The organism is Pedobacter steynii, assembly GCF_001721645.1.
In the GTDB taxonomy this organism is placed as follows: Bacteria; Bacteroidota; Bacteroidia; order Sphingobacteriales; family Sphingobacteriaceae; genus Pedobacter; species Pedobacter steynii_A.
Map to the genome: position 1 here is coordinate 5,766,277 of NZ_CP017141.1, position 57,671 is coordinate 5,823,947.

Genomic DNA, 57,671 nt, shown 5'->3' on the forward strand with positions numbered 1-57,671 from the left:
CCTGTTTGGGTGCCTACTTTTTGTCCTTTCAGCCTTACGGATACTCCTGGGAGAGGTTGTTTATCGCCGGCGGCGATTACGGTACCGGTAATGGTCCGTGTTTGTGCCCAAACTGTTATCGTAAACAACAAGAGCATCATTAATGATAGTAATGGTTTTTTCATAGGTCAGTTAAATTAGATACTTACCTTAATTTAAGCTTTTAAGCACTTTAAAAGACCAATACTGTCTCATTTCCGTTACACAAAAACACAAACATCAATAAATCAACAATTTACACCATAAAACCTCCATAAACTTGGCCTTTTTTGGATAAAAATGAGGATTCAATTAAAGAATTGGCAATATAAAATTTGGTGGTTCAGGCAAAAAAATTATCCTGTTTATATTTCTATGATTATTTTTTCTTTTGATTTCTTTTATTGAAATTTTATGGAAAGTCGGGCGCAACCGTTTACTTATTAAATATTGTAAAACAAACATAATACCACTAAAAAAGCCAGTATTTCTATTTTATTCCATACAATATATCGAAAATTAACTTTCCTTAGATTAACTACCAAAAAGTAAAATACAGGATCATCATTTGCAAATATTTCTGTTTAATCTGCTTCGCATTTAACAATTTTGATAGTCAAAACAAGCCATAACATAAAAAACCCGGCAGGCTGAATGCCTCCGGGTTTTCTTATTGAAAACAGATTGAATCTGTTTATTTATGCATAAGGTATGCCATCTTTCGATGCCAGGCTGCTATGTCCCATCAGGTATTCATCTACCTTACGGGCCGCTTCACGACCTTCAGATATCGCCCATACCACTAACGATTGTCCGCGGCGCATATCTCCGGCAGCAAAAATTTTAGCGATATTGGTCTGATATTTACCTTCTTCAGCTTTTACATTTCCTCTGTTATCCAGCTCAACACCTAACTTCTCAATCAGACCTTCTTTCTGAGGGTGCAGGAAGCCCATTGCCAATAATACCAGCTGACAAGGCAGATCGCGTTCTGTTCCGGCTTTCTCTTTAAAGTTCAAGGGTCTTCCGGCAGGATCAATTTCCCATTCTACATCCACTACTTTTAACGCTTTCAGGTTTCCATTTTCATCTTTAATGAATTCCTTGGTATTTACTCCCCAGGCCCGCTCACAACCCTCTTCATGTGAAGAGGTTACTTTTAAGAGCATTGGAAAAGTTGGCCATGGCATATTCGGTGTACGATGCTGGGACGGCATCGGCATAATTTCGAACTGCATCACAGATTTAGCCCCCTGACGGTTAGAAGTACCGATACAATCTGAACCAGTATCTCCACCACCGATTACGATCACATCTTTACCTGTAGCAAGAATTGCATCTCCATCTACATTTATACTTCTGACACGTTTATTTTGCTGTTTCAGGAAGTCCATTGCAAAATGAACACCTTTAGCCTCACGGCCTGCAATTCCCAGGTCTCTTGGAATAGTCGAACCTCCGGCCAATACGATAGACTGGTATTCTCTGAGTAAAGTATTCAACTCTACGTTTACTCCAACATTGGCATTACATTTAAAAACAATCCCTTCTTTTTCCATCAGGGCTATCCTTCTGCTCACCACGTCCTTCTGAAGTTTAAAATCAGGAATCCCATAGTTCAATAAACCTCCAGGTGTATCATCACGTTCATAAACCACTACTTCGTGCCCGGCTTTATTCAGTTGTGCTGCAGCTGCCAGACCTGCCGGTCCGGATCCGATTACTGCCACCTTTTTGCCCGTACGGATTAAAGGCTGTTCTGCTTTGATGTACCCTTTATTAAAGGCAATCTCTATAATATGTTTTTCTATTTCTTCGATAGATACAGGCGATTTGTTGATCCCAAGTACACATGCTGATTCACATGGCGCAGGGCAAATCCTTCCGGTAAATTCAGGAAAATTATTGGTACTCAACAAGATGGTTGATGCCAGCTGCCAGTCTCCTTTATATACGGCATCGTTAAATTCCGGAATCACATTTCCCAGCGGGCAGCCCGACTGACAAAAAGGAACACCACAATCCATGCACCTTGCTGCTTCACGGTTTACCTGTTCTATTTCATAATTCTGTACGAATTCATTATAATGCTTTAAACGTTCTTTAGCATCTTCTTTTACAGGAGCAGTTCTTTCATACTCTAAAAATCCGGTTACTTTTCCCATAGTTAAGCTATATTTAGTTTAGTGGTTCTAGTCATTTTGTGTTTCAATTTTCTCTGGTTCATGCGATTAAACGTTCACTTTTGCCCTATTCATCAATACTGCTTTGTACTCTTTAGGGAATACCTTAATGAAGTGAGCAGACTGAGTAGTCCAATCGCTTAAAATAAATTTCGCAATGCTACTATCTGTAAGCTGAATATGTTTCTTCAGCAAGATGTTAATGCGCAATTCATCCTGTTCATCCAGCGGATCAAGATCCACCATTTCCTTATTACATTTACCAGCAAATTCACCTTTAACGTCATAGATCCAGGCTACACCACCGCTCATTCCGGCAGCAAAATTACTTCCTGTATCTCCGATTACCAGAACTTCACCACCAGTCATGTATTCACAACCATGGTCGCCCAGACCTTCTACTACTGCGGTAGCACCGGAGTTCCTTACGGCAAAGCGTTCACCCGCCTGTCCTCTTACATACAGCTCACCTGAGGTTGCGCCATACAAAGCCACATTACCAATGATGATATTTTGTTCCGGCACATAGCTGATCGTGCTGAATGGATAGATCGACAACCGTGCTCCCGATAGTCCTTTTCCAACGTAATCATTGGCTTCACCTTCCAGTTGCAAAGAGATCCCTTTAGCAGCAAAAGCACCAAAGCTTTGTCCTGCAGAACCCTTGAACTTGAAATTGATCGTATCCGCAGGTAATCCCTGACTTTTATAAATTTTAGAGACTTCGTTAGACAACATCGTACCCAATGCACGGTTGGTATTCTTTACTTCAAACTCTCTGTATATTGGTTCTTTATTTAACAAAGCAGGTTCAGCTGCTTTAATTAAAGCATGGTCCAGAATATCTGTTAAGCCGTGATCCTGTTCTTCGGTCTGGTACAGGCTCAGTCCATTGTCCGGAGCTTTGTACAGGATTGCAGATAGATCAAGATCTTTTAACTTCCAGTCTGTCGGATCAATCTGACGTAAGCTCAGTGCATCTGCCTGACCCACCATTTCTTCTACCGTTCTGAAGCCCAGTTCCGCCATTGTTTCTCTCAGTTCCTGAGCCAGGAACATAAACAGGTTTACCACATGATCAGCTTCTCCTGTAAATAATTTTCTAAGGTTAGGATCCTGGGTTGCTACCCCTACAGGGCAGGTATTCAGGTGGCATTTCCTCATCATGATACAACCAGAAGTCACCAGTGCGGCAGTAGCTACCCCCCATTCTTCAGCACCTAAAAGTGTAGCGATGGCAATATCTTTACCTGTTTTCAGCTGTCCGTCTGTCTGAAGGACTACCCTGCTGCGCAAACGGTTTTTCACCAATGTCTGATGTGCTTCTGCAAGACCAAGCTCCCATGGTAAACCGGCATGCTGAATAGAAGTCAACGGTGAAGCACCTGTTCCTCCATCAAATCCGGAAACCAGGATCACATCAGCATGTGCTTTTGCTACCCCTGCAGCAATTGTACCTACTCCTGCTTTAGAAACCAGCTTCACATTGATTCTGGCTTTATGATTGGCATTTTTCAGGTCAAAGATCAGCTGCGCCAAATCTTCAATTGAATAAATATCATGGTGTGGAGGTGGAGAAATCAAACCTACGCCAGGTGTAGCGTGACGAACCTTTGCAATCCAGTCGTCCACTTTATCACCAGGTAGCTGTCCGCCTTCACCAGGTTTTGCACCCTGTGCCATTTTAATCTGTAACTCATCTGCATTACTCAGGTAATAACTCGTTACTCCGAAACGAGCGGAAGCAATCTGTTTGATCGCTGAGCGCATAGAATCACCGTTAGGCAATGTTTCATAACGCAATTCGTCTTCACCGCCTTCTCCGGTGTTGCTTTTTCCACCGATCCTGTTCATGGCAATAGCCAGTGTAGAATGCGCTTCATGTGAAATTGAACCGAATGACATTGCTCCTGTCGCAAAACGCTTCAGTATATTTTCAATTGGCTCCACTTCCTCCAAAGGCACCGCCGGGCGTTTGTAATTGAACTCAAACAAACCGCGAATGGTATAAGCCTGATGCGTTTGTTCATTTACCAGCTTAGAATATTGTTTATAAACGTTATAATCGTTCTTTCTGGTTGCATTCTGTAATAAATGGATCGTCTGCGGATTGAACAAATGCTGCTCTCCTTTACGTTTCCACTTATAGTTACCACCAGTAGGCAGGATAGTATCCGGACGGGTTGCAGAACCGAAAATACGGTTGTGTTTGATCAATGCTTCCTTAGCAATTTCGTCCAGGCCTAAACCACCGATTCTCGAAACAGCACCGGTAAAATAGTTATCGACCACCTGTTTATTGATTCCCAGAATCTCAAAGATCTGTGCACCGTGATAAGACTGTAAAGTAGAAATTCCCATTTTCGAGAAGATCTTCAATAATCCGTTATTTACGGCATAAATATAATTCTGAATCAGTTTGGCTGGTTTCACCTCCAGCTCAGCTTCGAAACCTGTAATGGTTTCTTCTGCTAAGTAAGGATTTACTGCTGTTGCACCAAAACCGATTAAACAAGCAAAATGGTGTACTTCCCAAACATCTCCGGCTTCTACGACCAAACCTACATCCCCTCTGTAACCTTTACGGATCAGGTGATGGTGAACGGTAGAAACAGCCAATAAAGATGGAATCGCAGCATGTTCAGAATCTAAAGCACGGTCAGACAGGATGATCACCTGGAAACCGTCTTCTACTGCATCTACCGCATAGCGACAAAGTCTGTCCAGGGCTTTTGCCATTGCTCCCGGTTTTCCGTTTGCCCTGAAATAGGTTTGTAATGTTTTAGATTGAAAAACACCTGTATCGATACTTCTGAGTTTCTCCAGCTCCAGATTTGTTAAAATCGGGTGTTTGATCCCCACACAATGACATTGCATTGCTTTTTCTTCCAGGATATTCCCGTTATTTCCCATGAAGCCGGCAAGACTCATCACCACCTTTTCCCTGATCGGGTCAATTGGCGGATTCGTTACCTGTGCAAACAGCTGTTTGAAATAAGAAGAAAGGTGTTGAGGTTTCTGAGACAATACCGCCAATGGAATATCAGTTCCCATAGAACCGATTGGCTCTTTGGCATCTCTGGCCATTGGTTTAAGGATCAGGTCAATGTCCTCACGGCTATAACCAAACACCTGCTGGTATTTAAAGATAGATTCCTGAGAAAGGCCACTGAACACCACTCTTGGGTCAGAAAGTTCTTCCAGGCGGATCTGGTATTGGTTTAACCAATCTGCATACGGCCTGCGGCCACATACCTGTTGCTTGATCTCCGTATCACTGATGATCCTGCCCTGCTCCATGTCTACTACAAACATTTTCCCAGGGGTTAACCTTCCTTTTTCGATGATTTTACTTTGATCCAAAGCCAATGCGCCTGCTTCTGAGGCCATGATCACATGGTCATCTTCAGTGATGGCGTATCTTTGCGGACGAAGACCATTTCTATCCAGGGTGGCACCAATCAGATTACCATCTGTAAAGGATACTGCTGCAGGTCCGTCCCATGGCTCCATTAAGGTAGCATGGAATTTATAGAATGCTTGTTTAAGCTCATCCATATCGTCGTTACCATCCCATGCCTCAGGAATCAACATCATGAGTACATGTGGCAGCGAACGGCCTGCATGAAGCAATAGTTCTACTATATTATCTAAACATCCTGAATCGGAATTGGATTCATCAATTACAGGAAGTAAAATATTCAATTCTTCCGGAGTAAAGTAAGAAGAAGCCAATGACTTCACACTTGCTCTAAACCAGTTCAGGTTTCCCTGTAAGGTGTTAATCTCTCCATTATGAGCGATATAACGGAAGGGCTGTGCCAGCTTCCAGGAAGGAAAAGTGTTGGTTGCAAAACGGCTATGGATCAGGCCAAACGCAGAAACTACGCGTTTATCACTTAGCTCTGTAAAGTAACTTCTCACCTGCAGCGAGGTCAGCTGTCCTTTATATACTATAGTACGTGAAGAGAATGAGGCAATATAAAACTCGCCATTGATTCCCTTTACCGTATTATTTATGGTTTTTGAGAGGTAATTTTTAAATACATAAAGTTTACGTTCAAAGTCTGCCCCTGCTGTGATTGCATAAGGACGTCCAATGAACACCTGCTCCATTTCAGGTTCTACCGACAATGCCATGTCGCCGATACCTTCGGTGTTGGTCTGCACTTTTCTGAAGCCTAATACTTCCAGGCCCAGTTTCTCTGCCGCACGGTAAATAATTTCTCTGCACTCTTCTCTTGCCTTCACATCTTTGGGTAAGAATAACATGCCTACCCCATAGTCTCCGGACTCGTTCAGACTGAACCCAATCTTAAGACATTCGTCGTACAGAAACTCGTGAGGGATCTGTATCATAATACCTGCGCCATCTCCGGTATTAATTTCTGCTCCGCAAGCTCCGCGGTGATCAAGATTCTCAAGAATGGTAATGGCGTCGGAAATAATTTGTTGCGACTTTCTGCCCTTGATATGGGCAACGAAACCAATGCCACATGCGTCGTGCTCAAAACGCTGGTCGTATAACCCTTGCTGATCTTGTGTTTGTTCCATAAGTTTAATTTAGTATTGTGGTTGGGTATAGTGTGATTCGGACACTAAGTTACGAAAAAAAATCAAGGAATTATAATATTGTTATATTTTTTAGGAGATATACATCACATTTCAATTATAATGCCTGTATTTTGCGATATCAGTAATTTACATCGATTTAAATTACAATATTAACAACGGTTATTATTCATGCATAACATTTCTCCCATTCTAAACTAAAGGATCAGATCCGAAGATTTTTCCTTTTTTATGCTGAAAGGGGAGAAAATGTAAAAAAAGATTAAAAATAATTCAGCATTCAATGGGTTTAATCTCAATCAATTACCTCAAATGGCGTAAAAAAACTGAAATAAAAGCGATATTTACTTTTGTAGATTCAGTTCTTTTCCTACTTTTGTGACGGGCAAGTCTTTTACGATCAGCTCCCTTTGAACTCCCCCAGGGCGGGAACGAAGCAAGGGTAGAAGGTTGTAGCGGTGCGATAAAAGGTGCTTGCCCATTTTTACTTTTTTTAGATAGACCATGCTTTTAATGCATAATCTTCTTTCTAACAACCACAGCGAGTTAAATAAAACTATATATTTTCTTAAACTGAATTTTTATGAAATTTTTCATAGACACAGCTAATCTGGATCAAATCAGAGAAGCTCAAGACCTTGGCGTTTTAGACGGCGTAACCACCAACCCTAGCCTTATGGCTAAAGAAGGTATCACCGGTGACCAGAATGTGCTGAACCACTACAAAGCAATCTGCGAAATTGTTGATGCAAATGTGAGTGCAGAGGTAATTTCAACTGATTTTGATTCCATGATTAAGGAAGGTGAAGCTTTAGCTAAACTGGACCCGAAAATTGTAGTTAAAATCCCGATGATCAAAGATGGTGTTAAAGCAATCAAATACCTTTCTTCAAAAGGAATCAGGACCAACTGTACACTGATCTTCTCTGCCGGACAAGCTTTATTAGCTGCCAAGGCAGGTGCTACTTATGTGTCTCCTTTCTTAGGTCGTTTGGATGACATCTCTACAGATGGTTTTCAATTGATCGAAGACATCAGATTGATTTTTGACAACTATCAGTACGAAACTCAGATTCTTGCAGCTTCAGTAAGAGGCCCGATGCACATCATCAACTGCGCTAAATTAGGTGCGGATGTAATGACCGGACCACTTTCTGCAATTCTTGCTTTATTAAAACACCCATTAACCGATAGCGGTCTTGCTCAGTTCTTAGCTGATCATGATAAAGCTGCCGGTAAATAAGCGATATACTGATCAAAAAAAAGTCCTGTTGATTAATTCGACAGGACTTTTTTTATGTTTTCATAACTGATCTGTTCATCCGGTTCGATGAGAATCCCCTTCACTCCTGCCCCATTTGCCGCCTCTACATCTCTTGGTTTATCTCCAATCATGACCGACAAGGCCGGATCTATATTGTAGGTAGCAATTGCTTCTAATATCATTCCCGATTTAGGTTTTCTGCAGACACATTCTTCAGAAACGGTAGGATGATGCGGACAATGGTAAGCATGGGTAATCATCGCGCCCTGTTCTTCAAACTTTTTTCCCAGAATTGAATGCATCTCTGCAAGGGTCTCTTCCGTATAACGTTTTAAAGCAATCCCGCCCTGATTGGTGATAATGATCAGCAGGTATCCTTCATCATGTAGTTTTTTCAGGGGTGGAATCTGGTACTCCAGAACTTCAAAATCTTCAACCCGGCAGATGTAATCGTATATTTCGTGATTTAGTACGCCATCACGATCCAGAAAAATTGCTTTATTCATTTAGTATGATCTTTTTTTGCAAAGATGGGGATATTAAATTAGTATCGCGAGCTGTTGTGGATTTAGTTAAACATAACAGTGGCCTATGGTGTTATTAATAGGAATTGAAACTAATAAAGAAATATGCCGTATATCAAAAGAAATCCAGAGAACAGTAAGTCTGTGAATATATTCTATGAGGACCTGGGATCAGGTAAACCCGTGATTTTAATACATGGATGGCCGGTATCACATGAAATGTGGGAATATCAGGTCGCTTCGATTGTTTACAGTGGCTATCGTTGTATTGCATACGACAGAAGAGGCTTTGGCCAGTCGGATAAACCCTGGAATGGTTACGATTACGATACACTGGCCTCCGATCTGAATGAACTGATCAATGCCCTGGATCTTTCTGAAGTTACCCTGGTTGGGTTCTCCATGGGTGGTGGCGAAGTAGTCCGTTACCTAGGTAAATACGGGGCATCTAAAGTTAATAAAGCGGTATTGATCAGCTCTGTTGTTCCCTTGCTCTTAAAAACAGATGACCATGAGGAAGGTGTTCCTGCAGAGGTATTCGATGGGATCGTTTCCAGTATTCACCAGGATCGTCCGGCATTTCTGACTGGTTTTGGCAAGCAGTTTTTCAGTGAAGGCACGTTAAATAAACCGGTAAGTCAGGAGATTCAGAACTGGATGCACCAGCTTGCCATTGTAGCCAGTCCAAAAGCAACGGCTGATTGTGTACGTTCGTTTTCTGAAACGGATTTCAGGACTGACCTGCTCAGCATCACTGTTCCTGTAATGATCATCCATGGAGATGACGATAAAACTGTTCCAATCAAAGCGACCAGTGCGATTACTTCTTCGTTATTACCTAATGCGGAATACTATGTAATCGAAGGCGCACCGCATGGATTATTTATCACCCATAAAGATGAACTGAACCAATTATTAGTTAATTTTTTAAAAAGATAAGCCGCGTTTTTAGATCCGAAACGGGCGATATGCAAATAATCTGGCTAAAAATCAGCGCAGTATATAATTTATGGATTTTTAATTTGCACTATAGGTATAGTAGCCCTATATTTGCATCACTTTAAACGGAAACGCTTAGAGTAAAGCTGAAATAACAGCTTTGATTCCGTAGCTCAGCTGGTAGAGCATTACACTTTTAATGTAGTGGTCCTGGGTTCGAATCCCAGCGGGATCACGAAAGCCTCAATGCAAATTGAGGCTTTTTGCGTTAAAAGATATTTATAAGAATTATTCTAAATGGGCTATCTTAGAAATTATGTTTATTGATAAACTCCGCTTTTAATGAGATTATTTTCAATTATTCTTGTAGTTGTATTATCTATAATATTGTTGGTGTATTTTCTATTTGATCAGTCGGTTAGAGATTTTGGTAGACCTACATATAGAATTATTCCCATTCTTTCACAGGATAAGAAATCTACAATTTATATCAAAACTAAAAATTGGGGTGTAACAGGCGATCATCAACTCACTGTTGTTTCAACCTCTCCTGAAAAAGAATTTGAATCTGATTCTACGAAGGAAATAATTTTTAAAGGACTTGAGCCCTTCTTATATAAATCAAATAAAGATACATTATTCTTATACGTCTGGGAAAAGAGCATCATTCCTGAAAATTTTCGATCGAAATGGATAGTTAAACAAACCGAAATTGACAATTCTAAAATGATGAACTTAAGAAAAGATAATTCCTTTAATAAATTGAGTGAAGATTAAGCCTCTTAAATGTGTGTATTGATTTCCGAATAAAATATTTTAAGCGCGGGAATACGACGAGGAAATATTTTGTATTAGATTAGCTGTCTATGACAATAAATAAACCAAAGGTACCTAAAGGCTTAAGCTATATAATTAAATCTTCTCAGATCCAAGAGCTCTTTGAAGAACTTAAGCTTGGATATAGATATTTCGGTTAATTATTTTGTTTCAAAAGGGGGACCGCAGGGAATTAGGGTATTTGAATGTTGCTATTGGCTTCCAAATATGAATATACCCTATGATAGACTTTACATAACAATTGGCACTGTCAGCGTTGATAAAAAAGATAAAATCGATACGCTTTTAAAGGTGCTTTTTCCGAAATTTAAAGAATGGGTGCTATTTATAATGTCCCAACCGGACAATTCGACCTTTTTAGAACCTAATAGCTATATACGAGCTAATTTTATAAATGATGAGTTTGTATTGAAATCAAAGCCTGATTATATAATTTAATCGCTCCTTGCACATTCAAGAGAAAATTTTAAAACCCACAATAATAGCTTCCGATTCCTTTGCTTAGAGCCTCAATTAGCACTTAAACTGCAGAAGGCAGCTACCAGCGGGATCGTAAAAACTCTCACAGAAACGCAGGCTTTTTGCATTTGGAGTTAACCAAGGGCATTTAGCATTGATTCTATTTCAGACTGCTAAAATTTTTCATTTCTGCATTCGCTTTCTATACCTAGATCTCCAACATTATTATGGGCTGTAATGGGAACATCAAAGGATACCCACAGCGTTTTACTCAAAATATTTGTACCACTCTCAAATATATTGTTGTTCAGATATCTCTCCATTAAACCAGCAATCAAAGAAATTGACAAAGCCACGAAAACGATTACCATTAATTGTTATAAAATTGCCTTTAGAGTTGTGTCCACCAGCATTGAAATCTAAATATTCGTCAAATACGCAATTGTCAATGATCAAGCCTCCAATGAAATAGCAAAAATCAAATGAAGCAGCTTTTACATAGGTGTTTTTCATTGTTACATGCTTATTAAACTGTGTGCCAATACAAAAGAGATTTTCAATGATGCAATTTTCGATGATAATCTCTTTGTCCCATTCGCTTCCGCCCCCTATATTTAAAATTCCGGTGATAAATACATCTCTCAGGGGAATTCCACTGTCGATATTTTTTTTGGCCTCTTTTGCAGATATGCTATTAATTGGATTATTTGTCATTCAATCACTTATGCTCTAAAGCTTTATGAGAACTGGTATTAAGATGAACATTTATCTAAGATTTAAAACAAGGTGATTCCATAACCAACTAAAGTGAAGATCAAAGCAAATACTATTACGCCAATTGAGGTTTTAGGTCCAATCATTTTTATAGATTGTTCTTTTGTATAACCACTATTTGATTTAAATCTAATAGACAATAAAAATCCAATAGTACTGTCAAATAATGCTAAAAAACAGTTAATTATTAGCGCTGTGTTTAAATCAGTTATTCTACAGATGAGATAAGCAAGCATGATGTATAAAATCGCTGAAAGTGCACTAAATAAGAGTATTTGAAATTGAGTTTTCTCGATAATATCGCCCCAAGTGTCGCTATTACCAAAATGACAAATAAACCTGAAATTAAATACCATATCATACTATTAAAGTTATTCATTTTGTTGAACATTGATGCTTTCGAAAATAGAGTTTTTTTTTAACAGCCGAAAGATACGATCATAAATTGATTTGGATATTACTGAATTCAATTGGAATATTATCTTCAGTTCTAACTGAGATTGTGTAATTCAGATGGTATGTGTAAATTGCAATATAATTTAGGCGCGAGATGAAAAAAGAATCTAAAGACAATCTTAACGAACTTCCAAGAACATGCGTTACCAAATTATCTGATAATGAGCGTCTGCTTAAAGATATATTCCGTTCTGATATTGATAAGCTTAAACTCTTTACCAAAATGTTACGTACAAATAGTCTTTTAGATAAGGCCGTTATTATTCATAAATAATTTTATGGATGTTTTAGATGAAGTATTGCTTCGATTTTGGAACTCATTAAATAATCATAGTGTAAAGTATATTATGGTTGGAGGATTTGCCACAAGATTTCATGGCTTTAATCGAAGTACAGATGATCTGGATATTTGGTTATACGACACATTAGATAATAGGAAAAATCTTAGAGCTGCATTCAACGAATTGGATTATGGCGATTTTCCATCTTTTGAAACTATGGAATTTGTACCTGGATGGACGAGTATCTATATAGATAACGCAATCGAACTGGATATTATGACTACTATGAAAGGATTAGAGTCTCTTTCTTTTTTAGAGTGTCTTGACCTTGCATCCATTGCAGCTTTTGATAATATAAAAGTTCCATTTTTGCATATCAATCAATTAATAGCTAATAAAAAAGCAGTAAACAGGCCAAAAGATCAAATCGATGTAATTGAGCTGGAAAAAATCAGAGAATTACGAAATAATATATAATTGTATTTCTTAAAATAAATCATGTATTTTAGAAAATAGCATTTGCAGCAAAAACATATAATAAAAAGGTGAGTGTTCCGGTGAGTACCAAATACAATACCTCCCAGATAATGAATAAACGTTGATTTTCACACCAGGTTCGAATCCCAGCGAGATCACAAAAAGGCTTAGAAAAATCTAAGCCTTTTTCGTTTTAAACCCCTTTAAATTTCCTATATCTATCTCAGCCACAGCAAACTATTAGATGAGCAGGGACTTTGTTTTGACACCACATTCCTGATTACAACAAAGGAATTAATTCGGCTATCCTGTTGGAAATCCCTACCTCATTATCATACCAGGCAACAACTTTAACAAACTTTCCAATAGCTTTGGTGAGACTGCCGTCAACAATTGAGGAATGTGTGTTACCCAGAATATCTGAAGAAACAAAAGGTTCTTCTGTATATTCCATGATGCCTTTAAGCGAGTTATCAGCATAAGATTTAAACAGGTTATTCAGTTCGGTAACAGACGCTTCTTTTTTTAAGTTAATTGACAAATCCACAATAGAAGCATCAATTACAGGAACCCGATAAGAGTAACCATCCATTTTACCTTTTAAATCAGGCAGCACATCGCCAATGGCTTTGGCTGCCCCCGTAGTTGTAGGGATAATGGAATAAGATGCTGCCCGCGCTCTTCTCAAATCTTTATGGGGGGCATCCTGCAAATTTTGATCAGAGGTAAAAGCATGAACAGTAATCATGTAACCCGATTCAATTCCAAATTCCTTATCCAGTATAGATAATATCGGGGCGATGCTACCAGTAGTGCAGGAAGCAGTTGAATAAATCAAATCATCTCCTATTAACCCTGTATTAACGCCATGTACAATTGTTTTTACACCACCAGAGGCGGGTGCAGTAATCAATACTCTTTTTGCTCCTGCATTGATATGGGAATAGGCTGAGGCTTTATCAGTAAACCTTCCCGTTGATTCTATGACTACATCGATTGCCAAATCTTTCCAGGGAAGCTTTACCGGATCTCTTTCACTCAATAAGCGTATACGCTTGCCATTCACGATCATCATATCGCCCTCGCTATCTACCTCTCCCGGAAACCGTCCATGCGCAGTATCATATTTAAGCAAATGTGTTAATGTTTTGATGTCTGTCAGATCATTCACTGCGACAACTTCTATTTCCGGTTTATCTTGTAATGCCCGAAGGGTCATTCTCCCTATGCGGCCGAATCCGTTAATTGCGATTTTCATATTGTTTCTATTAATTTCTGTGGTATACATTAGGTTGAATGACATCGTTAATGCCAGGTGTTTTGATTGAGGTCCTGAACGCCCGCCGATAGTCGGAAGGTGTAGTCATTAAGTGCCTCAGAAAGGTTCGTCTCATGGAAACCAATCCGCCTAAGCCACATTTTTCAGCTATGCCTTCAAGTGACATATCCGTATCTTCCAGATATTTACGGGCAGTCTCCACCCTTAGTTTTTCAATGAATTTTGCAGGAGGTAAACCAGTTTGTTTATGAAAGACCCGTGTAAAATTTCTCGGACTCATATTTAAATGATCGGCGATCCGGCCGACATCCAACGGCTGGTGCAGGTTTTCGTTAAACCAGTCATACAGTTTTTCAGCAATATTCGAACTTTCATACACTGGTAACAAGTTGGCAAACTGAACCTGAAAACCGGGTCTGGATAGGTAAAAAATCAATCTCCTGGCTACCTGAATGGCAATGTCTTTTCCATGGTCTTCTTCTACCAAAGCCAGTGCAAGATCAATTCCTGAAGACACTCCGCCAGAAGTATAGATGTGTCCATCACCAGTGTAAAATGCATTGGTATTCACTTCAACAAGCGGATATTCCTTCTTTAGCCTCTCACTCAATTGCCAATGTGTGGTTGCCTTTTTTCCGTTCAATAATCCGGCCTCAGCTAAAGCAAATGCGCCTCCACAAACTGATCCGATCCGGCGTGTATTATTTTCACTTACGAATGATAACCAATTACAAAAATCAGTGTATGCTGACTTTTGTAAAGTCTGAAAGTCATTTCCAGCAACGATCAAGGTATCAATAGGTGTTGTAATTTCCATCGCACTGTACTGACAGACAATTTCAATTCCAGTTGAGGTAGCAACTTTCCTATCAGGAGTTGGAGATACAATCAGAACATCATAGCCCATTTTTGAACCAGAAAGACTTAAACACTTGTCTGCATTAGTAAAAACATCAGCCGGACCGGCAAAATCAAGCAACATATTGCCCGACATGGCTACAATTACGACCTGTTTTCTTAGCGAACGATTAACGGTTACTACTTTATCCTCATTCATAAAACAAATTTATAACCTAAGTTAACTGTCTCAAAGGACATATTTTATACAATTCAGGCCAATAGAAACGGACGGGTATAATAAGCAAAAAAGCCCCCAAAAAGTTTAGACTTTATCGGGGGCTTTTTCATTTATAGGTATTCAAAAACTTGTGATCAGACCTTATTTCCAGCCTCCTCCCAAATCCCGATAAAAATGAACTACGGCATTCATCTGTTCTTTTTTGGTTTCGATCAGTTCCAGTTTAGACTCCAGCGCATCTCTTTGAGTCATCAATACCTCAAAGTAATCCACTCTCGCCGACTTAAACAAGTCATTTGAAGCATCAATTGATTTGTCCAGGGCGTTTACCTGCTGCGATTTCAGACCATAGCTCTTTTCCAGGTTGCTAATCCTGGAAAGCTGGTTTGAAACTTCCAGATAGGCATTCAGAATCGTACGTTCATAGTTATACATCGCCTGAAGTTGTCGTGAGTTGGCATTAAAAAACTCTGCTTTGATGGCATTTCTGTTGATGAGCGGCCCGGCAATATCTCCGGCCAGCGAATACAATACTGATTCCGGAAACTTAAGAAAATAAGAGGGTTTAAAAGCCTGTAAGCCTAAGGAAGCAGAAATATCAAATGAAGGATAAAACTCTGCTCTTGCGACTTTCACATCCAGCTTTGCAGCGGCCAATTCAAGTTCGGCCTGTTTAACATCAGGACGGTTAGCCAGCAACTGAGAAGGAACTCCCGAGTTAACAACTGAGGGCAGCAAGCTTAAAAAACTTCCTCTGTCCCGCTTAATCGGCTGTGGATAACGACCCAGCAGAAAATTAATCCTACTCTCTGTTTCTTTGATTTTCTGAAGGATTTCGAACTCCAGACTTTTGGAAGCCATGACTTCAGCCTGAAATTTTTGCACGGCAAGCTCTGTTGACCTTGATGCTTCTTTCTGGATTTTAACAATCTCCAATGCATTTTTTTGCAATTCAATATTCTGCTTTACGATTTCCAGCTGGTTATCCTGGGCCAATAATTCATAATAGGAATCTGCAACTTCTGCGATTAAATTTGTCAGCACAAAATTTTTGCCCTCAAGGGTGGCCAGGTATCTGCTTATCGCTGCTTTCTTTGAATTACGCAGCTTTTTCCAGATATCCACCTCCCAGTTGGCATGAATAGCCAAAGTATAATCCATCAATGGATCAGGCATTTCTTTACCCGGAGCAATCTCAGTACTGGCATCACCTGCACCCTGGCTCGTATATCTACCTACCTTTTCAACTCCAAGGCCTGCTCCCAGCCCAACGGTCGGCAACAATGCACCCTTCTTAATCCGGATGTCATTTCTGGCGATTTCGATTTCCTGCATGGTAATCATCAACTCCTGATTATTTTTCAAAGCAGTATCAATCAAGTCGACCAGATTCTTATCCTTAAAGAAGCTGCGCCATGGAATGGCCGAAGTGTTGGTTGTATCCTGACTCTTGTCATAAGTGTCAGGAACGGTGACGTTCGCTTTGGATGTCGCCACCGACGGCACCTTGCAGCTTGCTATTGCAAGACAAACGCTCAGCGCAATTATACATCGATATAACTTATTTTTATACATTGTGATCGATTTCTTCGGTTAATGGATTTTCTTCTTCATTTTTAACAAGCTTATGTTTTTCGGCGATTTTGCCGAATATGTAATATAAGCCGGGTATGATCAGCACACCACAAATAGTTCCTAAAAGCATTCCACCGGCAGCGGCAGAGCCAATGGTACGGTTTCCGATTTTTCCAGGACCGGAGGCAAAGACAAGGGGAATTAATCCTGCAATAAATGCAAAAGAAGTCATCAGGATCGGACGGAACCTCACTACTGCCCCCTCCATCGCAGCCTGAAGTACGGTTGCTCCGGCACGATGCTTTTGAACGGCAAACTCCACAATCAGTACTGCATTTTTACCCAGCAAACCGATCAGCATTACAAAAGAGACCTGGGCATAGATGTTATTTTCCAGACCACAAATTTTCAACAACAGGAATGCGCCAAAAATACCGCAGGGAAGCGAAAGGATAACTGACAATGGCAAAATAAAGCTTTCGTATTGTGCGGCGAGGATCAGGTATACAAAGCCCAGACAGATCAGGAAAATATAAATGGCTTCATTACCCCGGGAAACTTCATCTTTGGAAATACCTGCCCAGTCGATACTAAATCCTCTTGGCAACGTTTTTTCAGCAACTTCATTAATCGCATTAATGGCTGCGCCACTACTGTATCCAGGTCCGGAGGATCCGCTTATTTCAGAAGCGTTGTACATATTGTGCCGGGTAATTTCAGAGAGGCCGTATACTTTCTCCATCTTCATAAAAGCAGAAAAAGGTACCATCTCATCCCGGTTATTTTTCACATACAACTTCAGGATATCCTCTGGCAGTGCCCGGTATTGAGGCAGGGCTTGTACCATCACCTTATATTGGCGGTCATACTTGATAAAATTGGTTTCATAATTACTTCCTACCAAGGTAGAGAGTGTATTCATGGCATTTTCAATGGTCACCCCTTTTTGTTGCGCAAGGTCATTGTCTACCCGCAGCATATACTGAGGAAAACCTGCACTATAGAAAGTGAATACTGAAGATAACTCAGGGCGTTTACTCAGTTCCTTTACAAAGTTTCTGCTTACCGTTTCCATCTTCTTGAAATCACCTGATCCGGCTTTATCCAATAAGCGCAGTTCAAAACCACCCGCAGCTCCATAACCTGGCACTGCTGGCGGCTGAAAGAACTCAATCGTAGCACCGGAAATCCCTTCGGATTTTTCCTCCAGTTCCTTCATGACCTCCTCTACAGAATGTTTACGTTCGTCCCAGCTTTTCAGGTTAATCAAACAGGTTCCTGAGTTGGCACTGGTTCCTTCGGTAAGGATTTCGTAACCTGCCAGCGCAGAAACAGATTGTACTCCTTCCACATCTTCGGCGATCTTTTGCAGCCTTTCTGCGATTTCATTGGTTCTTTCCAATGAGGACCCCGGAGGGGTCTGAATAATGGCATAGAACATCCCCTGATCCTCGTTTGGAATAAAGCCCGAAGGAAGACTGTTATTCAGAAAATAAGTCCCTGCACAAAAGACCAGCAGCACAGCAAACGTCACCACTCTACGGCTCACAATTGAAGCAAGCGTCTTTTGATATTTTCCTGAAAGCTTATCAAATTTGTTGTTAAAGCCGTCCAGAAATCTATCCAGCCCATTTTTCTTCTTTTCTTTTCCATGGTTATTCTTGAGCAGGATCGCACAAAGCGCCGGAGTCAGCGTTAGGGCAACAATACCAGAAAGAATGATTGCCGTTGCCATGGTGATCGAAAACTGACGGTAAAATATCCCCACCGGACCGGACATGAAGGCAACCGGAATAAACACTGCGGCCATCAAAAAAGTAATGGCAATGATAGCCCCACTGATTTCATGCATGACTTTTTTTGTCGCCTTTCTTGCCGAAATATGTTGTTCCTGCATTTTGGCATGAACCGCCTCAATGACGACAATTGCATCATCCACCACCACTCCGATAGCCAACACCAGGGCAAATAAGGTAACCAGGTTAATCGTAATCCCAAAAAACTGCATAAAAACGAAAGTTCCGATCAGGGATACGGGAACCGCTATAGCCGGAATTAATGTCGAACGCCAATCACCAAGGAATAGAAATACCACCAGGCCAACGAGGATAAATGCTTCTACCAGGGTATGTATCACCTTCTCAATGGAGGCATCCAGGAATTTGGAAACATCGTAACTGATTTCATAATCCAAACCTTTAGGAAAAGAGCTTTTCTTAATCTCTTCCATTTTAGCCTTGATATCCTTGATAACCTGACTGGCATTACTTCCATAAGATTGCTTTACCGTAATGGCTGCAGAAGGCCTGCCGTTCAGGTTGGAATAAATATCATACATGGAGCTTCCGAATTCTATGTTCGCCACATCTTTCAGTCGCAGGATCTCCCCTTTCGCAGTTGATCTTAAAATGATGTTTTCGTATCCCTCTTTCGTAGTGAACCGGCCTGGGTATTTTAAAACATACTCAAATGATTGTGATCTTTTACCAGAACTTTCTCCGGTTTTACCTGGCGAAGCCTCTAAACTTTGCTGATTCAGGGCTTCTAAAACTTCATCTGCAGAGATTTTATAGGCCAGCATGCGGTCAGGTTTCAGCCAGATCCGCATCGCATATTCCCGGTTACCCAAAATATCAGCCACTCCCACTCCATCAACCCTTTTTAATTCGGAAAGCACATTGATATCTGCGAAGTTGAACAGAAATTTCTGGTCCATCTTAGGATCTTTACTATACAAGTTGATGTACATCAACATATTGGATTCTTCACGGGTGATTTTAACACCTTCCCGAACAACCAGAGGTGGTAATTTATTCACGACTGAAGCCACACGGTTCTGAATGTTCACCGATGCCTGATTCGGATCTGTTCCAAGGTTGAAGACTACCTGAATAGAGGCTTCCCCGTCATTACCTGCATCAGAAGCCATATACTTCATCCCAGGAACGCCATTAATGGCTCTCTCCAAGGGAATAATGACTGATTTGATCATGAGCTCACCGTTTGCTCCGGGATATTCTGCGGTGATGTTCACCTTTGGCGGTGAAATCGAAGGAAATTGTGTAACCGGCAAATGGCTCAAAGCCAGAACACCCAGAAACACAATAATGAGCGATATTACTATAGAAAGGACTGGCCTTTGTATAAACTTATTAAACATTTATTTATTTTTTATAACAGATATCAAACTGGACAATTATTCCGCCTTCAGGCGCAAATGAGACATCACTTCCTGTGGCGCCAGATACTCACATCTGATTTTTTCATCATCCTTCACCTTCTGAACTCCTTCAAGCAGAATCCTGTCCTGCTCGGAAATGCCATTGCTGATGACATAGAGATCGGGCATCTCACTGGCCACAGTAATGTTCCTGGAATGAACCACATTGTCCTTGCCCACCACGAATACATACATCTTATCCTGGATCTCGTAGGTCGCTTTTTGCGGAATGATCAATGCACGATGAAGTGGCACATTCATCTGAATTTTACCGGTCTCTCCATTCTTCAGCAGTTTGTCTGGATTTGGAAAACGGGCCCTGAATGCAATATTTCCGGTTTCACTGTCAAATTCACTCTCCACCACTTCTACGTTTCCCTTATCTTTCAAAAGCTCATTATTTGCTAAAAGCAAACTTACTTTCTGATCTGCCCGTGCTTTTACATGTGTTTGATACTCCAGGTATTCAGGTTCGGAAACATTAAAGTAGGCAAAAACCTGACTGTTATCAGAAAGGCTGGTCAGTAATGCCCCCTCATCAATAAGGCTTCCCAATTTAAGGGGTATGCGGTCAATTGTCCCATCAAAGGGCGCTCTGATTTCGGTGAATGATAAATGAAGCTTCGCCAGTGAAACTTCTGCTTTCGCCTGCTCCAGCTTTGTCTGAGCCATTGCCTGCTCATTTTTTGACACCACATTCTTATCAGCAAGTAATTTAACATTTTGGAGTTCTATCTGCGCGGCTTTCACCTCTGCCTGTGCTTTTAACAACTCTGCCTCATAAATTTTTGGCATAATCTTAAACAACAACTGACCGGCTTTCACAGACTGTCCTTCATCCACATAGATGTTTTGCAGGTATCCTTTTTCTTGTGCCCGGATTTCAATATTACGAACAGAACGGATCTGAGATACATATTCCTTGGTAAAGGAAGTATCGATTCTGACCGGATTGGTAACGGTAAACTTGCTCTCTTCTTTTTTTTCTTCTTTTTTAGAGGTACAGCTACTAAGGTTCAACAAGGCAATAGCGGCCGTGAACACGATTATTTTTTTCATGATGATGTAAAATGGAAATTAAGCGAATAAATGCCCGGAATGTTCAGATTCCTTTAGGCGTAGAAATTCATCGGTCAACAGAAAAGATCGTCGACAATCAGGTACAACGATGCTAACCGATGGACAGCACTGCTCAGATCCTTAAAACCCTTTGCCTGATGTAGATAGGAGAAGATTGTCCGCAAAATGGCGGGAAGATTTCAAAATGTTTGTGGTAGTCGTTTAAAATTAAAGCGGGAAAGAAGTTCAGGTACCACCTGTCAGGCAGACCAAAGGTTCTATGTAACAGCTCAGTCTTAAGATCTTCACCGCTAACGTGTTCCTCATCTAAGTCTACATCCGCTTCCTCAATGATAGTTATGTCATGATCTGCATTTACAAAATGTAACTGTTCGCTTTTTGCAAGAGTCTGACTAGTAGAGTAGCTGTTACGCTGTGGAGACGTAGCCGCATGAAGATCCTGTCTGCCACAAAGCAGAAGAAAAAACAGGGATACGAAAAATACAACTACTCTCATTTGGGCGCAAAAGTAATCAAAGTATTGAAAGAAAAAAATCATGAAACTGACAGGAAATTTTTATTTGTATCTTTATGGGCAAAACTACCTGATATGGAAGCAATATTTGAGCTATTATTCGCCGTATTTACCGCTGACTGGAAACGATTTGGAAAGTTAAAATGGAATCGGCAATAAGAAAAATGAGCCCCCATTTTCTGATTTCAACTCTTATAAAACAGTATGCAAGACTACATTTTTGAAATTCAATTAAAAGTCAGGGACTACGAATGTGACCTGCAGGGCGTGGTAAATAACGCCGTGTATCAAAATTATTTAGAACATGCCAGGCATGAATACCTTTCTTCGAAAAAAACCTCCTTCAAAGAGCTGACTGAAAAAGACATCCTGTTAATGGTCTCCAGAATAGAAATGGATTTTAAAAGATCGCTGACTGCCGGGGATACTTTTTCTGTGAAACTAAGAATTGCACGTGAGGGATTGAAACTGCTGTTTTTTCAGGATATCTTTCGCAGCGCCGACAATAGCCTGTGCCTAAAGGCCAAAGTGGAAGTCATTGCCAAAGTAAATGGTAAACTGAGCAGAGGAGAAATTTTCGATACCCTGAGCCTTTAAGCACCCTAAACCTTTAAAAAGATCTGAGCATTGAAAATGCTATGAAAAAAAGGAATAGAATTAGATTTCTACTCCTTTTTTATATCCTGATTAATTTTAGAATTAGTTTTAATTTGTCAACTTAACCATTCCAGCTGCCAAATATTGTTCGAGATAAGACTTTACCGCTGCTTTTTTTACGTTATCATCAATAAGCGCATCAAGAGGTATTAAATTATTCCTAAAAACACCAATAAATCTTGCATTATCTTCGGTAGTAGTTGAACGCCAATCTGTGATATTCAAAATCTGCCTATCCTTTAAGGTTTCCAGTTTCAACTTCCTGCTATCTCCCCCAATAGAACTATAATAGATCCGGGCTGAAGAATTTGCATTTAAATTCGCAAGGTTCACTTTATCCAAATAACCACTCATTAAACCAAATGTTCTTTTTAGTGCATAACGTAGTCCTTCCAGAACAATAGATTCTCTATTTCCTTCGGCAGCCTCTGCCTGATAAATGACATCAAATTTTGAACCCAATTGTACCCCACCTAAAACATGAGTACCATATTTATGAACAAGCTCCTGAGCGTTCAACAAGGTAACATCTCTCTTAAAACCTGCTGTTAAAAAGCTATTTACACGTTCATCATAATAAAACTCATATCTTTTCCACACCATGTAATTAGAATAGTATCCGTAAACATACTTTTTATCTGTGGCAACTGTTCCAGGAAAGATCTTGTCTATAGTATTGCCAAAAACATTCAAACCCTTCGTTGGTTTATAGGTATCGGAAAACCTTGCTGATAGATCGACCGCGTCTTTAGCGTGAATGGTTGTCCATGAACCCTCTGTGCCCCTGGCAAAGTTAATCTTGTAGGATCCACTGGCATCAAAGGCTGCAACGTCAACTACACTTGCCCTTATAGAAGCTTCGTCGTTGAACCTGTCTGTAACGTCATATCCGAATCCCAAATAATTATAAGTTTCAGATGCTTGATACAAGGGCGGCTTTTCTTCTTTTTCTCCCTCAACTACCAGTTCGATGTTCTCGGATAATTTCTCAGGAATTGTGATTTCCTCAGATTTCTTCTTGCAGGCAGTAAGCATGGCAAAAGCTGCCACGACTAGAATTGTTTTTCTCATTTTGTTTAAATTTGTGTGTATTTCCCAAACGTCAATTTTAATGCCGTTTTAACGATAAATTTTATAACTGACGTAAACAAAAGGAAAGCGCAGCGAGAACAACTCTGCCAACTGGCTGGCAAATAAGATTTTCCTTATTTTGAGGAGCTAATTAAAAGGCTTCCCCTCTTTCAGCAATTCTTTCTTTATGCCGTATAAAACATCGGACAGGTAAATATTTTTTGCCGCTTTTTGCTCATTGTATCTTTCGAGTGCTTTGATACTGGCATAATGGACTACGTTTACGATACAGCCACCCGAAATGGGGTAACTCTTTACGAGTTCAGGGATGTCAACAATTTCATCCTGTTCATTGCAAAAGCGAACGTCCTTAGGAAAGGCCAGGCGCCATATTTCAGCCCGTTCCTCTGCTTCCGGTAAGGAAAATTTAAGGATAGCATTGAACCTGCGGATAAAAGCATCGTCGATGTTGTTCTTCATATTGGTGGCGAGAATCACCATTCCGTTATAATCTTCAATCCTTTGAAGCAGGTAAGATACTTCCTGATTTGCATATTTATCATGGGCATCCCTTACGTTTGTCCGTTTTCCAAATAAGGCATCCGCCTCATCAAAGAAGAGGATCCAGCCCTTATCTTCTGCCCTGGCAAAGAGGAGCTCAAGGTTCTTCTCCGTTTCCCCTATATATTTGGACACGACCATAGACAAGTCGATCTTATAAACATCTTTACCGACTTCTTTTCCCAACAAACCCGCGGTAAAGGTTTTTCCGGTTCCTGAGGGGCCGAAAAGCAAAGCACGGTATCCCTTTCTAAGGCGATCACCCATTCCCCATTCCCCAATCAGTTGATCGTTGTATTTCAACCAACTCTTCAGTTCATTGATTTGCTCTTTAAGTTCATCATTGATGACCAGATCATCCCAGCCGAGGTCGGTATAAATCAATTTTGCAGGAAAATTCATGCTGAACCTGGGCGGAATTGGCTTGCCATAAATGAAAGTATCAAGATACTCGGTTGAAAGCATAATTTTGCCGCTCATCACCGGTTCCCCATGCGGCTGATCGTCCAACCACAAAATCTTATTCTTTTCGAACAAGTGATCCGGCCAGAACAACTGCTGAACCTCCAGGCGTTTTTTAAAGTCATCATCTCCCAGAAGAAACAATACCGTTTCCCCGGTAGGTAGAAAACCCCGGAAATCTTTCCCTCTGATTCCCCCTATCCGTTGAAAATCCCCGGCATGCTGAAGTTTAAATCCGATCACCCGGTCAAATAAGTCAGATTGGAGATGCGGGGTGATGCCGATCAGCAGCAAAACAGCTTCATCTGCATTCAGTGCATGCTTTTCTATAAAATCGGATAGCGGACCTGACCAGGTTGTTAAATCTAAAACCGGCTTTTCCGTCTGTTCATCCGAAGGAAACCAAACGCTCAACCGGTATAATATCAATTGTTCAAGATAGCGTAATTCTTGTGGGGCATTCCGGTCTGTAAAGGTCTTAAAAGTAGTCGTTTCCTGACTGGGATCATTATGGTTCATATCACTGGATTTTTGCGTTTTCTTAAACAGGAACTGTAGTTTCCGGGCTATCATGGCATTGCTGATGGTTTACAATTTTTTCTATCATCCGGATCAACCAACTTGGCCGTCAGGGCATGGGCGCCCATGGTGTCTTCCACTTTTGAAGGCTCCACCAGATTGTCCAATTGTTCGTTCAGCTTTTCCTTTCCGGTAGCTAAAGTCTTTTTCAGGGTGAGTTTGTTGTTCATAAAGAGGAAGGAGAGCAAAGCCATCAGGCGGTTCCCCAGTTCGGTCACCTTTTTATCTTGTTTTCCGTATTTTTCGAAGGTGCTCTCCAGGGCTTTTTTATCCGTCTGGAAAGCTTCCTTTGCACTGGCAAAAAACTCATCTACGTCTGTGGGGTGCTCCGCCCTTCCACCCGGACTCCATTCCGTAGGATCAACGATTTGGTTGGCAGTGATTTCGGCATCCTTATCCTTTTTCAAAGTGATTCCCCGAAGCTGAAGAAAGATATCTGTCAGATTTAAAATCCAATCCTCAGACTTTGTACTCTTGTTAATTGTGGCATTCCTGTTATGACTCAGGTAATGAAACACTGCATGTCCCATTTCATGACTAAGCGAAGGCAGATTGGCATCAGCAGGGTCAATCATCAGGGTTGGTTCTCCTTTAAAAAGTGCAAACCTGGTTGTATTTGGTGAGATGATACAGGTCTTTACCTTAAAAGCCTCCAGAGGAATCGCTTTATTATCGGCCTCTATCCTTGCCGCGATCTCTTTTACAGGGGCAATAGATTTGCGGTCTGCTTCAGCCATTCCAATTAAAATGCGTATTCCGGCAATCTTATATTCTTCAAAAAAATAGTCCCCCCATTTACAGGGCAATTTCAGGTTTGCCGGTACAGGATCTCTCTGTATATCAGCAGTGGCCAGGCGTTGCACGCTGTTGATCTGCTGATTGCTGAAAAACGGTTGTGGCTTAACATCATCATGCACATGCGTATTGCGTTGACGATAGACTCTTGAATGGTAAGACATACTTTTAAGATTTAATCATTAAAATAAAACAGGGCTTTTTCCCAGGCATTCGTACCTATGCTAATCCCCAGTTTCTGTCCTTCTTCATTTCCCCGGGGGAAATGAATTCCTCCATAAATGCGCGACAATCCTGCCTGTTCGGCAGCACTGGTAAATGTTGGCCAGTCTAAGCGGACTTCCGCACAGGGAACCTTGCCCGGCTCGCTAACAGAACTTCCTGTTTTCAATGTTGTACAACCTCCAAAATGATCACTTCCTGTAAACTGCCTCAATACTGTGGCCGCAGCCCTGCTAAAACTGCTATGCCCGGAAACATGTTCGGGAAAGGGAGGTGTTTCAATATAGGGGATCCATTGTTCCCCTTTGATCGTCTGAGTGCCCTTACCCGGACCGCCCCAGGCCTGTACCTCCAATCCTTTGTAAATTGTTCTGATCGCTGTTATCGGACGAACGGAATTGTAATGGTATTTAGCTTCCCAACAGGCAATTGAAGCATCAAATAAAGCATTGCTCAGGGCAAAAAACAATTTGATACAAGCTGTATTCCGGTATTGTTCCCTTTCAGCGATAAATTGTGCGATCTCACACCAATGTCCCGGCGGAGTAAACGTTCCCGGGCCATCCGCCCAATACGAGGCAATTGCTTTCTGCTCCTCTGTCAATGCTGCGCTGATCTCCAATACCTCTTTCACCTGAGGCCTGAAATCAAAGTCTTCCTTCCGGAACGGAGGAACAGGCCGGAATTGCCAGTTGAAATTTAAAGAGAACGATTTCAACAATCCCCAATGTGGGGTCAGGAATTGTTGTATAACACCCCCATCTTTTCTTAGCGGCTGCCAGTAACTCAGGTCGTTGACCTGATCCGGAGTATTGACCGGCCGATAACCGGTATAGTCAGACCAATGCGGCATATGTAATGTACCCTGCTGATTAGCCGCATCACCATGCCCTCTTTCTATCACCATGCGGCCAATCAGGTTACCCAGCCCCTGAGGCAGGGAGATGTCCAAAGACGTATCATCAGGATCATAATCACAACTGCACATCAAGTTGCGGAACAGGTCTTTTTTTTCTGAAGGAAGTACCAGCCAGAACAAGTCCATCAACACCCGATAGGCAGCATAGCTGAATGCTTTTCTGGTGTACTCTTTTATACAGTCCTGATCTGCCATTTTAATGTATTTTGCCGTCGTAGTGCTGATGGCACATTTATCAAAGACAGACCATGCATCATACATCGCAGTATGTGCCATCGCCAAAGCCCTGGCTGCCAGTGGCGGCGAAGTTTTAGTAAATTTAATGGCATCGAGAATGAGCTGATTCCATTGAAGGGCGAGTGGTTTTTCTGACATGGTTGTTTTTAATTTAGTTAGAACAAAACGCCGTTATTATAACTTCTCCTGATGGAACTCCAGTTATAATCATTGTTAATAATACAATAGACCCTGCAATCCGGACTGAGCGGAACGGTCCTGAGCCAGCCGGAACATCTCGGACAAGGAACCCTTTCTGAGAAAATCGCTGCAAGTGTGAAATTACCAGCTCCAAATCGCCGGTTGGCTTCGATGAAGATCATATCTTCAGAATGGAGACCTCCTCCCGGTATATTGGCAGCTGCTACATATTCGATGGTATTGTTAACCAAAAATTTTCCCACTGCAATATTAAATGCTCTAAAACTGCTGACCGTAGTCCCTGTAGCTGTTCTCAAAAGACAAGCAGCAATCCGAAGATCATCGGGAGTTGGCGTCATACTCATAAAAGGCATTGAGCCTCTGGTAAGGCCGAACATCAGGGATCTTTCGTAGCAAATGCCTTTCTTTTTCTCACATGCATCCGGATTGATCCGATCCTTTCTCGCAGTCTGCAGCATTCCGTTTGGAGATACCTCAACATTTGACAAGGCCTCATCTTCTACTAAATTTTCTGTAGCCGTTCCATCGCTTTCGCCATCTTTAAATTTAGCAGCAATTTGCCCCGGAGCTGAGGGAGCGACAGGTGCAGGTTGTGGCCGGGTGGGAAATGGAATTACCCTTCCTGGTCCGACAGGTGCAGCAGGTGCAGCCGGTTGGGGTTGGGGTTGTGGCCGCGGCGCCGGTACCGGTGTTGGTTGAGGCTGAGGTACCGGTGTGGGTTGTGGCGTTGGTTGCGGTTGAGGTGCCGGCTGAGGCTGTGGTTGGGGCTGAGGCCGTGGTTGCGGTACCGGAACACCTTGAGGAGCACCTCTCAGGAAATTAGCAATCAAGGTAACCAGCTCGGCCAAAAGTGCCATCAGCGCCTGTAGTACCAATGCCACCCCCATTGCGATAAAACTTGCCACTGAAGTTAAAATATCAATCTGGCGTTTTTCACAAAGCTGCCTTGCAGTATACAGACGTATCAGGCTGATGATAACGGTAGCGCTTTCCGCAGCAAGGAAAGAAGTCATCAGTAACTCTCCGAACGGTGCCATTGTGGCTACTCCTGCTACGAAACCGGCCACAATACCGGGAACGACGCCAACTTCTGCCGCAGCAATTCCGCCTAAGACCATTTCTACCAGGATCACTATAATGGCTACGTATCCAATTAAAAGCCCTACAACATAGTTCAGCCTCCTCCATAAAGCCAAAGGGAAATCCAGCAGAATTAAAAAGTTGGACCAGATATCATGAAGGCATCCAAGGGGATCATCGAAGAAATTCCTTGGCATGTAAAGGTTGTCAACGGTGGTTGCCCAATCGTCGTACCAAAGTTGGCTAAATTGGTTGAAGATCGCCCTGATCGTAGCAGGTGGCCAAAACATATTGACCACAGTGGTCCACAGCAATTTCTTAAGGTCCAGTTCGGCCCAGGCCCTGGAGATGTAGTACACAATTCCGCTACCCACTTCATCCAGCGTTGCGGTGCGTCTCTCTTCGGCATCTATAGGTACTCTTTGAACGGTACCGCTATCCCCTTCCTGCGCAGCCCCACCGGGGTAGTGTTCCTTTGCAAGGTCATTTCCCAAAGTTTCTGCACGGCCAGGCGCTTCTGCGTCTAGTTTTGCAGCAATCTGGTCGAGAAATGGCTGGATGGTGGCCTGTGGATCTGCAAACAATTTAGTGAAGTAATCGTACACTTCTTTAAGGCTCCGCACCATGGAGATCACCCTATCGATCGCGAATCCAATTACATTATCGGCAAAGGACCGTACCGCAGCCAATATCTCCTGTATCAGACTGGTCAGGCGTTGCCAAAGGTCCGTCCAGAAAGAGGTAAACTGAGTCCATAAAGCCCGAAGGCCACTGAAGAGTGAGCGGGCCCGTTCTTGTATCCCTGCTGGCAACAGGTCAAATGCAACGTTGTCAAATAATCCTTCTATAGTCCCAAAAATGTTATCAATGAATCCCGAAACGGTATCCCAGACCCCTTGTCCGAATTGCAATACCCCATTGATGACGGAATTAATTCCTGTCCAAAGCGCAGCTGCTCCCTCTTTTGCTGAATTCCAGACATTCCCCAGGAGATCGGCATTCATCATTGACAATGCCGACATAAAGCTTGATAATGGCGTAGTAATGAAGTGGATCAAGTTTCCAAACCCGTTTTTAATGTCTTCAAAGCTGGTCCGCCCAAACTCCCTGACACTTTCCCATTTTTCATTGAGCCAATTGATTCCTGAGCTAACCAGATCGCTTATTTGCTCAAAGACCCAATCTACGGCAGCGCTGGCCTGGTCGCCCACCCATTCTGCACCATCAGCGATCTGTCCTCCTACCCATTCTGCGCCATCAACTACACCACCTGCGGCATCGGATGCGGTATCACTTACCCAATCTGCAGCATCGCTCATCCAACCTGGTAATCGTTGAATTTTCCGCTGAGCAGGCTCAGATTCGCCATTTTGTTGCAGGGTATGTGTCAGCTCATGTGCTAACAAATGTTTCCCTGAGTCTGAATTGGTATCGTATTTTCCTGAGTTAAAATAAATATCATTGCCATGTGTGAATGCCTGAGCGTGCAAATCTTCGCTCATTTGCTGGGCATCACTACCGGTATGAATTCGCACATTAGAAAAATCAGCACCAAATGAAGATTCCATTTGTGAACGGGTGCTTTCCGGTAAAGCACTACCTGTTCCAGATGACGCGTTCAAATTGCTTTCTACCGATGTCGGTGCTACCTGCGCAGCATGATCTTCTTCCTTTCTCTGCACTTTTTGTTCCTCTTCCTTTTCACAGCTGGCACATTTACGCTGAACCGAATGTTTATCTTCCGGAGGTTCTCCATTGCTTTCAAAAATAGGTTTGCGTCGCAATTCTAATGGTGATTCCTGAACTAAATCTTCCTCTTCTTTCTTTTGTAGTTGCTCTTCGTGCTCACAGGCTGAACATTTTGTTTGTATCACCGGACTAATGGAACCTGCTATTGGTTTTGCCTGAACGGACGATTCTTTTTTTGTCAGCACCTGAGGTGCCGCAAGCCGTTGTACCACCTGATCTGCCCGGGCATCAGCCTCCTGTTCATATTTATCGTTAGGCTGACCTACAGTCAGCTTAGTTTGCACAAAAAAGGAATTGTTGCTCTGTTTAGGAAAAAAGGGTGTTTTCGCCGGGCTGTCACTGAGCATAGCCGTATCCGTCCCCTTATTAAAGAAAGGAGTATCGGATTTGGCAGGTGTTGCCACTGATTTAGCTTCAGCAGCTTTCATAGTTTATCTTCTAATGGTACGTTAACTCTTCTTTTATCTCTACGCTATCTTTTTCTACCTCCACTCTACCTGAACGATTTCCCGAAGCCAGGGTAACTTGATCAGGCTCAGGTTCCATGGCAAATGATCAAGCAACACGTCAATTGCCGCTTTTTCTACCTGTAAACCGATTTTTCCGTCCCGGATCTGCAACTTTCCACTACGTTGTAAAAATCCTTCACGAAGTCCCGCCGGACTGGTATTCTTTAAAATGTCCCAGGAGGCGATGGCTGCTTTCAGCAAAGTATCCGCTTCTTCCATTTCCTCGTCAGAGAGTCTGATACGCCCCGGTATCGGTTGATCAACCGGATAAGCGCAAAGGATTTTAGGTATGAGCAGCTCATACTCATCCGCTTGATTTTCACCTGTAGCAAGATAATGCAGTAAATAAATTGCCTTTTCCTGCGCTGCGACATGTAAAAATCGCTTCTCCTGAAGCAAACCAAGAAGCTGGAACAGAGAATTCAAAAACGGGTGAATGAGCACCAATCCGGCATGTATGGTAAAAACACCTTCATCATCAATCGCTTCTCTCAAAATCCCTTCTGACAGCGATTTATCCGGCTCCTTATAGAAGGCTTCCAGCAAACTCATTCCTGAAAGCACATCCGTTTTGCCCAGTTCAGCCGCACTGATCAGGTCCTGAATCCGCTGCTCTAATACAGCAAATAAAGCTGTACCCTTTGTTTCCGTAGAAATCCTTAAAATTTCCATCCAGAGTTCTTCATAGCTCAGCTGGAACACCCGCATCAGTTCAGCCACCTTTTTTGAAGGTCCGGATTTTTTCCCCGGAATTGACCAATCAGACAGACGGTCATGAAGCTGATGAACGGCGGTAAAAAGCTGAGTTTGCTTTTCAGCGGTGAGTATTTCCACCAGTTTAATCAGAAATGACAGTGGGTGTTGCCGGATGATCCGCAGCAAAAATGCTTCATTTTCCCTGATCTCTCTTCTCAAGACAGCGGTACTGGTATAATCAGTAGCCAGTTCCTCCATTACCTGATCGTACCATTGTGCATTGACCTGAGTCAGGTTCCATGGCAAATACCCTTTTTGCATATAGAAAACCCACTGCTGGTAAGTATGTCCGGAGACCCTACGCTTAACCCCATGCCCACGCTCCCCAATCAACTCTCCTTCCTTAAAAATGGCCTTTTTGATTTTAGTTTTAAATAGCTCATAAAGATCAGGATGCCAAACCATCTGGCTGATTTGGGATTCAGCAATGACCCCCAGGTCAATTTCTACCAGATCCAGAGAAATGACTTCCTCTTCGGTCGCCATTTTATCAAATTCATGCTCAAACAATGGGATCAGGTACTTCCAGAACTGATCGCTGAATTGCTGTTGTATCCGAAAGTTATCCAGCTGCTTAGCTAACTGGAGGTCAATCCGTTGTTTTCTGATCACATGCCGCATCTCATTTCCTGTTAGTACCTGTGAATACTGTTTTTATTTCCTCTATATGCAGATTGGGCAGGTATTTTTTCAGCTCCAGTCCATCCCAATGGTTAAAAATTGCAGCGACATCTATTTTTGCCTTCCTCATTTTTTCAAAAGCCGGGTTCAGTAGTTCCAGTCCTGCCGCTTTTCCCTTTTTGAAAAACAAATGATCCAGTGCGTAACCGGTCACATTTTCCAGTAAATGGAGTACCTGATGCCTGTTGAGCGCAGCCACCTCCTTTCCAGACGATTTTTTATTCTGAATAATGGCCGTTACTATGGCTTCAAACTGAGGAATTGTTGGTATTTTCTCCTGAAGGAAGGCCTGAACATCGGTTACGAGTTTATTTTTTTTAAGTTTTTCGGCAATATGATCAGTGCTCGTCCGGTATGCTTCGACCCTTTTAGCCCGGAAAACATTCCTGTCTGCAACAGTGATCACTGGTTGAGGGATGTTTTCTACGATTTGTTTTCTATCTGTCTCACAAGGGATAAACTCATATTCTTCACATTGTAATGTACGCCAGCAAAAAGTCCTGTTAACTTGGTTCAGGAAGGCATTCGGATCTTTTTCGACCTTCGTCTCTTTAAAACAAGGGGTCTGTTCTGGACGATCACTTCCGCAAGGCATACAAGTATCACAATCCTTCAGGCATTCATAATTTCTTCTGAACAGCAAGTCCAGAAAATCACAAACTGAAAAATCCATTTTGCAGCCTTGCTTTCCGGCCAGCCAAAGGTGCCAGTTTTTATATTTACTTTCAAAACAACAGAAATCATGCGGTGCGAGCCAAAGGATACGGAGCATCACATGAGCAGGTGCAAGCCGGTAAAGCAGGTCTTCCATCAACATGCGCCCCGAGGCGGTCCGGAACCGTTCCGGCCATGCAGGTAAGACTACAGTCGCAATAAAGGAATAAGGATCACTACCGGGAATGAAACAAACGTCTTTTTCCTCACTGCAGGGATCTTCATCATCAGCCAGCCATTTATAGCCACAATGACGTTTCTCTTCTCCGCACCAGTAATTCTCTCTGCATTCGCAATCTCCCGGACAACGGGGCCTGAGCAGAATATGCTCCGCCACATGTAATCCCTCTGCATTACTGAGTTTTTTTGTACGGGCAACAGCACTGCAAGCCATCTGTGCAGATTCATAACACTGCGGGTTGAATGCGATGCGACTGCCAGTGATCCTATTCAGGCCCTTCAGCTCATGTGTATGTGTTCCCGGCCTGGTTTCCTGAAGATTGAAATGAAGCGCAATGCCAAAAGAATTACACTCACAATCAAATACCCCCTGATAGTTTTCAAAAATCCCCAACAGACGGCGGACTTCTGCCAATACCCGAAGCGCCTCTTCGCAGGAAGCATAAGTACATGGAGATCGCCATGCCGTATAAGACCGGGGCTCCTCTAACTGCCTCTGTTCCTCACAACTACAAGGGTCTTTGCCTTTTTCTTCCTCTTCGCAGCTACTGAAGCCTGGAAATCTCAATTCTATTCCAAAACGGTTTCGCCCCGTCTTTTCATCTTTGCTTTTTACCAGTGGGAAAAAGTAAACAAAGGCAGTTAAGGTAGCTTTCCATCGGGCTAAACCGTAGTCTTTTGTGTAAGACTGAAGAATGACCTTACCCGAACTGTCTTTCAGAAACAAAAGACCGCTCTCTTCAGTGTATATACTGTCGGCAGCCCCAATGCGGTCCAGGACTTCCATCAGAGCGTCACAGGAGGCATCCTCATTATCCAGTCTTTGGAGAGCAAAAGGCTGACCACCTTCGTCTAACCACAACAAGGTTTGTCCTTCCGCCTTCAATCCATAGGATTGTTTTTCCAATATTGCGTTAAATTGCCTGTAAATCTCATTCAGTACTTCATTTCTTTTTTTAGCGGTATCGTAAACACAAGGATGGACTACAAGGTCTTCCCCGCAGTTCAGGTAAAAGGTATAACAGCAGTCTTCTCTTCTCTGGTAGTTGTGAAAGCCTCTGCCCGACTGTACCGCACAGATAAATTTCTCGACTCCCTCTTTACCCCAGGCCGTAGCTTCATCAATAAACCTTATACTACTTTCTGCCAGCACCTCACGCAGGTATATCCGGTAAAAAGGTCCCTTCTGCTGATCACATAAATCACAGTCTACGTAAAGGTTTCCGGAAAAGCGAAGCAGGGAAATGAAGAAGATAAAATCTTTCATCGTTGCTTCCGGCGAGTCATAATACTTCATACTTTGCCATTCTCCCGGATCTTTAGGATTGCTATAGGTACTGAAATAATAAACCTGTTTGCGCGGTTTTCCGGTTTTACAAGGGTCGTTTTTTGTGGAATCGACTACTTCACAAAACAATTGGCCAAAGGCTTCAGAACCATATTCCACCCGCTTGATGGGATAAGTTTTGATCAGGTTGATCATTACCTCTCTCAATGATGCTCCTCCCGCCTGACTTTCAATTTCCTTTTGAGTAGCGATGGGTATAAAGACAATTGCCGTCTGGTTTGCCGGAAGCTGACTTATGGTGGCAGGAGGTTCTTCCAGACTGATCTGATTGGCATAGCTGTTCTGATCAGTTGCCAGTTCCAAAATAGAAAAGTAATTTTCTTCAAAAGCCTGAATGGCAAGTTCCTTAGAGGCATAGGCCCTCCAACTCTCAAACAAGACCATTTCCTGGCCGTTCAATTCAGTGGAAGTGTACCAGTAATTGTGCGCTTTTAGCTGATACCTGTATAGTGGCGCTTTAGAACTACCCACTGATATTTCATGAACAATATCTCCTCCCAGGCAAAGCTGCAGGTATTTTAGATTCCGCCGGAGTGTTCTGGCCAGTTTCCTTCTGCCCAGGCCAGCCTGTTCCTTATCAGCGTAGCGGTCAAGGTAAAAAGCCAGGACATTGTCTTTGTCTACTAACCGATAGACATATCTGCCTTCGCCATTAGACTCATCTACTTCTACCGCCCTGCGGAATGCAGGAGATTTACTGTTTTTATAGAGCCCTGCAATATCTTTTTGTTGCTCCAGGGCCCTTTTCAGGAATTGCTCCTGCTGCTCTGTCCCGGTTGCAGTGCTGACCAGGTCAACCATAGGTGTGTGGCTGTTTTTTTGTGCCACCGCTAAAAATATACGTTCCTGATTGCGCTGGATTTTTAAGGTTGGAATGGCCTGATGAAATGCCTTTGCCGCTTTTAGTCCTTCCTCCGGAGAGGAATATTCTGAGACACTCGTAAAACGGAGATCCGATACCGGATCGTAACCCAAGCGGTAATTAAACCGCCAGCCATTGGCTACCGGCTCAGTTTTTATAGTAAATTCACGTCTGCGAACCAGTGCTATGATCTGTTGCTGCATTTTCAGCGCTTCCTCCAGGGTCGCGAATTCAGCATAACAACTGGCCTCCAGCTCCTTGTTGTACACAATGCTGATTTTAAAATTACCCGATTTAGGCGCTATGAGGTAATTGGCCTCGTCTGCAGCGATACTGAGGACAAAATAGCAATGCTGGCGTGCTTCCTTAGCCGTTCCAAATTCCCTTTCAGGATAAAGTTTAAAGGTATTGTCACTGTCCAGCAAATCATAGGTAAACAGATCTGGCTTTCCAATGATGGTATTGTTGATGTCAATCTTGAAAGATTTAACATTCACAAATTTCAATGCCTCCGGATTCGTTTTATTGAAATATAAGGTACCGATTCCTGACTTCAGCTTTTGATCGGCCTGCCAGTTTTTCGCTTCATTGATTTTTGGGATCAGTGCCTTTGCCCCGGCTTCTGCTTCCGCAACATTCGCGAATGAAGAGACATATGTTCTAAATATATCTCCATTATAATCAACAAGATGCAAGTTATACTTATAGCTACTAATGAACACATCCTCTTCTTGAGCTGTTCCAAGGAACATCCTGCTGAAATTAGCCTTTACGGCATCAGCCTCCTGCGAGCTTTTATATTTTTCGATAAAAGGAACCACATTCCGATCGTCATACTGCAACTGTAACACATAGGCTTTTTCGTGTGCAAGATACTGGGTTTTCAACTTGTCCGGATTGGATAAAGCGGCCAATACCCCTTTTGCAGCATCCTCTGCTTCTGCTCTGGAATCGAACTTCTCTCTGAGGGCAAAGAACGTTTCCCCGGCAATTTTAAGGTTAACCAGGTACTGTTCATCATATTGCTCTACGACGAAATTACAGAGGCTATGCAACTGCTTGTTGTCGATTCCGCTCAGATATTTCGCCTCCTGCTCAAAGCCGGAAATATTGTTGTTATTCCATTTATTTCTAAAGTAATCGTAGCCTTTTCCGCGGTTGGCACTAAGCTCATCATAATTGGAGAGGAATTCCTCTTTCGCCTTAATGGTCGCTGTGGAACGATCCTGAGCATTGAGTTTACCGAAGGAGAACAAGGCAAAATCTGTAAAGCGTTCGGCAAAGCGGGACAACAGGTGGTCAAGAAAGCTGTTCCTCCTTTCCGAATACAATTGCTGGTCTTCCACGATCCGCTGCAGGTACCCTTTGGAGGACACAATGTTGAGCTCCAGGTCAAAAGAAACATGATCGGCATCTTTTATAAAACTACGGTAATTTTCGTCAAACAACCCAACATAAACAACTGAACTTAAGTGCAGTTCTGCCGCTTCAACTGTTTTAAAACTTTTATTGCTGATCAATGAAAATTCATCTGATGAACTGTTGATGTAGTAATAGATACAGGAAGTACCTTCATTCAAAAAACCATGCTGAAACTGGCGGTTGTACAGGTCGTCTTTTAGTCCGTTGATGGCGATTTGCTGTCTGGCCATGGATGGGAAAGTATACCCCGAAACTATGGAAGGGTCTACTTCTTTTGTCTGATTCTGGCTGATCAGTTCCTGCAATTCTGCTTTTGAAATGACGCGGATCAGAATACTGCCCGCTTTCCCCAGTCCATTCTGCTCCCCGGCCCCCATGGCAAAACGAAGCAGCTGATTCAGTTCAGGCAGGGATTCCAGTTCATTTAGGAAATAAGTTCGCTGCTGATCCTTATCCCCGGAAGAAGACATGGCAAATAAGGACCTGATGTTTTTTAACTGCGCCAGATAACCGGCCAGTAACTGGTCAAAGAACAACAGGTAGCCCTTCAGCTGCAAGGCCTGGGCTTTCCGATGGCTGGACGCGTCTTCGGGTAATCCACCCTCGGCAATGCCATATACTCTTGGGAAATCATCCTGTAACAGGAAATACTCATCCAGGTCGCTATGATAAATGCCTTTTGGAATTTCTTTATCCAGATATGCGGAAGGCGATTGATACAAGACCTTTCCATTATGCGTAAAATTGATGTTCAGCAGCCCTTCATACTTTTTAGCATCAAATTCAAGGACCAATCCATTCCTGGTAAACTGAAATCCGGAACAGGCCATAGAAAAATCAGGAATGTGGTTTTCCGGGAGTTTAAACTTCCAGTCTGAATTTGTTTTCAACGACTTGTCCTGGCAATTTCTCAATCCAAGGTTGTTTACTTTTTTAACACCCGCGGTGTCCAGAATGACATGGTAAACATCAGAAAGATGGATCTCCTTTTTTAGTTTAAGCTGCATCAACTCCTCTGTATCAATGAAGCCATGGCTTTCGTTGACATCGTAAGGGCGGCCAGCAAAAATCTCATCTATCGGTTTATTTTTATCTAACAGCTGCTGCAGTGTGTAAAACTGCGGCGAGGGAGAAAAGAAATCCCTCAGGCGCTGTGTAACACTGAGGTATATTTTTTCCGGATCTGTGCCTTCTTCCAATTCGATATCTGCACAAACCCCCATCGGAAGTTTACACATCAGGTAGACATCTACAAAATCTTCGCAGAAATTACGGTGTGCCATCAAGGTGTTTTTTACCTTATCCATGAGCGCATTAAAGTATTGCTTTGCATCGGCTTCCGTCTTGAAATCTGTTGCTGCATTCTTTTCCGGTTCAATGTAAACATGGTAAAGGCCATTTAAAAATTCTTCACATTCTCTGTTTGCAGCCGACGTGTGCTGTGTGTCTCTCCCTGTTTTACAAAAATCGTCCTTATCGGTAGCCGGACTGAGCCAGGCATTTTTTACCCCATCAATATCGATCAGTAATTTGCGGTAATCAATGATGGTTAATGGATTACAGGCCAGAATCTGAGCAGGACTAAAGAAATTATCATCTTTCCCCGTTGCCGAAGGATTGCGTGTAAAAATATCCTTCGCAGGTAAGTTTGTGCGGTAGCCTAAATCCAGAAGTGAATAACAAAGGACTTCTAATATGGTAATTCCGGGATCATGCACATTATGGTCCGTCCAGATTTTCCCCGACAGCTGCCCCAGGTATTCAATCCCTTCCTTCCGTAATTTCTCAAAATCGAGGTACTCCGGAAAACCAGAATTGTTCTTGCTAATCACTTTGATATTTTGTTCCTCGTTTGCCATAATTATGCGTTGGGCCGAAAATTGATTTGATCCTTACAATAATCTCCAATTGGAACAGGTCTGTTATGACATGGCGGATACTCTTTGCTGTTTCCCCAGTTTTCACAATCCTGCTGCAAAATGCACACATCAATATCGCCGGCTATCAGAATAGACCGCGGACTGATCGGGCAGATTGACTTTTGTTCAGCATTCACAATTGCCCCCACATCTTCCTCATGCTGCATTTTTAATTCCATGATATAATCCAGGTAATCGCGCGTTTCCAGGAAGCCCACCAGATCAGATTGGTTGATACACTGTCCGAAGCTGAGTTTATCATATTCACCTATTGCCCATGGAGCCAGAAACGTTCTCAGGTCCTGTCTCAGTTTTTCTTTATAAAAGTTCTCATCCTTGCCGGGATTGAGTTTTACTTTCAAACAAAAGTTGACCTTTTCATACCTTGGGTTCATCACCCTCAGTCTTGCAAAAGGAGAATTCCGTTGTTTCAGGTAGGCCTGTATTTCTTCCAGCAGGCTCACCGGAACTCTGGGTTCAAACTGCTGAGCCGCCTTTAACTGGTTGAGGTCAGGGATGACCGCCAGCAATACATATCCGGGTGCCATCGGCATATCGTTCAAATACCGGTGTGCATTTAAGGCGAAGCTATGGTTAATACACTTCACCTTAAATAACTGAGGAAAAGCCTCTAAAGCCAATCTTTCGTAATCAAATTTCTGAATCGCCCGGCCTTTATGCCGCAGCAATTCACTGACACGGGTATAAAAATGACCTTCGCCTTCGGATACCCTTCCGGCAAAAGAATCGAAAGGCTGACTTAGTTTTTTAACCGAAGCATCTGCCTCGTTCAATTTACTCAGTGCGCCTGAAGGCAAAGGCTGAGCCAGCCTAAGTTTATCGTTCGCATCCGCATTGGTAAAGGTTGCCCGGATGGCCTGAGTATAGATCGCCATGGTTTCACTCACCGATTTACTGCTGTAAGGAATGGCCACTTTTATCCAATGTAATCCTTTTGGAAGGATGGTATTCTCTTTACTCATATTGGCGGGCAGAGCGAATTTGATGATGCCTGAAGTAGTGAGCTCATCCGTATCATCTTCCAACACTTCAAAGCCTTTACGTAAAGTTTTCCATGAGTTATTTTCCAGGTAATACCATTGTACCTCTACTCTTTCAGATTCTGAATCTGCCGTAGCTTCTGCCAGCTGGAAAAGCATGTTCAGGTTGCTGCCTGGTTGCAGGTCTTTAAGACCGATAAAGAGCGTACCTTCTTCGCAGAACGTTGGAAAAAGTGCCGGCTGCAATTCCAGTTCCTCTGGCTTATAAGTATGCTGATAAGGATAAAGGTGAATCAGGTCAATGTCTTTAATTGTTGCTGTGGCGGTATAATCCAGTGCGATATTTTTTAATACAGGTGTCCAGGGTTCTGCAGGAATTACGGCCTGAAACTGGTCATTACCTGCAATGATCGTGCTGATTGCGGCGATTTGGTTTTTTAAAGCCGTCACATCCCCGGTCAGGTTTTTATCGGTCAGGTGCAGGAAGCTTGGTGCATATACGATTTCCCGAATCTCTTCCGCATTAGGATCGTTGATCGGGCCGTCTCCATGAGGGCCGATTTTCGAAATGATCCCATCGGGGTTATCATTTACGCGGCTTTCCACCCGGTTTGCGGTTACACCAGCCGCAAGCAAATCGTTTTTAATGTCGTTGGTGCTAAATACGATCAGGTTGCCATTATTGATGTCGTAATAGATCGCGTCTTCCAGCTTGTCGTCTTTAGGCCTTCCCAAAGCCATCATTTGCCGGGCAAGTACATAGGAATATACCTTATGACAAAAATCCTGATTCTGCAGGTTCAGGCGGATAAAGCCATTAAAGCTATCCACACCGTATTTTACAAATGGTTGATTGTCTACCACAAATTTCTGATCCAGGTCAAAAAAGGAATTCTCGAGATGAATTGTCTGCTGAAAAGGATTGGCAGGCGTACAACTGCTGAATTTACCGTCGTTCGCAAACAACCTCCTGTCCTGATATTTCTGGCTTAAGATCTCTACTTCTACCGTAGTAGCATTGTTGTGTGTTTTCTCTCCCTTCCATTTTCCATCTTCAAGAATGGAAAGGTTGATCAGGAATTTATTGACATCCAGTCCGAATAAAGCCCCATCTTTTAAATAGCCTTTATAATAATCCCTGAAATCGGTGGGTTTATCCTTCCAATCCAGGTTAATGTAAATGTTGTCCCATTTTTTTCCGAACACCTCCTTACTCCCAATATAAAAATTAGGGCCTATCAGGTTGGCGCTGGTCGAAAAAGGAGGATTCAAAGGATTCTTAATGTCAAAATCGATCACTTCCGGTCTCGTTCCAAATGGATAAACCGGTCCATTTACGTTCTGTACACTTTCATCATTTTGCACAATGAAATTCTTCATCCCGCAAACCTGAACATGGATTTTGGTCTGGTCATCCGCCGCGATTTTCACATTTCTAAAGAAATGATATAAGGAAACCTGTTGGAATTGCTCTTTTGCTTTCTTTTCACAACACTCCTCCTGGCTGCTCCATTGTACGTCCTGTTTCCATTTGACCTTATCGTTCAATTCAATTTTAACCAGGGGCATGGTGGTATCGAAATCTTCCTTCAATGCTTCTGCATTGTAAAAGGTAATTGCCTTTTGTTCCGGCAATAAGGTAGCAGTGATGTTGATCTTAAACGCCCCATCAGCACCTAAATTCAGGGGACTGAGCTTGATGAGCGGAACTTCTGCCGGACTGATCCATTCTTTTTCTCCGCTAAAAAGAACGTTTAATGCCTTGCCTGGTTTAAAAATTTCCGCCAGCATCGTCCTTTCTTCCACATCAGGAACGGCCTTAAAAAACTCGGCTTCGGTTAATGTTTTTTCAAACAATAAGGTGTCCACAGGACAATAGCATAACTTTTCTTTACCTGGGATGGGATCCTTAATCAGGATCTGATCCAGTGCAACCTTCAGTTCCTTGCTGATGCCTTTCTTCCATGCTGCAGCAATCAAGTCCCGGTTTACCTCATAATACACCTGGTTCAACGCTGCCCTCACCTTGTGGTATAAAGCCGTTGCGGCAAAGAAATGAGGAGATTTACTTTTTGAATTCTTTCCTGCTCCGGTTCCCGGACTCGGATGTTCCTCACAGCATGGATTTCCCTTAGCGGTTTCTGTCATCAGGAAACTACAGCAGTCATCCAGCAGCTTACAGGAGAGTGTAATGTTGACCGTCCGGGTTCCTTCATTTAACAGTAAAACCGGAGAAGCGAGTATAAAACCCAGCCGCGCATTGGGGTAAGGTTTTACAAATTTATGCTCCGGATCGGTGTATTTGCTGTATTGCGCACCTAATGTTGGCCAGCTGGCCGGCACATCGTCTTTGAAGGCTTTGGTCAAGCCATCTGCCATGGTTGCATCAGGTGCAATATATAACCCTTCCACAAAGGTATCGTCACCATGGATCTGGTTATTGAGAAACAAGGTCCTTTGATCGGCGACCTGCGTTTTGTTGACTACAATTTCTTCATCAAGGGCAAACAGAATCTCTGTTTTATTACTATCCTTACCGTCTTTCACCAGTAAGCCTTTTTTTAAGAGGTAGTTATCCAGCTGATTCTGGATTTCAAACACAAGGTGCGCCTGATCCGGCTTTGCTCCTTTGGGTTTGAGGGCTAAAACCTCCTTATAAAAGAAGTCCAGGTGTTTTTTACTGAAGGAATTCAGGTCTGACTGAAGGTGTTGAAACAGCTTTAAAAAGGAGAACAACAGCGCCAGGTGCGGAGTATGTTTTTCTTTAAGTTCTTCTTTCAAGGGGAAGAAACTTTGCTCCATACTCAAATCGGCAGTACCTTCAATGAGCTGTATGGCATCCAGAAATGAAGCAACCAAACCCACCATTTCATCACGGAGTGCAATTAAGCGTTTCCGTTTGGTCGTTCCTTTGGCTGCAAATGCATCAGGATCAAAATTGGCATAAGTATCGGTAATGTCCAGGTCCCAAACCTCATTGTCCAGCAGCTCATTAAAATTCAGCGCTTTAAGATGATACCACTTTACCCCGGCATTTAAATGGATAATAAATACTTTAAGCGGGTCAGTCAGCTTGTCTTTAATCAATTTATCCAGCAAGAGTTCTATCGGCAGGCCACTGTTCCTGAATTTTGTACTCCAGGTATTCAGCGGTCTGATTACAGTATGGTAAATGTAGTTAAACAGCAATTGCAGGCTCGCTTTTCCTGGTCTTTGATCGAACAGGTTATTATAAAAGGCAAGTTTATCGTTCACCTTATTGCGGTCGTACTTTAAAATCGCGCTCAAGGTAAAAGGCAGGCTCGACTGAAAAAATGGCTGCCAGTCCGTCACCTTCATCTGTGGATCATAATAATTGATGTGTCTTGACAACTGCACAAAATAATCCAGCAGGTCTGCTAAGCTTCTGCCATCTATTTTTGCAGCCCCAGACAACAGGTCGTCCATCACCCGCTGACGCTGGCTTACACCTGGATCATTCTGGAAAGGATGTATAACTGAGCTGCATTCCATCTATATAGGCTTTAATGCTTCATTTTTATAATAATCATATACATAATTGAACCTCGAATTGGTGCCCGGTATGGAATATTCCACACTGATGGTAAAGCGCCCTTCAATGAGGTCAAAAGAATCACTCGCCGTCACTTCTATTCTCTCCGCTTTAATCCGGGGCTCATAAAACAGGATTGCATTGCTTACCCGGTCTTTGAGGTAACCGATCATCGAACTGTTTAAGGCCTCGAACACATAGTCGTTAAGGTCACATCCATATTGTGGTTGCATCACTCTTTCCCCGAGCGAGGTAGAAAGCAGGATATTTAAACTCTGCTCAATATCTTCCGCTCCGCTGACCATTTCCGCAGCTCCTGATTCCGGGTTAAACTCCGGAGGAAAAGACCATCCGGTTCCAAGAAATGATTTAAAAGAATTGTCCATATCTGCTGTTTTATTTAACCTCCAATTTGTACAGTTGGTAATCCCGCTACAATTACACCACCATGTGCCGTCAGATCTCCCTGCCTTGCTGCAGGTCTGCCTCCAATCAGCACCGTTGCCGATCCTTTCACAATGGAATCAGGCGGGCCGGTGCAAATGAGCAGATCGCCAACGACAGCTGCCGGCATACTTCCGATCAAAACCGTTGGCACACAAGGTCCCGAGACCGGGCCACCTACATGTGGTACTACCCCCGTTACCATCGGACAAACGTGCATATCGCTGATTCTTGCTGCTGAAGGCATAATTCTATCTGTTAGTTTATTTTAACCAATGAACCGCTGATTTCTGTAATTCCCGACGAGGCAAGCTTTACTGCTGCCCCCTCCAGTCCGAGGCTCGTGTCCGCTTTCAGGGAGATAGAAGCTGCCCCGATAGACAAACTGGCCCCTGCGCTAAGCGTCAGGTTCAGTCCTGCTTTTATTTCCACATTGTTCGGGCTCTCCATAGAAACCCCACTGCTGTTCATCGTTACTTTATTGCTGTTCTGATCTTTAATTTCGATTTTACTTCCCTGTTCGTCCAGCTGAATGCTGTTTCCTGCAGGGGTATCTATGGTAATGGTTTTGGTGTCGTCATTAAAATGGATGCGCATATTGCTGCGGGTAAAAAAGCCTTTCTCATGGTTGACATCCTTTCCAGGCAATGGTGCTTTTTTTGCACTGCTATTGAGCATTCCGAGCATCACCGCATGACGAGGATCATCATTGATAAAGCCAACAATCACTTCATCATCAATCTCCGGCCGGAAAAAGGAACCCCGGGACGATCCTGCATCCAGACAGGCAATCCTTACCCATGTGCCATTAGAGGTATTGTCGATCACCGGAATCTTCACCAGAATCCGGTCCTCTCCTTCCGGATCGTTCTCCAGCTGCAGGACTTTGGCAATCTGTAATCCTTTGATGCCCCCGATTAAACCCGCAGCAGAAAAATCATTGATGTCCGGATGAACAGCGCTATAGCGTTCCGGATCGAGCCCAAACTGAATGTGGGTATACCAGGAACCATCGCCCATGTCCTGCTTTACTGCGGTCACATAGGCATTTCCGTTGAACCTGTCGCCAACCCCGTTGAGCTTTAACATATTTCCGGGTTTTATCCCCGAAAAGCCGGTTACCCTCGCCCTGCCCCTGATTTTTGCCAGCCGGCTGCGCAAAATTGTACCATCGGCCCAATTCTGTAGTTCCTGCTCCATCAGATGGCCGCTATGGTTGAGTTCAAATTTATTCAGATTTACAGCTGCCGCAAGGTCCGCTCCCGAAACATTTCCATGTTGGGTAAAGGATCTTGCTTCCGAAACATCCGCTTTAAACAGATTTTGTGTCTTGTAATCCCAGGAAACAGCTTCTACGTTAGCCCATTGTGTTCTTGCATCCATCTCTGCTTCAAACTCGATGATCGACGATCCATAGCTCACCTGTAAAACCGGTGCCGCCGTGGTATCCGGCTGGGAAACTTTGACTGTTCCATCGTCCACGTTGACCAACATCCCGTTTGCCTCCGCGCGGAGTAACATAAAGTCCCAATTACTCAGGTGATGTTGTACCAATTCTTTATGTTGTAAAGTCGTACTGGTAATGTCTCCCGTCAGGCCATTATAATCTCCGATCAGCCGATCAAAAACCTCGCTGTCTTTTACATTCAGGAAATAGCGGCTATGGCGACCAATTGTCATCCGTAGTGCAAGATCCCTGCATTCTATCAGAAGCTGGGTATTTCCATTCTCTTTTACCTTGATGGTATGTTTGGTGATGATCCCTTTAAAGGCCTGGGTATTGTTGCCATCAAAACCTATTTTTATAATAATCTCTTTTCCAGGCACAAAATCTTCTTTATTGCTGATTTCAAAATCGGCCAGCGCCGCATCTCCATCTTTCAGTAAAATTCTGGCGGTCGGAATCCGGTTGATTTCCTTTTCGATGGAAATGCTCAGCACCTCATACGAAGCATCCATAGCAGTACCGTCCAGTAATATATTAAAACTGGATACATCGTGCTTGGAGGGATTGGGTATGATCAGTTCTTCCATCAGATTTCATTTTTATTAAAAGGTGGAAAATAAATGTCGCCGCCAGATTTCAGCTTTTTGAGCGAGATCAGGTTATTGGCTTTGGCGACCTGCATAAAGTATTTAGGGTCGTTATAAATGGAATACGTCATCAGGTCCAGGCGGTCTCCCTGTTTAATCGTCCGGTGATGGGTAAGGTCCGGAGAAGCCGGTGTATCTTCTGCAATCCGTGTTTCCCGCGACTGGTAATCAAGGAAAGTGGCACTTAACTTCGCCCTTAATGGCGTACCGTCCGGTTTAAACAGTGTATAATTTACATCCAGGTTAGTGAGTACACAACGGAACCGGATTTCCGATCCCCAGATGATCAGCAGGAAGTTTGGCCGGTGAATGTCGCCCTGATAATTATAGGCGCAATTCATAAAAATCTTGAGCTGCTCGTAGACCGGTTTTTCTTTATACTCCTTCCAGTAGCCTTCCATCGTACCCGTACCATCCAGGGTAAACTCCAGGTTAAGCTCTTCGGGTGCGGTGGATTTAAACTTTACTTCCGGTGCACCGCTTCCATGCGGGCGTTGTACATCATGTTCAATCTTATAATTTTTGGTAAAGGTTTCGGGATTGATGGGCGCAACGAAGGCTGGCTTATTCGTCTGCTCCGCGTCCTTAATCTGGAATTTGCGGTCAGTAAAGGAATAAATCAGTAATTTCTCCAGTTTTCCGGACATGTAATCAGCGCTCATTTCTTTCTTTTATAATTTCCAGTACCTTTTCAACACATACTTTTATCAGCTCCTCAGAAGGAGGAACACCATTATTTTGCCCCGAATCGCTATTGAGATCCTGCAATACCGTGGCTTTGATCACCAGCTCTCTTATTTCAATCGGCATATTTATGATTTTTGAAAGATCAAACGGTTATAATTCAGTTCCAGGGTTTCGATCAGGACATCCCCTCTCGTTCCGTTCAACTCTGCGATTTTCCAGCTTCGGGGCCATACATTGTTAATTTTCCAATGCATTAAGGATTGATGCTGTTCATCCAGCAAACTGATCACAACAGTTTCCAATGTTTCGTAAATCTGGTCGTCAAAAGCCTTTTTTAACCAGTCTGTAACGCCCGAAGTTCCCGGAGCCAGCAATCCCCGTTTTAAAATCAGCGGACCATACTTACGCCGGGTAGGGATCACATGTTCAAATCTGTTTTCCCCGCCTTCTTTCACCGTTTCTGTATCAATGGTGGCATCTAAACCCGTTACAGATTGAAATTTGATGTCGACAGACTTCGCCCCCTGCAGTGTAAAATTCACCGCAAAATGAAAGTTGACGGCTTGATAAGTTTGATCGGCCATGGCTCAGCTGGATTTATTTTTTCGCCTCTACAATGGACAGTCCCTCATGCACCAGCTCTATTGTTTCGATCGCCACTTCATTGGCATCCGATTTCAGGTTGGTGGATTGCACTTTTGAAGGCCATGCCGCAGACAACGTCCAGGAAATGATCGGCTGATGTTCTTCGTCCAGCAGCCGGATGGTCACATCCCTCCTGAACTTCTCCTTACCTTCCTGAAACATCATCGTTTTCTTCCATTGTTCGAAGAATTCGAAGTCGCCAAGAAAGGTTCCCCTTTTCAAGACTACATTCGGATATTTGGTAAGTCCTGGTTGTTTTGTTTTATTGTAAGTCGGGCTGCTGCCTTCCCTATATTCTATTACCTCGGTTTCAAAATCAAGTCCACTTACTTCTGTAAACCCGATTCTTGTTCCTCCCCAATCCAATTGAAAGTGAAATTTTGGAAGAGGATAATTCTTTTTAGGATCCGTTGCCATAATGGTAGGTTTTATTTTTATGGTATTTATTTACACTTATTTGCAGGATTCACCTCTTCGATTGCTTTCTCCAGACTTTGTTTGCAGGACAGTAAAGCATCTCTTTTCTCTTTAGCTGCATCGAGGTCTTTTTTAAGCTGAACCACCTCATTCTTTAATTTTTTGTAATCATTTTCCAGCTGGATGAAATACTCATCTTCATCTATTGGCAATGAAATACGTGGTTCCAGGCAGCAGCATTCTTTGGCATACCCGCTATGTTCAATCCTGGACTGTTGCTGTGGATAAGGGTTGGGGTTAGGCTGCTCTCCGCAACTGCCCCCACAATTGAATTTTTTCTTCCAGTAAAGGATGATTTCTTTCAAGCCATAATCTTCACAAATACTGAGGTGCATGCCATAGGCAAGCTCCAGCGCTGTTATAATCTGAGTAATGAGGGCATCCCTTGTCAGGATCACTGCATCCAGTTTTGCACCGTAGTTCTCGATACATTTCATGATCCCCACTCCAGGTGCCAGCTCGGGTCTTTTAAGACACTGAATACATTGAATCAGCTTGTCGTAAGAGGCTTTGAGTTTATCCACGCGGATATACAGGTCTTCCGTCATACAAAACAGGATTTCAATGGCGTCATTGGTCTTTTCGGTTACCATACACACCTTACAGAGGTGTAGGGTAAACAGTTCCAGCTGGCGACAAAGCGCATCGGCTTTTTCATCGGTAGCTTCCCAATCTGCCCACCATACTTTAAGCCTTTCCAGCTCTTCGACGGTCAGGTTATATTCCGTTTCTTTATTCTGGGCATCTGCATTAGCCTGCTTCCAGTCGGCCGTAACCTGCACCAGATCTTTTACCCAGGCATCATAACAACAATCCCCTCCAGGGGTTTCAGTTCCTGGATTTTTATGACAACAATCAAATATATCTCTGTCAATGTTGCATATTTTATCGTAGACTAACATAGTAGTGATTTTAATGATTTAACAAATTAGCATCGGCCTCTCAAGGCTTAATCGCAGGATGAATTGTTGGAGGGATCTTCACAGGAATACACCTCTGTAACCTCTTTACAGATATCGCAGATGTCACATTTACATTTCTTAAGTCTGTTATCGTCCTCTCCTTTTTCTCCGTCACAACCACAGCCCGCAATACATTTACATTCATGATGGCACAGGTAGTCTTTGGTTTCATCCAGCGTGCCTACCTCATTGCGTTTATTATACAATGCATAGCCAGACTGGGTGACAGTTTTTGTAGACAAAACAAAATCCTCCTGCGCCTTTTTCAGACTTAATCCTCCGCTTGTGATTTGCGCCAGGATCAGGTCATCGAATGCTTTCGCATTGGCGGCAAAATCCTGTTGAAATTTCTCGAGGGATTTGATATTGGAAAAAGACTGAATCCCTACAATTTCGGCTGCCGAATTAAAGACGATGTCGATATCCTGGCTCAGGCTATCCGGTATGGTGATCAGGTCGTCCAGAATCTGACAAACATTGCGGCAAGGGTCCGGCCTTCTGGCTGAGTCCTCCTGTTTCGTGTGGTCATTACAGTCGTCCCCCTCACTACAGCCCAATATTTTCATTTGTACCGCAGTACAGCTGTCTTTTCTGCAACCATCCAGTTTCCCTGCTGCTTCTCTGAGTTCTCCGAATTTTGCTTTTGCTTCTTTCGCAGTTTTCACTACTGCTTTCAATGCGAGTACCAATGCGTCATTCTGCGAGATATCTGCCGTTACATTCTTCTTTATTTCCTCCGAAGCAGCGATGAGTTCCACACCGATTTTGAGTTCCAGATTCCTGACCAGCAGGTAGTTTTTTTCGGTTTTCACAAAAGCGCATTTCTTTTTCTGGTAAATCATTACCGCTCCATCATAGGTCAATTCGCTTTCACCGAGCTCAGCGACTTTCCCTTTTAGTCTTTTACAATAATCCTCCTTCAATAGGTGGATCGTCTTTTGTGTTGCTGTCTCTGCTTCTGCATCATTGCAATTCCCATTTTGTGGTTCCCGAGAACCTGAGCTTTCTATAGACATGACAATAGATTTAAGTTCAATAAATAACAATTCGATGATTAAGACTCAGCCAGCATTTTATGCATAAACCTGAGGATAATAAACTCTGCCGGACGGACAGCGGCCATACCGATTTCGACGATCATTCTTCCCTCCCACAGATCGAGTTCTGTCATCGTTTCGCCAAGTCCGATGTGCACAAAAAAAGCTTCTTTAGTCGAAGCACCCATCAGGGCACCCGATTTCCATTGCTGGGTCAGGTAGTTTTCGATCATCGATTTCACCCTTACCCAGGTATTGCGGTCGTTGGGCTCAAAGACGAATTGTTCCGTTGCATTTTTCACGGACTCTTCCACCATGCTGAAGAAACGTCTTACCGGCACATAACGCCATTCATTGTCGTTTCCTGCCAATGTTCTGGCGCCCCAGATGATGGCTGGTCCGCGGCCGGCAAAAGAACGGATCACATTGATGGATTTTCCGGCCTGCGCATCTACGTTAAGGCCCATTTGTTCGCTGTGTGTGATGAGGTATTGCGGCCGGATGGCATTGGCAATATTGATATTTGCGGGAGCTTTCCATACGCCACGAGCATTATCTATCTGTGCATACACCCCTACCATGGCCACTGAAACAGGCAATAACATCTGGATATTCGTTATGGCACTTTTGGCCTGAAAGTATTGTGCGTTTTTAGTGGCCAGCAGTTCAGAGAGTTTTGTTACGCCTGCAATACCTGTTATTTTTACCAGTTCGTCGTTGTCTTTAGACTGATCTCCAACCACCTTATAATTATAATCCACACCAGAATATATTTTAGGAAAATACACTGCCGCATACTTCAGAAAATCTGTTGGCCCTGACAAGGTATCACGCAAAGCCTGGATATCCAGCTCCCACTCTTCCAGATTTGCTTCATCATGGTAAACATCTAAAACGGTAAACCGATCCTGAAGATCCACGCATTGCTGAATGGCCTGGGTATGGATGTCATAATAATCCGTCAGGGTTGCCAGGTTCGCTGAGTCAGGAAACACCAGTAAGGTAACTTCATTAATTTTAGCCACCTGTTTCAGCCCGTCGGATAAGTCCGCCGCCATAATCAATCCTCCGGTATCGGTGTAATTTCCTACAGAAGTAATCCAGCAGGCGCCACCACCATTCCCAAAAAACAGCTGCAGGGAATAATACATCAGGAATTTAGACCTCTTGGTTTCGTCAACTTTTCCGTTCACCTCATTTTTACCGGCAGTGGTATCAAACACCACGGTCAGACTTTCCTTTTCAGGATCAGGATAGCCAAAAAACTGTTCATATTGCAGCAGAGATTCGATGCGCCATGGTTTGTTTTTCAGGTCGTCTTTCTCTTTCCATTGCGCCTTTTCGGTATAGCCGATAAATGCTGGAATAGCTGTTTCTACTGATGCAATAGAAGGTGGGAGATGCGGAATTTCCTCGATATAAACTCCCGGAGTTTTATAATCTTGCATAACAAATGTTATTTAGTTTAAAAGGTTAAATACATTTTTAGATTAAGGTGCTAAAGGAAACAAGGATGATTCCTGCACCATGATATCACTATACAGTTTATTATTTTCAAAGGTTAAAGTTTGGTAGGGTTCAGGGTTCGGCAGATAATACAAGCTGTTATCGGGCTTACGGAACAAAGTAGCACTACAGGTCAGCGACCTCGGTTTCTTAGTCACCAGCAGTCCGTTTTTTGAAAGTAGAAAATCGGGATGAAGACCCACTTTCAAATTTTTCCTGCGGTTATTGATGTAACGCCAGAAGGAGGGCTTGCTTTTAAAATTGAGTTCAAATACCGGTGGAAGCGGACTGACCGTCTGATCAGGTTGTTTTCTCGTGATCAACCGCCCGAGGTTGTCGATCAGGTTATACGCCGGCACTGATGTTTTCACTTTCATCACAATCAGCGCCAGGCTGTCCCGGATCTCCTGTTCATCCTGGTAAAAGATGAGTTTATGCGTTTTGTTGTAACCTCCATTTCCGGTCACCTTCAGGCTATACACCATTTTATCTGTGACTGCAGGACTGGGGATCTGTAATACTTTCTTTGGATCTATGGCCAGCTGAACTTTACGAAAGGGCTGACTTCCTTTAAACTGATATTTATCGATGGTATTCCCATCTTTATCTTTGAGTAAGAAATCGGCTTTAGTGACCGCTGTATTTTTTGGAAAGGCATAATAGAAGTTAAGCGGTAGCAGCATCCGGTCATTTTCATTGGCAAAGGCCTTACCAGATATGGAAATCCATTGTACGGCATCGGCATCGTCTTTATAGAATTCCCGGTAGTCATTGGCAGCAAATTTTACCAGCTCTCCTTGTTCATAGGTTGCACCTGCATCAAATGCAGTAACATCAGCAGATAAAAAAGGAACGATTCTTGGTCCTGTCACGGTGTTTTCATTAGAGAAGTAATATGTTCCAGGCAGGATTTTTTCCATTTTAGCATTCGTGAAACTATCCCAGCGCTGGCTTTTCTTAATTGCCAGAACGGAGATGCACAAATCCTCAGGCAAAGTGCATTTTGGTTCATAAACAACCGTTCCGCCGGCTATTTTTTTAGGAATTACGTTAACTGCCACTTTAAATCCGGCATAGGTAGGTACCAGTTTCAGATGATAATTATCAAACAGCACCCTGGTTTTTTCAGGTACTTCAAAAGCAATTTCATCTTCTATGTTTTCATCATCGGCATCAAATCGTTGCTTTAAAAAATTCATCCGGTCTGCCTGCACAGGAAAATCAAATATGGTTTTACCCTCCTTGTCTGTCAGGTAAAATTCATGCAGCAATCGCATTTCAAATAAGATTTTATAAACCGTATTCATCAGTTGTGCCCGGATAAAGTGGATATATTGGTTTCAATTTCTTCGATCAGTGGTACTGTCCTCACAGTGGCATGTTCAGAAATGGCCACCAATCTGAGTTTATACATGGCAAAAGGAACCTGCCTTCCGCCCAGTGAGCCCCATAAATGATTGATTTGTTCAAAAGTCAGTGTATACAGCTCCATAGTAAAGGTCAGCTCCTCCAGGTCATTGGGGTCTGTTGATCCTCCACTTGAGGATGTCGAGGTAGCGAAGGAGTTTTTGCTCTGAAGAAAGCGGATTACAGAAGAGAGCCTTTTGAGCGCCAGCAGGTACCCATCTCCAAAGTAGTTACAACTGAGTAAAACATAAAGGTTTAAATAGACCGGGGCATTCTCATAAATCGCAGTTCCGGAAGGGAAACGTTTTAAAGGAGACTGATTTTTAAGGGTACTTTCTTCTTCGATGTTGACCAGACTGATCACTATGCTATCGGTCAGACCGGCACCACTTGCGGTTTCCGACAAGCCGATATTGTCAATGATGACACTCGCAGCATTGTCGCCCTTTGCAATAAGGTAACTGGTCAGTTCTGATTTCAACAATTGGAGCGCCTTGTCAATCATAGCTAAGTCATTAGATTCCGAAAGAAATTCAGCGCATTTTATTTGCGCTTGATGATATTAAAGCTCTGCAAGTTTTGTTGCAACAACAATAGCTACCATTAGTCATTTGTATCAGAAAAAAAAGCTCAACATACTGACACCTGAGCGATGATCAGATGATATGAAAGGACATGGCAAACTTAGTAAGCTGGCAGAGGTTATTTATTTCCAGCTTTCTGATGATATTTTTCCGGTGATTGTTAACGGTATGGGGAGAGATGTAAAGTATAGTAGAAATTTCACAACTGCTTTTTCCTTCCACAATCAATCTGATAATTTCCTTCTCCCGCTTACTTAACAACATAAACCGGTTATAATATTTCTGGGTGAAACTACCGTCCTCCTGGCTGTCGCTGTCACAACCAGAAATATTAAGTCCTGAAATGTTAAGTTCAAAAGCATAATGAAATACGATCGGGGAAAGCTGTTCAGCACCGGACATATAAATTCTGGAAGTTGAGAAATGCCATTTATAGTCTGACTTTCTGGAAGGCCTTAAGCACTGAAAGAAGAAATGGACCTTCCAGTGGTCTTTATGTTCAATCGCTTTAAATAGTTCGGGTTCCAGCACAATCCCCTCATCTTCAGGTGGGAAAAAGAATTCAAAATAGGCCAGCCAAAGCTTATGCGCCTCTTTATCATTCTGATTAAGAAATTTCGATTCTACGCGGTTCGCATACGCATTGACCATTACCTTTTGATTATCTACCAGCACATTTCCAAGGAAGTATTCGCCAATTTCTGTAGCGTGAAATTTCTTCTGCATGATCCGGTTCATGACGGCATGCATTTGATCCGGGCAGGCTTCTAATTGCTCGACCGGGAGAGAGTGTACTAGATTCATAGGGCATGATTCTTTAGCAGTCCAGAAACAAACACACGAACATTACAAATTGTTTTCGAATAGTTCTGTTTAGGTAAAAATTATTTTCTGAATAGTATCATGACCAGGTTTTGAATGCAATCAATCAGTTTTCTTTTATGGCAGAAACCATTAAAAAAATGGGCCTCCGGTTTTCATCTTTCATTTCCGGATAGTTCTCCAGTGTTTCTTCCGATGGCTTAGGTTCTGAAACTCTTTTTATGATGAACCCGGAGTCGATCAGGACATTCAGTACCCTTTCCAGTGTCCGGTGGTATTTCGTCACGGTATGCCCAAGAAAACTGGTATGCCTGATCCCCTCCTGCTGGTAATGATCCAGAGGCCAGTACAACCGGTTTCCGGATCCATCTAAGATCCAATCCTGTTCGGGTCTGGAAGTAAATACGGGGTGTTCCTGTGAGAAAATAAAATGTCCGCCTGGCTGGAGACAGTGGTTTATTTTCTGACAGATGAGATTAAAGTCCTTCACATAATGAAAAGCAAGTGAACTGATCACCACATCGAATTCCTGAAGAGAAAAATCAATATCTTCAATCGCCATCTGCTGATATTCAATCTCCAGTCCTGCCGATTTCTCTTTAGCCGCTTCCAGCATTTTCGAAGAAAGGTCTATTCCAACAACCCTTTTTGCACCCTGTTGTTTGGCGTATATGCAATGCCATCCAAAACCACAGCCCAGATCCAAAACTGACTTTCCTTCAAAATCAGGCATCATTTTCTGCAAAACATGCCATTCGCCAGCTGCATTTAACCCCGCCACGGAGCGTGGCATATGCCCGTAGTTTTCAAAAAAGTCAGGATCATCATATTTATTTTCTCTCATATTGAAGGCATTAGGATTAAAAACTGTGGTTAAACAATTTTGCATTAACTTTAATAAACAAATATGCACATCATTTGTTGGCGTATAATTATAAATTCACCTCATACCTATGATCAAATGAAAACAATTCTCACATTCACAATTTCCCTATTTTCCCTTGCCTTATTCAGCTGTAACAGTCAGAAGGCCGGAAGCAATGCACAGGATACGACTAAGGCCGAAGCCAAAGTAATGGTGGGTGGCGACCAGGATGAACACGGTTGCAAAGCATCTGCCGGTTATCAGTGGTCGGTTGTAAAACAGGGATGTATACGCCCTTTTGAACTGACAGATAAAATGAAAGACCTGACTGATTCTACCATGGCTGGATTTCTTCTTTTTTCTGATGATAAAAAAAAAGTAGAAATCTTCGCCAAAGAATTTAAAACCCCATTGGTAATGGGCAGCCAGGAAGCCGAAGTATTTATATCTGATGACAAACTGTATAAACTCGAAAAAGATGCCCAAAAACATTGGGTGCTTTATAAAAATGAAGATGGAAAAGCAAGAATCATTTTAGAGCAGGTATAGTGCTCTACCAGCCGATCCCATAATCTTCTCCATGATTACTTGATCCGCCCCAAAGGCTGCCATGTGTCCAGTCAAAGTAAATTGCATTAATCGGCCCGCTGGTCCGGTCTGAAAAGCTCAGGAAGTATCCCATTTTCTTTAGTTCTTCCCGGGTAGCGGTACTGGTATTGCTGTTTAACAAAATCTGACCTGGTTTAGGCTTGCGGTCTTCGGTCTTTGTGCCTCCCAATGAGAGCCACAATTGATTCGTGTTGATGTTAGCTGCCTCTGAAGCCTGTTGCACGTTCATTCCAAATTCGGTCACATTTAAAAAGAATTGTAACAGGTTCTGATCTTGTGTGTCTCCCCCCTGCACGGCAGATGACAGAAAAGGCCTGCCATTTTTAAGGGCAAGTGACGGAGATAAAGTTACCCTGGGTCTTTTGCCCGGGGCGACTAAATTGAATGGATTTAAGGTAGAATCCAACACAAAACTTTGCATACGCTGGCTCATTCCAATACCTGTTTCCCCTGCAATACAAGCCGGCAACCATCCGCCGCTTGGCGTTACAGAAACTACCCAGCCTTCTTTATCAGCTGCTTCTATTGAAGTCGTACCCCGCCATAATCTGTCCTGATACAAATCATCCGGCATTTGATTTAACTGTCCAAGGTCATGTTTAGGAGCAAAATTGCGTTTTGTAGTATCCTGGTCAAAACCTCTTTGCTTAAGCAGGTTCAGATAAGGGTTTGTTTTTCCTTCAAAAGGATATGGATTTCCGGGTCCGATATCAGGGTTATTTTTATCATACTGAATAAGCCCGGCTCTTTGTTTTGCATATTCTTTACTCAGTAATCCTTTAATAGGCCCTTTAGGAGTTGTAGCCGGATCTCCGTAATAAAAATCACGGTCTGCAAAAGAAAGATTCATCGCCTGATAAAGGGTATGGATATATTTAGGGCTATTATAACCCATTGATTTAAGGTCAAAATTCTCCAGAATATTTAAAGCCTGCAACATTACGGGCCCTTGTGTCCATTGTTGTAGCTTGTATACATCAATCCCTTTGTAATTTACGGTTAAGGGCTCTTCTTCAATGGGTTTCCATTTGGCAAGGTCTTCCATCGTGATCAATCCTCCCTGTTCCTGACAACCACGCACAAACTCTTTTGCAATGTCGCCCTTATAGAAACGATCGTATGCAGCCATTAATGCTTGCTTCCTATTCTTCCCTTGTTTTAAAGCTGTTTTTTCTGCAGCGACCATTTTAGTCAACGTAGTCAGTAAATCCTTCTGTACAAAGATCTCTCCTGCTTCAGGTGCTTCTCTTTTTTCTCCGGGATGTGTCAGAAATACTTTTTTACTATAAGGCCATTGTTTAATCAGTTCCTTACCACGCTCCATGCTGTTCGCAGCTTGTGCTTCTATAGGATAACCGGCAGCCATTTCCATTGCCGGGGCAAGCACCTGCTCCAGACTTAGTGTCCCATAATTGATCAGCATATAGATGAGTCCTCCAGGGGTACCCGGCGTGGTTGCGGCCAACGCTCCATATTCCGGCGGAAAATTGTATCCTTTATTTTTAAAGAAGTCTGCAGTTGCTCCTGTTGGCGCCACTCCCATTGCATTAATCGCCAGCACTTTTTTAGTTTTAGGATTATAGATCAGTACCTGAGTTTCCCCGCCCCAACTTAGGGTATCCCACATGGTACAGGTCGCAGCAAGCATTGCACAAGCTGCATCAACAGCATTCCCTCCTTTCTGAAAAGTCATCGCTCCTGCTGTGGCGGCTAAGGGCTTACCCGTAATAGCCATCCAGTTCCGTCCATGTAAAACCGGTTTTTGAGTCTGTTGCGCTGATAATGGCAATATACTGGCAGCGGAAAGGAATAATGCAGAGAATAAGTGTTTCATATCAAATCTATATAGCTTAAAATTACTTAATTTTAAAAGATCGCCAAAGAATAGCCTCTATTCGCCTGTCACAATATAGCTACCGGCCCAGTGATAAAATGAATACCCTGAACAGAGATAATTAATGAAATAACCTCTCTTTTAAATCTGCATATCTGGTTCTCCCGATCGGAAGTGTCTCTCCGTTTTCAAGTAAAAGGTGATATTTACTTCCCGGGCTGACGGTGATTTTCATGGCTGGCGTTATGGGAACAATATAAGATTTATGAATTCTTTCAAAAGTAGCCGGGAGTAATTGTTCCAGCTTCTCCAGCGATTTATCATGAAGTTCCTGTCTTCCATTTTTTAAATGTAATTCAGTGTAAATTCCAGCCCCCTTAATATAAAGGAGCTCATTAACATCAATCAGGACAATATTTCCGGACCTTTTTACAGCCAGAAAGCGAAGCCCGCTCTCCCCCTGATTCTGAGCTGCAGAGATTCTTTGGAAAGCCTGAGACAACCTGCCTTCATCAAAAGGTTTGGCAACAAAATCCAGAACGCCATATTCAAAAGCGGTGATGGCCTTTTCTGTATAAGCAGAAATGATAATGGTGTGAAAAGACTTTGACACCATTGATTTCAAAAGCTCGAAGCCATCTCTTCCATTTAGGTTTAAATCGAGCAGCAATACCTCAATGTCGTTTTTCT

Annotated in this window: 43 protein-coding genes, 1 tRNA gene and 1 other RNA gene (2 of these 45 only partly in view); 9 read left to right on the plus strand and 36 right to left on the minus strand. The window is 42.7% G+C overall.

The window, feature by feature from the left end:
* The 3 genes from BFS30_RS23875 to gltB all read right to left on the minus strand — a co-directional run.
* A protein-coding gene (locus BFS30_RS23875; RefSeq protein WP_069381596.1) for a SusC/RagA family TonB-linked outer membrane protein crosses the window boundary here: on the minus strand, positions 1–164 show its beginning. It extends 2,881 nt beyond the left edge of the window; only the first 164 of its 3,045 coding nucleotides appear in the window; the start codon lies at positions 162–164; its stop codon lies beyond the left edge, outside the window.
* Between the two features lie 552 nt (positions 165–716).
* Positions 717–2,183: a glutamate synthase subunit beta gene (locus tag BFS30_RS23880; RefSeq protein ID WP_069381597.1), complete on the minus strand. Its 1,467-nt coding sequence runs from the start codon at positions 2,181–2,183 to the stop codon at positions 717–719.
* A gap of 66 nt (positions 2,184–2,249) precedes the next feature.
* Positions 2,250–6,755 (minus strand): glutamate synthase large subunit, encoded by a 4,506-nt coding sequence (gene gltB / locus BFS30_RS23885; RefSeq protein WP_069381598.1) that lies wholly within the window; start codon positions 6,753–6,755, stop codon positions 2,250–2,252.
* 401 nt (positions 6,756–7,156) lie between these two features.
* On the opposite strand from gltB, the gene ffs reads away from it, so the two are divergent.
* Together ffs and fsa are read left to right on the plus strand one after the other, a co-directional pair.
* An RNA gene (gene ffs / locus BFS30_RS23890) (signal recognition particle sRNA small type) lies at positions 7,157–7,256 on the plus strand.
* 100 nt (positions 7,257–7,356) lie between these two features.
* On the plus strand, positions 7,357–8,016 hold the full coding sequence (gene fsa / locus BFS30_RS23895; protein WP_069381599.1) for a fructose-6-phosphate aldolase: 660 nt from the start codon (positions 7,357–7,359) through the stop codon (positions 8,014–8,016).
* Positions 8,017–8,048: 32 nt separating this feature from the next.
* On the opposite strand, the gene BFS30_RS23900 is transcribed toward fsa, so the two are convergent.
* Positions 8,049–8,543: a D-glycero-alpha-D-manno-heptose-1,7-bisphosphate 7-phosphatase gene (locus tag BFS30_RS23900; RefSeq protein ID WP_069381600.1), complete on the minus strand. Its 495-nt coding sequence runs from the start codon at positions 8,541–8,543 to the stop codon at positions 8,049–8,051.
* Positions 8,544–8,666: 123 nt separating this feature from the next.
* Between BFS30_RS23900 and BFS30_RS23905 the strand changes: the two genes are divergently transcribed.
* From BFS30_RS23905 to BFS30_RS23915, 3 genes are all read left to right on the plus strand, one after another.
* The gene (locus BFS30_RS23905; RefSeq protein ID WP_069381601.1) at positions 8,667–9,500 is read left to right on the plus strand and encodes an alpha/beta fold hydrolase; all 834 of its coding nucleotides are present in this window, start codon (positions 8,667–8,669) and stop codon (positions 9,498–9,500) included.
* 162 nt (positions 9,501–9,662) lie between these two features.
* Positions 9,663–9,735 (plus strand) — tRNA-Lys (locus tag BFS30_RS23910).
* A gap of 107 nt (positions 9,736–9,842) precedes the next feature.
* Positions 9,843–10,277 (plus strand): hypothetical protein, encoded by a 435-nt coding sequence (locus BFS30_RS23915; protein WP_069381602.1) that lies wholly within the window; start codon positions 9,843–9,845, stop codon positions 10,275–10,277.
* An 810-nt stretch (positions 10,278–11,087) separates the two neighbouring features.
* Here BFS30_RS23915 and BFS30_RS23925 read toward each other — a convergent pair.
* Together BFS30_RS23925 and BFS30_RS23930 are read right to left on the minus strand one after the other, a co-directional pair.
* Positions 11,088–11,510, minus strand: a complete 423-nt coding sequence (locus tag BFS30_RS23925; RefSeq protein WP_069381604.1) for a hypothetical protein — start codon at positions 11,508–11,510, stop codon at positions 11,088–11,090.
* Positions 11,511–11,572: 62 nt separating this feature from the next.
* Positions 11,573–11,926 (minus strand): hypothetical protein, encoded by a 354-nt coding sequence (locus BFS30_RS23930; protein ID WP_069381605.1) that lies wholly within the window; start codon positions 11,924–11,926, stop codon positions 11,573–11,575.
* A gap of 194 nt (positions 11,927–12,120) precedes the next feature.
* On the opposite strand from BFS30_RS23930, the gene BFS30_RS23935 reads away from it, so the two are divergent.
* Positions 12,121–12,300, plus strand: coding sequence for a hypothetical protein (locus BFS30_RS23935; RefSeq protein WP_069381606.1), 180 nt, complete (start codon positions 12,121–12,123; stop codon positions 12,298–12,300).
* A gap of 4 nt (positions 12,301–12,304) precedes the next feature.
* Positions 12,305–12,784 (plus strand): hypothetical protein, encoded by a 480-nt coding sequence (locus tag BFS30_RS23940; protein WP_069381607.1) that lies wholly within the window; start codon positions 12,305–12,307, stop codon positions 12,782–12,784.
* A 280-nt stretch (positions 12,785–13,064) separates the two neighbouring features.
* On the opposite strand, the gene gap is transcribed toward BFS30_RS23940, so the two are convergent.
* The 6 genes from gap to BFS30_RS23970 all read right to left on the minus strand — a co-directional run bounded on the left by gap (position 13,065) and on the right by BFS30_RS23970 (position 21,512).
* The gene (gap, locus tag BFS30_RS23945; RefSeq protein WP_069382638.1) at positions 13,065–14,042 is read right to left on the minus strand and encodes a type I glyceraldehyde-3-phosphate dehydrogenase; all 978 of its coding nucleotides are present in this window, start codon (positions 14,040–14,042) and stop codon (positions 13,065–13,067) included.
* 10 nt (positions 14,043–14,052) lie between these two features.
* Positions 14,053–15,120: a GlxA family transcriptional regulator gene (locus BFS30_RS23950; RefSeq protein WP_069381608.1), complete on the minus strand. Its 1,068-nt coding sequence runs from the start codon at positions 15,118–15,120 to the stop codon at positions 14,053–14,055.
* A 162-nt stretch (positions 15,121–15,282) separates the two neighbouring features.
* Positions 15,283–16,716, minus strand: a complete 1,434-nt coding sequence (locus BFS30_RS23955) for a TolC family protein (protein WP_069381609.1) — start codon at positions 16,714–16,716, stop codon at positions 15,283–15,285.
* A complete protein-coding gene (locus BFS30_RS23960; RefSeq protein ID WP_069381610.1) occupies positions 16,709–19,876 on the minus strand; it encodes an efflux RND transporter permease subunit in 3,168 nt (1,055 codons plus the stop codon). The genes BFS30_RS23955 and BFS30_RS23960 overlap by 8 nt, the downstream gene beginning before the upstream one ends.
* A 36-nt stretch (positions 19,877–19,912) precedes the next feature.
* Positions 19,913–20,995, minus strand: a complete 1,083-nt coding sequence (locus tag BFS30_RS23965) for an efflux RND transporter periplasmic adaptor subunit (RefSeq protein ID WP_069381611.1) — start codon at positions 20,993–20,995, stop codon at positions 19,913–19,915.
* Between the two features lie 133 nt (positions 20,996–21,128).
* On the minus strand, positions 21,129–21,512 hold the full coding sequence (locus BFS30_RS23970) for a hypothetical protein (protein WP_069381612.1): 384 nt from the start codon (positions 21,510–21,512) through the stop codon (positions 21,129–21,131).
* Positions 21,513–21,734: 222 nt separating this feature from the next.
* Between BFS30_RS23970 and BFS30_RS23975 the strand changes: the two genes are divergently transcribed.
* Entirely contained in the window at positions 21,735–22,127 is a 393-nt protein-coding gene (locus BFS30_RS23975) for an acyl-CoA thioesterase (RefSeq protein ID WP_069381613.1), read from the plus strand.
* Between the two features lie 108 nt (positions 22,128–22,235).
* On the opposite strand, the gene BFS30_RS23980 is transcribed toward BFS30_RS23975, so the two are convergent.
* From BFS30_RS23980 to BFS30_RS24080, 22 genes are all read right to left on the minus strand, one after another.
* A complete protein-coding gene (locus BFS30_RS23980) occupies positions 22,236–23,258 on the minus strand; it encodes an MAC/perforin domain-containing protein (protein WP_069381614.1) in 1,023 nt (340 codons plus the stop codon).
* A 147-nt stretch (positions 23,259–23,405) separates the two neighbouring features.
* The gene (locus BFS30_RS23985) at positions 23,406–24,800 is read right to left on the minus strand and encodes an ATP-binding protein (RefSeq protein WP_083252344.1); all 1,395 of its coding nucleotides are present in this window, start codon (positions 24,798–24,800) and stop codon (positions 23,406–23,408) included.
* A 50-nt stretch (positions 24,801–24,850) separates the two neighbouring features.
* Positions 24,851–25,819, minus strand: coding sequence for a hypothetical protein (locus BFS30_RS23990; RefSeq protein WP_069381615.1), 969 nt, complete (start codon positions 25,817–25,819; stop codon positions 24,851–24,853).
* Between the two features lie 11 nt (positions 25,820–25,830).
* Positions 25,831–27,171: a vanadium-dependent haloperoxidase gene (locus BFS30_RS23995; RefSeq protein WP_069381616.1), complete on the minus strand. Its 1,341-nt coding sequence runs from the start codon at positions 27,169–27,171 to the stop codon at positions 25,831–25,833.
* Between the two features lie 17 nt (positions 27,172–27,188).
* Positions 27,189–30,491 (minus strand): eCIS core domain-containing protein, encoded by a 3,303-nt coding sequence (locus BFS30_RS24000; protein ID WP_069381617.1) that lies wholly within the window; start codon positions 30,489–30,491, stop codon positions 27,189–27,191.
* Positions 30,492–30,545: 54 nt separating this feature from the next.
* Entirely contained in the window at positions 30,546–31,940 is a 1,395-nt protein-coding gene (locus BFS30_RS24005) for a contractile injection system tape measure protein (protein WP_157263023.1), read from the minus strand.
* Between the two features lie 10 nt (positions 31,941–31,950).
* Entirely contained in the window at positions 31,951–38,394 is a 6,444-nt protein-coding gene (locus BFS30_RS24010) for a hypothetical protein (protein ID WP_069381619.1), read from the minus strand.
* A gap of 2 nt (positions 38,395–38,396) precedes the next feature.
* A complete protein-coding gene (locus BFS30_RS24015) occupies positions 38,397–42,968 on the minus strand; it encodes a hypothetical protein (RefSeq protein ID WP_069381620.1) in 4,572 nt (1,523 codons plus the stop codon).
* The gene (locus BFS30_RS24020) at positions 42,969–43,394 is read right to left on the minus strand and encodes a GPW/gp25 family protein (RefSeq protein WP_069381621.1); all 426 of its coding nucleotides are present in this window, start codon (positions 43,392–43,394) and stop codon (positions 42,969–42,971) included.
* Positions 43,395–43,408: 14 nt separating this feature from the next.
* A complete protein-coding gene (locus BFS30_RS24025) occupies positions 43,409–43,699 on the minus strand; it encodes a PAAR domain-containing protein (protein WP_069381622.1) in 291 nt (96 codons plus the stop codon).
* An 11-nt stretch (positions 43,700–43,710) separates the two neighbouring features.
* The gene (vgrG, locus tag BFS30_RS24030; RefSeq protein ID WP_069381623.1) at positions 43,711–45,486 is read right to left on the minus strand and encodes a type VI secretion system tip protein VgrG; all 1,776 of its coding nucleotides are present in this window, start codon (positions 45,484–45,486) and stop codon (positions 43,711–43,713) included.
* Complete coding sequence (locus tag BFS30_RS24035) at positions 45,486–46,208, minus strand: hypothetical protein (protein ID WP_069381624.1); 723 nt, start codon at positions 46,206–46,208, stop codon at positions 45,486–45,488. Before BFS30_RS24035 ends, vgrG begins: the two co-directional genes overlap by 1 nt.
* Positions 46,198–46,356 carry a DUF5908 family protein gene (locus tag BFS30_RS27985; protein ID WP_167353191.1) on the minus strand — a complete coding sequence of 53 codons (159 nt, stop codon included), beginning with the start codon at positions 46,354–46,356 and terminating at the stop codon, positions 46,198–46,200. Before BFS30_RS27985 ends, BFS30_RS24035 begins: the two co-directional genes overlap by 11 nt.
* Positions 46,357–46,358: 2 nt before the next feature.
* A complete protein-coding gene (locus tag BFS30_RS24040; protein WP_069381625.1) occupies positions 46,359–46,817 on the minus strand; it encodes a phage tail protein in 459 nt (152 codons plus the stop codon).
* A 13-nt stretch (positions 46,818–46,830) separates the two neighbouring features.
* Positions 46,831–47,295: a phage tail protein gene (locus BFS30_RS24045; protein WP_069381626.1), complete on the minus strand. Its 465-nt coding sequence runs from the start codon at positions 47,293–47,295 to the stop codon at positions 46,831–46,833.
* A gap of 26 nt (positions 47,296–47,321) precedes the next feature.
* Positions 47,322–48,257, minus strand: coding sequence for a hypothetical protein (locus BFS30_RS24050; protein WP_069381627.1), 936 nt, complete (start codon positions 48,255–48,257; stop codon positions 47,322–47,324).
* A 47-nt stretch (positions 48,258–48,304) separates the two neighbouring features.
* Complete coding sequence (locus BFS30_RS24055) at positions 48,305–49,333, minus strand: hypothetical protein (protein ID WP_069381628.1); 1,029 nt, start codon at positions 49,331–49,333, stop codon at positions 48,305–48,307.
* 38 nt (positions 49,334–49,371) lie between these two features.
* A complete protein-coding gene (locus tag BFS30_RS24060) occupies positions 49,372–50,802 on the minus strand; it encodes a phage tail sheath family protein (RefSeq protein WP_069381629.1) in 1,431 nt (476 codons plus the stop codon).
* 42 nt (positions 50,803–50,844) lie between these two features.
* A complete protein-coding gene (locus BFS30_RS24065; protein WP_157263024.1) occupies positions 50,845–52,137 on the minus strand; it encodes a hypothetical protein in 1,293 nt (430 codons plus the stop codon).
* A gap of 29 nt (positions 52,138–52,166) precedes the next feature.
* On the minus strand, positions 52,167–52,772 hold the full coding sequence (locus BFS30_RS24070) for a DUF4255 domain-containing protein (protein ID WP_069381631.1): 606 nt from the start codon (positions 52,770–52,772) through the stop codon (positions 52,167–52,169).
* Between the two features lie 151 nt (positions 52,773–52,923).
* Positions 52,924–53,655 carry a response regulator transcription factor gene (locus BFS30_RS24075; RefSeq protein WP_069381632.1) on the minus strand — a complete coding sequence of 244 codons (732 nt, stop codon included), beginning with the start codon at positions 53,653–53,655 and terminating at the stop codon, positions 52,924–52,926.
* A 124-nt stretch (positions 53,656–53,779) separates the two neighbouring features.
* The gene (locus BFS30_RS24080) at positions 53,780–54,517 is read right to left on the minus strand and encodes a class I SAM-dependent methyltransferase (RefSeq protein WP_069382640.1); all 738 of its coding nucleotides are present in this window, start codon (positions 54,515–54,517) and stop codon (positions 53,780–53,782) included.
* A gap of 117 nt (positions 54,518–54,634) precedes the next feature.
* On the opposite strand from BFS30_RS24080, the gene BFS30_RS24085 reads away from it, so the two are divergent.
* A complete protein-coding gene (locus BFS30_RS24085; RefSeq protein ID WP_069381633.1) occupies positions 54,635–55,087 on the plus strand; it encodes a hypothetical protein in 453 nt (150 codons plus the stop codon).
* Positions 55,088–55,091: 4 nt separating this feature from the next.
* Here the strand turns inward: BFS30_RS24085 and BFS30_RS24090 are convergent, their stop codons facing one another.
* Together BFS30_RS24090 and BFS30_RS24095 are read right to left on the minus strand one after the other, a co-directional pair.
* Positions 55,092–56,981 (minus strand): gamma-glutamyltransferase family protein, encoded by a 1,890-nt coding sequence (locus BFS30_RS24090; RefSeq protein ID WP_069381634.1) that lies wholly within the window; start codon positions 56,979–56,981, stop codon positions 55,092–55,094.
* Between the two features lie 121 nt (positions 56,982–57,102).
* Positions 57,103–57,671, minus strand: partial view of a LytR/AlgR family response regulator transcription factor gene (locus BFS30_RS24095; RefSeq protein WP_069381635.1) — the 3' portion only. 133 nt of this gene lie beyond the right edge of the window; only the last 569 of its 702 coding nucleotides appear in the window; its start codon lies off the right edge, out of view; it ends in the stop codon at positions 57,103–57,105.

Coding starts and splice junctions, on each gene's coding strand:
- BFS30_RS23880 (WP_069381597.1), bottom strand. CDS start 2,183: ATGGGAAAAGTAACCGGATTTTTAGAGTATGAAAGAACTGCTCCTGTA.
- gltB (WP_069381598.1), bottom strand. CDS start 6,755: ATGGAACAAACACAAGATCAGCAAGGGTTATACGACCAGCGTTTTGAG.
- fsa (WP_069381599.1), top strand. CDS start 7,357: ATGAAATTTTTCATAGACACAGCTAATCTGGATCAAATCAGAGAAGCT.
- BFS30_RS23900 (WP_069381600.1), bottom strand. CDS start 8,543: ATGAATAAAGCAATTTTTCTGGATCGTGATGGCGTACTAAATCACGAA.
- BFS30_RS23905 (WP_069381601.1), top strand. CDS start 8,667: ATGCCGTATATCAAAAGAAATCCAGAGAACAGTAAGTCTGTGAATATA.
- BFS30_RS23915 (WP_069381602.1), top strand. CDS start 9,843: ATGAGATTATTTTCAATTATTCTTGTAGTTGTATTATCTATAATATTG.
- BFS30_RS23925 (WP_069381604.1), bottom strand. CDS start 11,510: ATGACAAATAATCCAATTAATAGCATATCTGCAAAAGAGGCCAAAAAA.
- BFS30_RS23930 (WP_069381605.1), bottom strand. CDS start 11,926: ATGGTATTTAATTTCAGGTTTATTTGTCATTTTGGTAATAGCGACACT.
- BFS30_RS23935 (WP_069381606.1), top strand. CDS start 12,121: ATGAAAAAAGAATCTAAAGACAATCTTAACGAACTTCCAAGAACATGC.
- BFS30_RS23940 (WP_069381607.1), top strand. CDS start 12,305: ATGGATGTTTTAGATGAAGTATTGCTTCGATTTTGGAACTCATTAAAT.
- gap (WP_069382638.1), bottom strand. CDS start 14,042: ATGAAAATCGCAATTAACGGATTCGGCCGCATAGGGAGAATGACCCTT.
- BFS30_RS23950 (WP_069381608.1), bottom strand. CDS start 15,120: ATGAATGAGGATAAAGTAGTAACCGTTAATCGTTCGCTAAGAAAACAG.
- BFS30_RS23955 (WP_069381609.1), bottom strand. CDS start 16,716: ATGTATAAAAATAAGTTATATCGATGTATAATTGCGCTGAGCGTTTGT.
- BFS30_RS23960 (WP_069381610.1), bottom strand. CDS start 19,876: ATGTTTAATAAGTTTATACAAAGGCCAGTCCTTTCTATAGTAATATCG.
- BFS30_RS23965 (WP_069381611.1), bottom strand. CDS start 20,995: ATGAAAAAAATAATCGTGTTCACGGCCGCTATTGCCTTGTTGAACCTT.
- BFS30_RS23970 (WP_069381612.1), bottom strand. CDS start 21,512: ATGAGAGTAGTTGTATTTTTCGTATCCCTGTTTTTTCTTCTGCTTTGT.
- BFS30_RS23975 (WP_069381613.1), top strand. CDS start 21,735: ATGCAAGACTACATTTTTGAAATTCAATTAAAAGTCAGGGACTACGAA.
- BFS30_RS23980 (WP_069381614.1), bottom strand. CDS start 23,258: ATGAGAAAAACAATTCTAGTCGTGGCAGCTTTTGCCATGCTTACTGCC.
- BFS30_RS23985 (WP_083252344.1), bottom strand. CDS start 24,800: ATGAACCATAATGATCCCAGTCAGGAAACGACTACTTTTAAGACCTTT.
- BFS30_RS23990 (WP_069381615.1), bottom strand. CDS start 25,819: ATGTCTTACCATTCAAGAGTCTATCGTCAACGCAATACGCATGTGCAT.
- BFS30_RS23995 (WP_069381616.1), bottom strand. CDS start 27,171: ATGTCAGAAAAACCACTCGCCCTTCAATGGAATCAGCTCATTCTCGAT.
- BFS30_RS24000 (WP_069381617.1), bottom strand. CDS start 30,491: ATGAAAGCTGCTGAAGCTAAATCAGTGGCAACACCTGCCAAATCCGAT.
- BFS30_RS24010 (WP_069381619.1), bottom strand. CDS start 38,394: ATGGCAAACGAGGAACAAAATATCAAAGTGATTAGCAAGAACAATTCT.
- BFS30_RS24015 (WP_069381620.1), bottom strand. CDS start 42,968: ATGGAATGCAGCTCAGTTATACATCCTTTCCAGAATGATCCAGGTGTA.
- BFS30_RS24020 (WP_069381621.1), bottom strand. CDS start 43,394: ATGGACAATTCTTTTAAATCATTTCTTGGAACCGGATGGTCTTTTCCT.
- BFS30_RS24025 (WP_069381622.1), bottom strand. CDS start 43,699: ATGCCTTCAGCAGCAAGAATCAGCGATATGCACGTTTGTCCGATGGTA.
- vgrG (WP_069381623.1), bottom strand. CDS start 45,486: ATGGAAGAACTGATCATACCCAATCCCTCCAAGCACGATGTATCCAGT.
- BFS30_RS24035 (WP_069381624.1), bottom strand. CDS start 46,208: ATGAGCGCTGATTACATGTCCGGAAAACTGGAGAAATTACTGATTTAT.
- BFS30_RS27985 (WP_167353191.1), bottom strand. CDS start 46,356: ATGCCGATTGAAATAAGAGAGCTGGTGATCAAAGCCACGGTATTGCAG.
- BFS30_RS24040 (WP_069381625.1), bottom strand. CDS start 46,817: ATGGCCGATCAAACTTATCAAGCCGTCAACTTTCATTTTGCGGTGAAT.
- BFS30_RS24045 (WP_069381626.1), bottom strand. CDS start 47,295: ATGGCAACGGATCCTAAAAAGAATTATCCTCTTCCAAAATTTCACTTT.
- BFS30_RS24050 (WP_069381627.1), bottom strand. CDS start 48,257: ATGTTAGTCTACGATAAAATATGCAACATTGACAGAGATATATTTGAT.
- BFS30_RS24055 (WP_069381628.1), bottom strand. CDS start 49,333: ATGTCTATAGAAAGCTCAGGTTCTCGGGAACCACAAAATGGGAATTGC.
- BFS30_RS24060 (WP_069381629.1), bottom strand. CDS start 50,802: ATGCAAGATTATAAAACTCCGGGAGTTTATATCGAGGAAATTCCGCAT.
- BFS30_RS24065 (WP_157263024.1), bottom strand. CDS start 52,137: ATGCGATTGCTGCATGAATTTTACCTGACAGACAAGGAGGGTAAAACC.
- BFS30_RS24070 (WP_069381631.1), bottom strand. CDS start 52,772: ATGATTGACAAGGCGCTCCAATTGTTGAAATCAGAACTGACCAGTTAC.
- BFS30_RS24075 (WP_069381632.1), bottom strand. CDS start 53,655: ATGAATCTAGTACACTCTCTCCCGGTCGAGCAATTAGAAGCCTGCCCG.
- BFS30_RS24080 (WP_069382640.1), bottom strand. CDS start 54,517: ATGAGAGAAAATAAATATGATGATCCTGACTTTTTTGAAAACTACGGG.
- BFS30_RS24085 (WP_069381633.1), top strand. CDS start 54,635: ATGAAAACAATTCTCACATTCACAATTTCCCTATTTTCCCTTGCCTTA.
- BFS30_RS24090 (WP_069381634.1), bottom strand. CDS start 56,981: ATGAAACACTTATTCTCTGCATTATTCCTTTCCGCTGCCAGTATATTG.